Genomic DNA, 57,671 nt, shown 5'->3' with positions numbered 1-57,671 from the left:
AAAGGCCGCAGCCCAGCATTTACCCGGTACATTCACTGCTATAGGCATCACAGACTCGGCATCATTTCACGACCGTCCGCAACGCATCTTGCGCCCATCCAACAGCATTAGAGACAGTTTCGACATGCGCTCAGACGCGAATTCCGTAGTTTGAGGTACACTGGAGCATATTCGAACAAACGTTCGTATTTTCGGGAATTCTGGGGAATTCCCCACTATATACAGTGAGGAACCTCACGACACACCACTACCGGTAGTGTGTATGCTAGATAGTGGCTTGCGTAAGCGAGCATAATCGAAGAACGTGGCCGACACGGCTTTCACAAACGACGAAAGCCATTTGCATAGGGAGGAAATCGAATGACCGTGACCGTCTTCACCAATCCGAGCAACCCGCAATGCGAAGCCACCGAACAAGAGCTTGCAAAGCTGGGCGTGCGTTACGACACCGTCGACCTGACGAAGAACCCGTCCACCTTCGAACAGATCAAAAACGCTGGTTTCAAGCAGATTCCGGTCGTCATCTCACCGAACTCCTCATGGAGTGGGCATAGGCCGGATCTGATCCGCCAGCTCGCACAAAGCTTCGCCGCATAAACGCGTAGAAGTCGCAGCGCACCGAGTCCACAAAGACGGTGCGGGTCAGGTCGCGTGCAGCCGCGCACGGCGCAACCAACAGCAGGCGCCACCATACGCGTTCTGTCACACAGCTTCGCCGTCTAGTCCATAAAGCAGTCAACCATAAAGCAGTCAGCCACTACATGCGGCTGGCCGTGGACGGGTCGATCGTCATGGTCTGGAACCGATTGGCCATGAAGCCGTCGTCGAAATACGTGGCGAAGAATTGCGAAACAGGCGAATTCTGCGCAATACCCGCCATACGCGAATACCAGGAATCCAGAGCCATCAACGTCATCACGCCGTCAACGAAAATCAGCGCGAAACACACCGCCGTCAACGTATAGCGAATCTTCCATGGAATACGCTGAATCATCGCAAGCAAATGCGGCAGAATCAGCTTCACCCACACCAAGCCGAGTACTCCCCAGAAAAACATGTATTTGCCGGATGTGCGCCCATCAATTGACAGCCATTGACCCGTGTAATCCCACGCACGAATACCGAACGCAACCTCCATGAACCAGCTGGTGAAATATTCAAACGCGCCGCCAATCACCGCACTCGCGCAGAAAATCAGCATCCAATTCGACCGCCACAAGTGGTTGAGCAACACCGTCAGGATCACCGCGCCGAAACCGTAGATAGGTGAGAACGGCCCCCACAAAAAACCGGCGCGATCCTGCCATTCGCCGAACAGCACATAGTAGTACAGCGTCTCCAGTACCAGACCAAACACGCAACCGACCACAAACAGCCAGAACAAGTTGAAGAAATCCAACGAAATGTAGCCTTTGCCAGTCAGATCACGGCCGGCCATACCCTTCGAAACAGCCGTCTCATACTCGCTGCGCGCATCCAAACGACGAAGCGCGAACTGCAAACGACGCTCCTCGCGCAGCGACGGATCAGCCGTAATATGCAACGCAACCAATACAAGCAGCTGCACGACCGGACCGATCAGATTCACGCCCAAACCCTGCAACGCCAACGACAATAGGCCTTCCGCAAGCGTGAGCGGAATCATCAAATACGTCCATTGCGCGATATGCCGACGCTTATTGAGAATCAGCAGCACGCCGAAAACCGCAAGGCATGCGGTGGAGACCAGCAGCACCACAGCATGAATAACCGACAGAATAGTGGTAAGATTCAGCGCGCCAAACGCCAGTTTGCCGGAAAGCGCGGCTTGGACCGCATACAGGCAGGAAACCACGATGATCGGTAACGTCACCACGCCTTCGATCAACATGACGATGCCGTAAATGCGTGCAATCAGCGGGAGCCGGCGGTCAGCCGGATTGCCGTTATCTTCCGCCGATTTTGATTGCGCAATGATGCCGGCCTCTTCGATCGCTGCGATTTCGGTTTCGTCGGCGATGGCCGCGCTCACTTCTTCGGTTTTGCCCATACTATTCGTCCTTCCCTGCACAACGCTACCAAAACCCAATCGCAGTGCGCTACACGAGAGGATTGTTTGTGCGCAACCCGCACAACCTGCGATCTCTGTCTGCACAAGTCACATGTCATCTCGCAATCACAAGATGCGCAGACAGCAGACTCGACTTGCGCATGCACAGAATGCAAGTTGCGCGGTCGCCAACAGCAAGATTCACAGTCCTGTCGCGATTTGTCGTGTTTATTTCAGTCATGGGCGGAGCGTATTTACGCCTGTGCCCAAATTTGTCCGAGAGCGAGTATTACGATACGGGAGGCGTAGCGCTACGGATAACGTATCGCTACACGCAAACACGGTCGAACATCCATTGGGCTGGGGAGACAATGCGCAACGTACTGCAGATTCTACGTCGTGACCTCAAACGACTCATCACCGTACCTGCCGCCTGGGTCATCATGATCGGTATAACCATCATTCCGCCGCTGTACGCATGGTTCAACATCTACGGATTCTGGAATCCGTACGGCAACACCCAAGGCATCAAAGTTGCCGTGGCCAACGTCGACAAAGGCACCGACAACGCCCTGCTCGGCACAATGAACCTCGGCGACCAGATCGAAGACACGCTGGAAGACAACGACCAGCTTGGCTGGGAGTTCATGGGCAAGGCCGAAGCGATGGAAGCGGTACAGTCCGGCGACTGCTATGCGGCGATCATCATCCCCTCCAATTTCAGCGAGGATCTCGCCAACGTCGTGACCGGCAGCAAGAACCGGCCGACGCTGGAATACTATGTCAACGAAAAATCGAGCCCGATCTCCCCGAAAATCACCGATCAAGGCGCGACCACCGTTGACCGTACCGTCAACAACACCTTCGTCTCCACTGTCAGCGAAGTACTCACTAAAGCTGTGAACTCCGCTAATAGCACCATCAACGGCAAAACCAACTCCTTCGTCAACGAAACCACAGCAGAACTCGACAAAACCCAGAAGAACGTAAACCTCATCCGCTCCACCATCGAAGATCTTGACGCACAGCTCGCCAACGTGCCGCAACAAACGCAATCCGCACGTCAGGCAATGAACGACGTGCAACTGGCCGCAGCAAGCGCCGGCAAGGGCCTAGCGAACACCGCCACCGCTATCGGCACCGCACAAAACGGCCTCAATACCTTCACTTCCAATGCCAACACCGCTTTGGAGAACGGTTCCGGTCTGATTTCGCAGGCCGCTAGCGACACCACCACCAGCATCAACAAGGTGACCACGGCCGTCTCTTCCGCGAGCGGTGCCGCGCAGCAGGCCGTCAGCAACATGCAAAGCGTGACCGACAGCAACGCCCAGCTCATCGAGAAGCTCAAGAACGTCAGCGACAACACGCAGTACCAAGACATCATCAAGAAGCTTGAAGACACCAACAACACGGCCGCTGGCACGCTCAACGACCTTAAAACGTTGAGCGAGAACACGCAATCCACGTCCGACAGCGTGTCCAAACTCGCCACCGACTTCAACACCAGCACGCAAAATTCGCTGAAAAGCATGGGAGATGCCCGCAACACGTTGAATTCCGGCGCGCTCCCCCAGCTCAACTCAGGCCTGAGCTCGCTCGCCATGACCGCAGGAACGCTGTCTGGCACCGTGACCAGCCAAAGCACCATCGTCACCCAAACCTCCGCCGTGCTCGGCCAGCTCGACCAAGTAACAAACGACACACGCACCACCCTGCAGAACACCAACAAGCAGCTTGAACAGGTGGAGAACAAGCTCATCACCGTCAGCACCGACCTGAAGGCACTCGGCAGTGTCGACATGCTGAAAAACCTGACCGGCGGCAGCTCCCTCGACACAGAGAAAATCGCCTCGTTCATGCAGTCCCCCACCGTGATCGACACGAAGAACGTGTACCCGATAAACTCCTACGGTTCCGGCATGGCTCCGCTCATGACCAATCTGGCCCTGTGGGTGGGCGCGTTCGCCTTCGTGGTGATCTTCAAGGTGGAGGTCGACGACGAAGACCTCGAAGACCTCGACCTGACCGCTTCCGAAAAGTATTTCGCCCGCTACATGCTGCTCGGCATCATGGGCGCGGCCCAAGGCACGATCACCACCATCGGCGACCTGCTGCTTGGCGTGCAGACCGTGAACGCACCGCTGTTCGTACTTACCGGCGCCATCACATCGCTGGTGTATCTGAGCATCACATTCGCACTATCGACCACGTTCATGCATATCGGCAAGGGATTGTGCGTCGCGTTGATTATCGTGCAGATTCCGGGCGCTTCTGGCCTGTATCCGATTGAGATGATGCCGAAATTCTTCCGCATGGTCTACCCGTTCGTGCCATTCAGTTATTCGATTGACGCGTTCCGCGAGACGATTGCTGGCTTCTACGATGGGCATTGGCTCAAGTCGATTGGCACGCTGCTGCTGTTCGCCGTGGCCGCGTTCTTCATTGGACTTGCGATTCGCCCGCTGCTGGTCAATCTCAACCGCCTGTTCGCCCGTCAGATCAAGGAAAGCGACATGATCATCGGCGAGGAAGTGCAGCTTCCGGAACGCGGATACAACGTGTCCCAAGCCATTCAGGTGCTTGCCGACAAGGGCGGCTACCGTGAGGCGATCGAAGAACGCGCAAGCCGTTTCGCCGAACTGTATCCGAAGCTCAAGCGTGGCGCGCTCATCGCCGGTTTCATTGTGCCGGTGATTCTGGTGCTGATCTTCTCCTTCACCAACGGCGAGAAGAGCGTGGTGCTTGCCACGTGGATTATTTGGGTGCTGCTCATCATCGGATTCCTGATGGTCATCGAATACATGCGTTTCGGCCTGCAACGCCAGGTGGAACTCGGCAGCCTCAGCGACGAAGCGATTCGCGAACAGCTGGTGGAGCGCCAAGCTGCGAGGCTGCGCCGCAAGAAGCGCGCGCAACAAATCAGGCGAGACAAGCTGATGCGCAAGACACAACGAAGAAAACACGAAACCAAACAGGCGATCGCCAACGTCGCAAGCACCAGCCAAGCCGACGCCGACGGCATCGCAACACTGGTACAGGCCATGAACGTGGCCGGCAACACCGGCACAGCGAGCAACACCAATCCCAACGGTAACGGCGAAAGGAGCAACGCATGAAAAACATCTGGAAACTGTTCGTCGGCGACGTTCGACGCCTGACCAGCAACATCGTCTCCATCATCATCGTTACCGGACTGGTGGTGATTCCGGGTCTGTTCTCTTGGTTCAACATCAGCGCAAGCTGGGATCCGTTCGCCAATACCGGCAATCTGAAATTCGCCGTCGCCAACGACGATGAAGGCTACAAGTCCGGCCTCATTCCAGTAAAAATCAGCATTGGCGACCAAGTGGTCAACACCTTGCGCGCCAACGACCAGATGGACTGGACCTTCACCACCAAAAAAGAGGCCATCGACGGCACCAAATCCGGCAAATACTATGCGGCAGTGGTGATTCCGAAGGATTTCAGCACCCGCATGATGACGTTCTTCACCGCGGACGGCGACCATGCCACGCTCACCTACTACAACAACGAGAAGAAGAACGCACTCGCCCCGAAGATCACCGGCCAGGGAGCCGACACCGTGGCAGCACAGATCAACGAAATGTTCTCCAAAACGTTGACGAGCACCGCGCTCAACATCGCCTCGCAGCTGGCCGACGAGCTTGACAAACCGGAATCGCGGGCCACGCTCACCAACTTCAGCAACAACATGGGCAATTTCGCGAACACGCTCACCGACACGTCGTCCGCGTTGACCACGTTCAGCTCGCTGACATTGAGCGCGCAGAACCTACTCGACAGTTCCAACAACCTGCTTTCCAACGTGAGCGACAGCGCGAAGAACGCCGGCAACGAGCTCAAACAGTCGAAGAACAGCATCGACGATCTGACCGGAGCCGTCAAAACCAGCACGAACGCTCTCAGCACCGCGTTGAACAGCTCGGCGAACAGCTTCGGCGCGGTCTCCACCGATATTGACAGCGTATTCAACAATGCGGGCACCCAAGCCGGCAATACGGCCACCGCCCTGCGCAATCAGGCCGCGAACGTAACTAAGCAGGCGCAAAGCTACCAGAACATCTACGACGCCCTCGACGAGCTCAGCAACAACGATCTGGTGCCGGAAGTCGCGAAAATCGCCATCAATCATCTCAAAACCAACGTGGGCGCGACCATTACGCAACTCAACGATCTAGCGAACTCACTCAACACCAGCGCCGACAATATCGACGCGAAAGTGAGCGACACCACAGCCGACCGCGAGCGCGTGAGCCAGCTCGCCCAGCAGGCGAAGGCCTCCATCGACGGCATCAAAACCGATTTCGACAGCCAACTCAAGCCGCAGCTCAGCGATATTTCCGATTCGATCAGCAACACGGTCACCGCATTGAGCAGCACGGCCGCCGATCTGAAGGGCGCGTTGGGAGATCTCAACAGCACCACGAAGTCGGCAGACAAGCAGCTGACCAATATTCGCACGGTGCTTGATTCCACCGCCGAGAGCCTCACCAAGGCGGGCACCGCGCTGTCTTCGTTCAATGGCACGCTTTCCGACGCGCTGAACAGCGGCAATATGGGCACCGTCAAGGAAGTGCTCGGCAACAACACGGATTCGCTGGCGGCGGCTCTTGCGGCCCCCGTCCAGGTGAAGCGCACGGCTGTGTTCCCTGTTGAGAATTTCGGCTCGCAGTTGGCGCCGTTCTACACGATTCTTCCGCTGTTCGTAGGTTCGCTGCTTATGGCTGTAACGCTGAAACCCGGCGTTTCACGCAAGAACCGTGAGGGTCTTGACAATCCGAAGCCGCATCAGCTGTTCCTCGGCCATTATGGCGTGTTCGGTGTGATCGCGCTGCTGCAGAGCACGTTCTCGCTGGGCGGCAATCTCCTGTTTCTGCATGTGCAGGCGGTGCATCCATGGCTGTTCATGCTAGCTGGCTGGACAAGCTCCTTGGTGTTCTCGTTCTTCACGTACACGATGGTGGCGAGTTTCGGCAATGTAGGCAAGGCTATTGGCGTGCTGGTGCTGGTGGCGCAGATTTCCGGCTCGAATGGCGCGTATCCGCTGGCCGTGCTGCCGAAGATCATCAGCGATATCAGCCCGTTCCTGCCGGCCACGCATTCGATTGTGGCGTTGCGTGCGGCAATTGCCGGTATTTACAACAACGATTACTGGCATGCGCTCGGCTCGCTGCTGTTGTTCCTGATTCCGCTGCTGCTGATTGGCTTGCTGCTGCGTATTCCGCTGGTCAAGTTCAATAAGTGGTATGTGGCGAAGGTGGAAAGCACCAAGGTGATCTCATGATTACCGGAGTGCATGAGGCGGTTTCCGAAGCCGTTTCCGATGTGGTTTCCGACGCGGTCAGTGACGTGCATGAGGTGGTTCGCAAGGCGCATAGCCGCCGCGAGCAGCTTCGTGAGCAGACCGATCATAAGATTATGAAGGCCACGCTTGCGATTGTGATTTCCGATGGCGTCGGCGCGGTGACCATCGAAGAGGTCGCTCGTCGTTCCGGCGTTGCGAAAACCACGATTTATCGCCGCTATAAGAATGCGGATGATCTGTTGCGCCGCGTGCAGCTGGAAGTTGCGGGATTACCGGATTTCAGCGATGTCGAGTTGTCGAAAAACGGTTTGCTGACGATGTTGCAACGCATTCAAGGTTGTTTTTTCGACAGCGATTTTGGTTTGAAGGCCGTTGGTGTGGTGCTTTCGTCTGATAACACTTCGTTGAATGCGATTGCCAATCAAGTGCTTGTTCCTGCGGAAAAGCGTTTTTCTGAGTTTGTTGAACGCGGCATGAAGGCCGGAGTGTTCCGTAATGAATTGGATCCGCAATTCCTGTTCAGCACGATACTCGGCTCCATGCTCGCCTGCAAGGCGTTGCATGGGGACGCGAGTATTCCTTGGCCTGAGAACATGGTGGCCGTTCTGTGGCCCGTTATGGCCGCCTGAAAGGCACTGCAGAGCAGAGCTGAACAATAGTAATCTGAAATTTAGTGAGCGCCCCCGCTACGGCCTTTAGTCACTCTTGGGGTGAGGCTGTAGCCGAGGCGCTCATTGTACGTTTGCGGGCTTTTCGCCGCTACTGGCCCTACTGGATTGACGCTTCCTGACGGGCCACATCCAACGCCTTGTTGAACGCTTCCGACGTCCAGCTGGCACCGGCCACCTTGTCTACCTTGAGATCTTTGAGCGGCTTGCCGTCCACCACGCCGTTGATGGCTTCGGCGAACGCATTCTGGTGCTTTTTGGAGATGGACGTGAACGGATGCCCGATAACCTCCACATTGGTGACGGTCTGGTCTTTGACCGTCACATGCACGTCGATAGTGTCTTCGCCCACCGGCCCGTACTGGCCGTTGATCGAGTAGGTACCGTCGGCGTAGTTGCCGGTGTCTTGCTTGTCGGATGTAGTGCTGTTCGGATCGTCGGCATGGTTTTTGACGTCCGTATCCGCAGAATCGCCGGAGTCGGTGGCATTACCGCTGTTCTTTGAATTTTCTTCCTGCGATTGCACGCTTTCGCCGGAATTTCCGGCATATTCATCGTCCATTGGCGTCGCCGTGGGTTCGCCGCATGCCGACAGCAATGCAAGGCTTGCCGCAGACAGTGCGATTACTTTGATCGCATTCGATGATTCGTTGCTCATGTTCGCTCCGTACGATTCGTCAGTGCTATGGCTTGGATTATTCGGCTGATTTCAGCTTATTCCTCGCCACCGGTTTTCGCGGCTTTGGTCGGGTCGGCGAAGCTGATGGCCGTCTCGCCATTCTGTGCGCCTTCCGTAGTGGAACCGGTGTATGCCGGCTTGCCACCCGCCTGCTCATAGGCCTTCCGTGCGGCCTCATCATTCCACTTCTCGCCGACGAGCACGCCATGGTTGAGCATAATCTCGCGCTGGGCACAAGATGCGACGAGCGCATCATGGGTCACGACGATGATGGTAGTGCCCTGCTCGTGCAGCTGGCGGAACAGGTCAAGCACGATTTTCTCGTTCTTCTCATCCAAATTGCCGGTCGGTTCGTCCGCAAGAATCAGTTTCGGGCAGTTGATGAGCGCACGTGCGATGCACACGCGCTGCTGTTCGCCACCGGAAAGCTGGCCGGGCAGATGGTGGGCACGCTCCTTCAAACCGACGCGTTCCAACGCTTCCAACGCCTGCTGCTCGTTGACTACGGAATGGTAGTACTGTGCCACCATCACGTTTTCCACAGCCGTCAGATGTGGTACCAGATAGAACTTCTGGAACACCAATCCGATCATGTTCTTACGCACGTCGGCAAGCTGCTTGGCGTTCAAATCCTCCAACTTGCGGCCTTCCAGCATGACGGAACCCTTTGAAGGCGTGTCCATGCAGCCAATCATGTTCATCAGCGTGGTTTTGCCGGAACCCGATGAACCGACAATCGCAAGCCATTCACCTTGCGGAACGGTCAAAGTCAAATCGTCGACGGCACGCAAATCGCCGTAAATCTTGGAAATATGATCCAATTCAAGCAACATATTCAGCGTATTCTCGGAACTCATGATTATTCCTCCCTCAAAACGATGGCGGGGTCGATACGGGTTGCGCGGCGAACCGGCGGAATGGATGCGATGACGGCGATGAGCACGCTCAACAGCAGCGAGGCGACGCCCAACAGCCAGTTGAAGCCAATGGCACGCTCGAATACGGACACGCACAGCACGCGGGCCAGCAGGTAGCCGATGATAGTGCCGACCAGGCCGCCAATCAGTCCGTAGATGGCGGATTCCACATAGAATTCGATGCCGATGGCCTGCGACGATGCGCCCAACGCTTTGCGCAAGCCGATTTCGTTGCGTCGCTGAGACACGATGGAACTGATGGTGGTGCCCACGCCGACCAGCGTCAACACGAGCACGACCAGCGACACGATCCAGAACAGGGTTTGCAGCATGGCGATGATGCGGGTGTCGGATGAGGTGATTTTGGTGACGGTCTGCGCTTTCACGCCGGTTGACGGATTCGCATTGATTGATTTGATGACGTCGTTGAGTTCGCCACCTACCGCATTGACGGAATATTCGATCACGTCCGCACCGCGTTTGGAACCGGCCAGTTTGGCCACGTCAGCGTTGACCGCGTAGACGATTTCGTCTTCGCTGCCGCCCGTATCGACGATGCCTCCGACACGGAATTCGGTGCCGGTGTTCTCCATAATGTCGGACGAAACGCGGCCGTTTTCCGTGGCTTGCGCTTCGGTTTGACTAAGAGCGCCGGAATTCTGCGCATCGTCGGATGCGCGGTAGCCGATGGTCACGGTCGAACCGATGGAGACGCCGAGCGCGTCGGCCACGTCACGGCCGAGCATCACATTGCCTTCGCTGGGCCAATCGCCAGTCACATTCCAATGATGGTTGAGCGCTTTCACGTCTTTGGTCGTGATGCCGGCCAGCGTGTATGGCGCCGAGTTTATGCGCACGCTTTCATACCGGTAGGCGGCGGAACGGGCACTGTACGAGCCTTTCACCATCTGGTTCAATGCTTTGGCGGTATCGGTGTCGATGCCGTTGGACTTTTCGGTTGATTCGGATGGTGTGACGATAAGATTCGCGCCATACGCACGCATTTCCTCGTTCATCTGCTGTGGAACGGCAATACACGTTGCCGCAAGGCAGAACAGCGTGGCAGCGCCCACCATGGAGGCGATCACGGCCATGACGGCTCGCGAACGGCGGCGGAACACCGCGCCCCACAGCATGGTGAAGAACATCTTGCGATTAGTCATCTCATGCCCCTTACGGACTGTCTTGAACTCACCTGCCATGCAACACCTCCGCAGACGAACAGCACAGGGTGCCGTTCGTGACCGAGGCCGCAGCCGCGGCCGAGTTTACGGAACTCAAGTTGAAATCAGCGGCCATGCAACACCTCCGCAGGTTTGAGTCCCAGAATCGAACGGATCGACGAGAACGAGGCGATCAGCACGGTAAGCGTCAGCAGCACAAACACCATCACAAACACCATCGGACGCATCGTAATGCCGGAACCGAATACCACGTGTCCCACAATCTGTGCAACACAGGAACCCAACAGCGCACCAACAATCGCACCAACCAACGAAATCACAGCCGTCTCAGCGAGCATCAGGCGGGAAACCGCACCATCGGTGGCACCAATCGCCTTCAGCAAAGCCAATTCGGAACCGCGCTCACCAATCGAGGCGGCCATCAGATTCGCCACTGCAATAGCGGCCGCAACCAACGAAAGCACGGTCATCAGCACCATCACCGCCTGCGTTTTCTGCAGCACATCGCCCTGCAATGCGGCCACCTGACGCACCTGCTTGGCTACGGAACCGGGAATAACCTCTTCGATCTGGTAGGCGATGGACGAAGGGTATGCGGTGCAATACCACGTTTCCCACTCGTCTTGCGTGAGCGCGTTCGGATTCTTCGACGCCTTTCGCGCCAAATCATTGTCTGGCGTGGTCAGCGCTTTGACTTCGATCTTGTCAATGGAATCAGGCAGATTCGCAAGCACCTGCGCGGTGGATGACGGAATGTACATCGCGTTGTTGTCGCTATCGCCGGAATCGTAAATGCCGGTGATAGTGATCTGCTGCTTGTTGAGGCTACCGTCGGCGGTGGTTTTGTAGAGGGTTACGGTGTCTCCCGTGGCCACGCCGAGCTTGGATGCGAGCGTGGTGCCGATCAGACCTTGCGCGCTATCGTCTTTCGGCCAGGAGCCGTCAAGCTTCCACCACGAACGCATGCCGTTCATGCCCGCCACCGTGGATTCGCCGGAATCCATATGCAGGGTCTTCGCGAACCATGTGCCCACGATCGGCACTCCAGAAGCCTTGCAGGAGCTGGAATCCGCCGATGCCGCCGATTCGGACGCGCAGTTCACGTCAGCATGGATATTAAGTTCGGGGGCAAAATTCGTGATATTGAACGCCCAGAAGATGGTTTTGATCTTCGACACATCCGATTCCTTCAAAAATGTGGTCGGGTCGGATTCGGAAGTACCGGAAGCGCTGCTGTCAGCGTCACCACCCGTGTTGTACAGGTCGTTGACGACGGCATCAGCCTTGGGCTGCACGGTGATGTTGGAACCGTACGTCGACAGTTCGGCGTTCAGCTTGTCTCCAACGTCGAACACCACGCCCAACATAGCCACGCTGACCGTGGCCGACAAGCATACGGTGACCGCGATCAGCAGCCTGCGTTTGAACTGCCTGCTGAACGAGCGGAAAATCATTCGAAGAAAGAACATGACTACCTCTTTCCGCTCACTGGAAATGCGTCGACAATGCGTCGAGCGTTGAAGTTTGAATTACGATTTTGCCGGATTCAACCTGGTAATCGAACGGCACAGGATTGCAGCCGCCCTTGAACCCGATAGTGGCGAGGTTGATGGCGACATCGCACTTCTTGCAGATGATCTTGCCATCCTTCTCGTAATAGCCCGCGTCACCACAGTTATCACAAGCATCAAGACCGACACCGTACGCTCCACCATTCTTCTTGATGATGATGAAACGCATCATCGTGCCGTCTTTCGCCTTGTATTGGAAGCGATGCAGATGACCGTCGTTGATTTGGCTGAATTTGATGGTGGCCACGCCGTCGCTCAGCGAATAATCCTCGGGCGGAGACAGCGTAATAACCTTCTTCGTTTGCGCCACACCATACGTGAGTGCGAACGTGATGCCGATCATCGCAACAAGGCTCCATGCGCCGGCCGCCTTCGCACGACGACGGAACGCGATATGCGATCGCACAATGGCCTCATTGGCGCCTTCCGGCTTGATTTTGAAGCCCATCACAATGCTGGCGGCCACCGGAATAATGAACACCAACACCATGGCAATGACCATATGACGCTGATGATTAATGCACCACACCAACGCCAGGAACGCTTCCGTAGGGAAATGAACGATGCGCTTGGCCTGCAGAATCTGCGCAAGATCAGTGAAATGCGAAACAAACAGCAGCGCAATCAGCAGCAGCACGGCCGTAGTGAACGACCAACGAATCGCAGTGGAACGCATCGTACGGAAAATCAACGCCGCAACAATCGCAGTGGCCGCACCCAATGCGAAACCAAGCGCACGAAGCAGCATATCCGAAGTGAAGATCGGATCTCCCGGCTCCACGAAAATCGTCAAACGCAAAATAACATCAGGCAACGCACGGAAGGTGGTGGCGGCAATCGCAAGAGCGCCAATCGCATTCGCAATATCAAGCAACGCGCGATGATCATGCCAATTCGTAGTGATGCGACGCGCGAACAGCACAACAACGAACACTGCGACATCGAAAATCACACAACACCACAACGTGGGGTAATTGACGAACGTACGCTGATTGATCACCGCGGCCGCACGCAACGCAGCGAACACAATGGCACCCGCGAATCCGATAATGAAGCCCGCAAGACGCCAGTACGCGCTCAACGGCTTGTCACGCCCCTCACCGACCGTGAGCATCACGTTCAGCGTCATAATCAGCAAAGCCGGTGCCAGCGTTCCCTGCAACACCGTGACGTACTGCGTCAGCATCTCACACCTTTCGTCGTATATCCCTGTCAAAGCCTAGTGAATTCAGCGCGCAAAAGGAACCCCCTTACCAAGATTCCCAAAAAAGCGCGTTATCTCCCAAACGCGCATCCCCTAAAACGCAAGAGAGCGGTTGCTTGGATGGTTGTTCGCCCGTAGACTCGGCCAAACGGCCTTAAGTACGTCAAACGACTATCCAAGTAACCGCGAACGCCGTACCCATATTCGCGCTACTTGCATACGTTTCGCGATATGTGAACGGCGTTAATCACGAGTTGAATCCCAACATGAATTCAAGCTTATATCCAAACCGTTTCGCTTGGCATGTGCCGGAATTCACGTTCCAGATCACCACTCCTGCGGGGTGTAGTTCCACTCCGGGAAAGTGACCTCGAGCGGCTCGGTCCAGAAGCGGCCCTTAACGCCGGTCTCCGGATCAACGTGCAGCATCCAACCCTTCTTCTCCGGGGATTCGATCTTCAGCACGAGCTTGTAGGAACCCGCCTTGTCGAGCTTGACGTTGGCGCCGTAATGCGGGCCATCAGAGGCGTTCATCTGCATGAAGGTGCCGGAGCCTACGGACTCGTTGGACGTCTTGTCGATAATGTCGTAGTTCACGGTGAGGTCCGGCACGAAATCGCCCTTGCCGTAGCCGAGCTCAGTGCCCTTCTTGTTGGCGTGGATGTCGGCTTCGAGGTGGAAGCTCGCGTCGGCGGCCTTCAGGCCCATGCCGGACGGTTCCATGTCGATCGGCTGGAAGTACACGGCGTTGACGGTCAGCGGGCCGACTTCCTGGTCGGAATGGTTCTCATCGACCTGGATCTCCTCGAAGCCCGCGCCGGAATCGCTGGAGCTGGAGTCGTCGGCGCCCTTGGTCTCCGACGTGGAGGTGCTGGACTTGCCGCTGGATGCGGCATTGTCGGAATTGCCGCATGCGGACAGGGAGAAGGCCATGGAGCCTGCCAACAGGATGCCGAGCAGGGCGGCGATCTTCTTATTCTTCATTGTGTTCTCTTCCTTTTCTTTGGTTCCTTGAGGAACGTTGGAAACTTATGGAAATCTCTAAATCTTTACTTGTGATTATTGATTGGCGCTTACTTAGCCTGTTCCGCCTGCGCGGCCAACTTCATCCTGTGTTTCTTGATGAAACCGACCACGAACAGCACAATCACCGCGATCGCGGCAATCACCTGCGCCGTAATCGTTTCGACGTACGGATACAAGCCGATCCAATCGTTAGTTGGCACAGTGCTCAAGTAGGTGCCTTCAATAAGATCACCCTCGATGAGCGCGTGGATGCCGCCACCCGCGAAAATGACAACCAATGCGGCCATCAAAATCGAAGTTACGAGGAAGAACGGGCCGATCGGAATCTTCACCGAAGTAAATCGCAGAATCAGGAAGATGACGATCAGCACCGCAGCGGCGGTCAGACCGCCAACCCACATGCCGTGCGCATCCTGGCTCATGGAGTAGATGGACTCGTAGAAGATCACCGTTTCGGCACCCTCACGGAACACGGCGAGGAAGCTCAGCATGGCAAGCGAGGTGATCATGCCCAAGCCCAGGCTCTGACCGGATTCGACCTTGCTTTGCGCGCCGGCCACAGCCGTTTCGGTCTTATTCCTGATGTAGTTGTTCCACGCTTCCACGGAGCTCTTGTTGAGCATCCAGTTGCTGGTCCACAGCAGCATGAGGGTGGCGATAAGCGCGCACACGCCTTCGGAAATCTCCTGAATCGGGCCGGAACCGCCGAACAGGAACGTGAAGAGCACGGCAACCAGACCGGAGCCGGCCAGACCGGCGACCACACCAAGGTAGATCCACTTGGTGAAACGCTTATTGCCGGACTTCACCAGGTAGGCGATCACTGCGGCCACTACCAGCAGTGCTTCGAGGCCCTCACGGATCAGAATAAGGAACGCCTGTCCGGCGGAACTGGTGACGAGCTTGGTGAAGCCGTTGACATTGCCGGACGCACCACCGTCAAGGACGGCCGCGTCTTTCACGAGCCAGCTCTTCAAATCGTCGACGAGCTGCTTGATTTCCTTGTCGGAACCGCCGTCGCGCATGGTCTTACGAGTCATCTTGAACTGGTATTCGACCTGCGAAACACGGTCGCCGGAAATCGCGTTCATCACGTTCTTTTCGAAGCCGAGTTTCTCGTAGTACTGGTAGTAGGCATTGTTGACCAGCGTGGAGCCTTCGTCGCCCTTGCCGGCAGCGGCAGCCTCGTATGCCTGGTCGAGAATGACGGTCATTTCGTTGGCAACCTCACTCCACGTGCGGTCGCCTTTGCCTTTGGATGAATTCTTCTTGGCCGCGTCGAGCTTCTTGCGCTCTTCCGCGGTTTGCGTGGCACGCTGCTTCGCGTATTCCTTAGGATTGGCGAGGTCTGCGTTCGCATCGAGCGTTTGCGCGGTTGCGTTGATTTCGGCGGTCAGCGCGTCGATTTTGGTTGCGATGGCGTCACCTTGGTCCTGCTGGTAGGCAAGCCCTTCAAGATCGGTGAATTGCTGTAGCAGTTCCTTCTGCTTGTCGGCGCTGATGGTGTCGTTGACGACTTTCGAGAAGTTGGATGCGTCGTAACCGATCCAATGCGCGGTCTGAAAATCGGTGCCAGCCTGACCGTAATTGCCGTCATTATAGTCTTTTTCGGCGGTTGCAAGTTGGTCTTCGATATTCTTCGCAGCGGCAGTCCAGGAATCAAAATTCGTTTGACCGTCATCGGCGGCGATTGCCGACTGCGGAACCGCGGTAGTCGCGAAAAGCGTGGCGAGCGCAATCATCAGCGCGGCGACGAGCGTGACGAGACGGCCGGAAGCCGAGACTCGCGGATCGCACGGATCGTAGGAACCGGTTGCGTGGCGCTGCGCAACGCGAGATGACATGTTCCGAACCTTCCTTCTCAAAACTTCTCAGTGTGCGATGTGCGCACCGAAAGCTAAGATAAAACGAAAGTTTTTTAAAGAACAGTCTTGATTTTTAATTTGTTCTGATGTATTGAGTATGGAGAATTGGCGGAATTCCGCCATTCCTGTTTTTACCATCTTCGGCGTGTCATCTCACATAGTGGCACACTCGCAGCATGCTTGTTGAATCCGACGCGCCGGAATCCGCCACCTCCGGCAAAGCCTGTTGCATCCACCGCCATCTGTATGGGACCAGTAGAAACGGAGCGTCATACGATAATCGAGATACGCTATATGTGGCAGATTTCTGGTCTCACGAAAAACAATATGCGCTATATGTGGCACTTACCCTCACCCAACCATACCTAAGGGGGTGCAAATGACACCCTCCAAAACCGGTTGCCCAAGGAAATCTGCCACATATAGCGCAGATCACTTTTTCAAGACCGGAAAAACTGCCACATATAGCGCAAATCAAACAGGTCAACAGGCATCCCACCTCTACAAGGGGCCGCCACCCATAAGCGAGATACACGCGTCAGACGTTCCGCAGCCAAACACCAGCATCGACGAAACGGGCGCATCAGGCCTCACTCTCAACGAATGAACGCGCTAGCATCAGGATTATGGATGCTTCCGTTTCGCTTGTGCAGCGCATGCCCTACACCACCGCGTTCCCCAAGGCGCTCGGCACCGGTTTGCTGGTTTCGACCGCCCGCCCGGTTTCCACGGACCTGCGTGCCAAAATGGAACGACTCATCGACGGATACGAGCATGTGCTTTCGCGATTCCGCGCCGATTCGCTGGTTACGCGCATCGGAAACGCGGAACATGGCGGGCATTTCGATTTTCCCAATTGGGCCGGCCCACTGTTTGATTTGTACGACACACTATACGACGTCACACGCGGCGCGATCGACCCGTGCGTGGGTGAGGATCTGATTCGTCTCGGTTACGATCCCATGCTGAGCTTCACCGTCGCAACCGACGCCGTCGAGCGCTTGGGCGCTTTGCACGGACGCCCTGTATGGGGGCACGACGTAGTACGTTCAGACGATACGACGTTGGTCACGCATGGCCCGGTTCATTTGGATTTCGGCGCGTGCGGCAAAGGCTATCTGGTTGATTTGTTGGGGGGTTTGCTCGGCTCCTTCCCGGAATTTGTGATCGATGCCGGTGGCGACCTGCTGGCACACACGTCCAATCCGATTCGTGTGGCGCTTGAGGATCCGGACGATTCGTCCCGTGCGGTGGGTGTGGCAGAGATTCGTGATGGCGCGTTTTGCGCGAGCGCGCCCAGTCGCCGCCATTGGGAGGTGGCGGTTGGAGAACGGACACATCTGGCTATTCATCATCTGCTCAACGCCGTCGACGGGCTGCCCGCGCAGCAGACGGAAGCCACATGGACGGTTGTGCGCGTGGACCCGTCATCGTCGCGCCCACAACCGCAAGTTTCAGCCCAGACCGTCCAGCGCTCCAGTCTGGCGACCGGTACGGATTCCACAAACGTCGATTCTGGTTCCTCCGCCGCTTTCACTGATTTCTCTACCGCGTTGGCGGATGGCTTGGCTACCGCGTTGTTTGTTGCTGATCCGAACGGGCTAAGTCGCGTCTTCGCTTTCGATTGCGCCGTTTTGGACGCCGACCGTCACGCCACCATCAGCGCCGGCTTTCCCGGTCATTTCTTCTGACCACCGCGCAAACCACCGTCCGGCCAGCGATGCCTGTCTTCTGGTCGATTGCGCCCATCGCGCTGCCCATACGCATTCGCGCACTTTCACCGACACAATACCGTTCACCCAACACAAGCGCCAAACACGCGGATTACCCCCGGTAGAGTCCGGTTAGGTTCTGCGTGTCTGGCATAAGGATGGCTCCAAAGCCTTCACGGTTTTGGAGCCAAGACCCATTCAGTCAGCAGCTTCGTCTGCCCACGGAACGAGAACTCACGGAATGAGGTTTCCGGCGGCCACGTACAAGTCCCACCAGTCCTGCTTGTCGAGGTCGATGTCCGCGCCGTCGAGCATCTCGCCCAGACGGGTGGGGTTCATAGAACCGAGCACGATCTGGATCTTGGCCGGATGTCTGAGCACCCATGCGGTGGCGATGGCGTTGGCGCTCACGCCGTACTTGGCGGCCTTCTCATCCAGTGCCTTGTTGAGTTCCGGGAAGTGTTCGTTGCCCACAAACGGGCCGTATTCCGTGCCGGACTGGAACGGGCTCCACGCCTGAATGGTCATGTGGCGCAGTCGCGAATACGACAGCAGTCCGTCGGAATGGTTTTCCACAACCATGCCTTCGGCGCCGGAATTGGTCATCAGCTCGTCGCTGACCATCTGCGCGTGCATCAGACCGAACTGCAGCTGGTTGGCCTCAAGCCTCATGGCAGGGTCGCTGCCGAGCCAGGACTGCAGCAGCTCCGCCTGCCACGGGTTCACGTTGCTCACGCCGAAATGGCGCACTTTACCGGCTTCGTGCAGGGTGGTGAATGCTTCAACGATTTCCTCGGCCTCCATCAGCGTGTCCGGCCTGTGCAGCAACGCGAAGTCCACGTAGTCGGTGCCGAGCGCTTCCAGCTCTTCGTCCAGCCGCGTGATGAGGTGCTTCACGGAGAAGTCGTAACGGGTTGCGTGCACGTTGTTTGGATCATTGAAATCGATGTTGATGCCGAACTTCGTCTGCAGGAAGATGTCCTCTCGCTTAAGGCCTGCATCCTGCCATGCGCGGCCAAGCACACGCGAGCTGGCATGGTCGCGATTGACGTTGAACCCGTAGATGTCCGCAGTGTCGAAGAAGTTGACGCCGTGGTCGGCGGCCGTACGCACGACTTTTGCCGCCGCGTCCGGTTCCAGCGCGTCCATGCGCATTACGCCGAGCGCCACTTGCGATGCGGCTACCGCGGATTTGCCGATTTCGATTTCTTTCATGATTGCCCCATTTTCCTACGCGATTTTCCAGTGCGTCAAACGATTGACGTACGTATTACCAGAATACCTTTCGAAACGATTTGAACACGCATGGCCTCGCGCAGATGCACCGCAAAAACAAACACGCCAAACATGCGGATCGTCCCGTAAGATTCGGGCGGATGCCGCTTGTTTGTCGTGTTGGGTGAGATTTTCCGGCGATTGAGGGCGCATTCGGCAAATCAACGTCAGCCGATCAGTCCTCCGCTCAGTCGATCAGCGTGAACTGGCTGTTATAGATGTCGGCGTAGAAGCCGTTTCTAGCGAGCAGTTCCTCGTGGGTGCCGCGTTCCACAATGTCGCCGCCGTTCATCACCAAAATCATGTCGGCGTCGCGGATGGTGGACAGTCGGTGCGCGATCACGAAGCTCGTGCGTCCCACCGTCAGTGCGTCCATGGCCTTCTGAATCAACTCCTCGGTACGGGTATCCACGGAGGACGTGGCCTCGTCTAGAATCAGAATCGGCGCGTCCTCAACCATGGCGCGGGCGATTGTCAGCAGCTGCTTCTGACCTTGCGAAAGCGACGCCTTGTCGTCGAGCACAGTGTCGTAGCCATTCGGCAGAGACATGATGTAGCGGTGCAGACCGACGGCTTTGCAGGCGGCTACAATCTGCTCGCCAGTGACGCCCGGCTTCGAGTATGCGATGTTTTCACGTACCGTTCCACGGAACACCCACGTGTCCTGCAATACCATCGAAAACTGGTCGTGCACATTCCAGCGCGGAACCGACTTGGTGTCGACGCCGTCGATCGAAATCGTGCCGCCGGAAATCTCGTAGAACCGCATCAGCAGATTGACCATCGTGGTCTTGCCGGCACCGGTCGGGCCGACGATGGCCACCTTCTGGCCGGCCTTCACCGACGCGGAGAAGTCGTGGATGATCGTCTTGTCCGGGTCGTAGCCGAACCGCACGTGACTGAATTCCACATCGCCACGCACCGGCTGCGGCTTGCCATCCACACCGACACCCAGCAGTGCTTTCTTGCCGGATTCGTCGGCCAGCTCCGGCTCTTCCAGGAAACCGAAGACGCGTTCGGAGGCGGCAGCGCAGCGCTGCAGGTTCTGGAACGCCTGCGCGAACTGGGCAAGCGGTTGCGTGAACAGGCGAATGTACATCATGAACGCCACGATCACGCCGAATTCGATCTTGCCGTCCATGGCCAGCACCGCGCCGACCACGCACACGACCACGTAACCGAAGTTGCCGATGAAGTTCATGAGCGGCATCATCAGGCCGGAGAGGAACTGGCTCTTCCAGCCGGAGACGTACAGATCATCGTTGTACTTCTCGAACTGTTCGATGGAGTCCTCTTCGCCACAGTATGCCTTGACCACGGTGTGGCCGGTGTACATTTCCTCAACGTGCCCGTTCACATCTCCCAACGCGATCTGCTGTCGGGTGAAGTACTTCTGCGAGGCGACCATGATCACTCCCATGACCACCAGGCCAAGCAACGCGGAACCGATGGCGCACAGCGTCATGATCACGTTGTTGTAGAACATCATGATGAGCGCGCCGACGAACAGCGTGATTGAAGTGATCAGCGAGCCGACCGACTGGCCGAGCGTCTGGCCGATCGCGTCCACATCGTTGGTGATGCGGCTGAGCACATCGCCGTAGCTGACCTTGTCGAAATATTTGAGCGGCAGGCGATTAATCTTCTTGCTGATCGCCTCACGCAGCTCCTGCGCGGTGCGCTGCGTAACGTTGGCCATCAACCAGCTCTGCAGGTAGCTCAGCAGCGCGTACCCAACATACAGCGCGACAAGCAGCCATGCGATGCGCGAGACAGCATCCATATCGATCGAATTCATGACCGGCCTGCCATGCACCATGGCCGGCAGCCCCTTCGTGATCTCGTTGGTCATGTCTTTGAGCTTGTCCGGTCCGACAATCTGGCAGATCGTGCCGGCTGCACCCAGAATCAGGGCGAAAATCATCACAGGAATGTAGTGACGGCAGAATTTCGCCAGTTTGCTCATCACACCGCCGAAATCCTTCGGCTTTTCCACGGGTCCGCGAGAGCGTCCCATCGGTCCTCTTGCCATGTTGGTCCTCCCCTTCAGCGATTCAACTCGTCTTCGCTCAACTGCGATTCGGCGATCTGCCGGTATACTTCGCAGTTGTCGAGCAGTTCGTGGTGCGTGCCTTGACCAACGACTTTGCCGTCGTCGAGCACGATGATGCGGTCGGCGTTCATAATGGTGCCGATGCGCTGCGCGACGATGAGTTTCGTGGAATCCTTCGCTTCCCGTTCGAGCGCGTCGCGTACGGCGCGATCGGTCTTGAAATCAAGCGCGGAGAAGGAGTCGTCGAAAATCAGGATTTCCGGATGGCGGTAGACGGCGCGTGCGATCGACAGGCGCTGTTTCTGCCCGCCCGACACGTTGGAGCCGCCCTGCGAAATGCTGGAATCGTATTTCTTGTCCTTCTTGTCGATGAATTCCGTGGCCTGCGCGACTTCGCATGCCGTCTTCACGTCGGCATCGTTGCGTTCCGTATCTCCGTAGGCGACGTTGCTGGCGATCGTGCCCTTGAACAGGAACGACTGCTGCGGCACATAGCCGATCTTGTCACGCAACGCCTTGAGCGTGTAGTCGCGCACGTTGACGCCGTCGACGAGCACCTCGCCTTGCGTCGCGTCATAGAAGCGCGGCACGAGGTTGATGAGAGACGATTTTCCGGAGCCGGTCGAGCCGATGAACGCGACCGTTTCGCCCTTCTTGGCTGTGAAATTGACGCCTTCCAACATAGCTTGACGCGAATCGGGGTAGGCGAAGCTCACGTTGCGGAATTCGATTTCGCCTTCCACGCCAGGCTTGCCGGCGGTCTTCGCACCGTCGGCGACCATCGGATCGGTGTCGATGACTTCGAGCACGCGCTGCGCGGACACGTCGGCGCGCGGCCAGAGCACGAACACCATGCTCAGCAGCAGGAAGCTCATGATCACCTGGATGGAGTAGCTGGAGAACACCACCATGTTGGAGAAGGTGGTGAGCTTGTCGAGCGCTTCGGCGGCGTCGATGAGGTAGGCGCCGATCCAGTAGACGGCCAGCATCAGACCGTTCATGACGGTGTTCATCAACGGCATCATGATGGCCATGGAGCGGTTGGCGAACAGCTGGGTCTCGGTAAGTTCCTTGTTGGCCTCGGTGAACTTGTCTTCCTGGTACTCCTCGGAGTTGTATGCGCGCACCACGCGCAGGCCGGTGAGGTTCTCGCGCGCCACGAGGTTGATATTGTCGGTCAGGCGCTGCATGGCCTTGAACTTCGGCATGACAAAGCTCATGATCACGCTGATCACCGCCAGCAGCACGGCTACTGCGACGCCAGTGGCGAACGTCCATTCAAGGCCTTTGTTCGCGATTTTGCACACGGCCCACACGGCCATGATCGGCGCTTTGATCAGCATCATCAGCCCCATGGTCACGAACATCTGGATCTGCGTGATGTCGTTCGTGGAGCGGGTGATGAGCGATGCGGTGGAGAAACGGTTCATTTCCGCCGGTCCGAAGCTTTCCACCTTCTTGAATTCGAGCGAGCGCAGACGTTGGCTGAACGACGCGCCGACGCGCGCGGCGATGAAGCCGGTGACGACCGCGCACGCCACCGATCCGAGCGAGACGAGCAGCATTTTGCCGCCCGCTATCCAGATATCACTCATTTCACTGCCCGGCGTTTCCACGAGCTGCGTGATGTCGGCCATGTAATCCGGTAGCGTCAGATCGAACCAGATCTGACCGACGATGCTGACCAGTGCAATGAGCATCTGGACTATCTCCGCTTTGGAGAGGTATCGCACAATGCGAAGCATGCTTGGTTCCTTCTTTTACGTTTTGTTGGCTTGGTTAATTCGGTTAGCTGATTTGCGATTATCAAATCCAATTGTTTACACTGTAAATTTCTTGCAGCGTGAAGTATTATGCAACTTCCTGTGTGTTTTCTGAGAATGCCTTGGCGACCTCTTCTGGGGTCGGACGCGGCTTGCCGGGCATGCACAAGGTCATGTACGTGGTGAACTCCTTGCTGAGTTCCACGAATTCGCGCGCGCGTCGCTCCCCCATTTGCGAGAAGATCCAGCAGACCGCATCACGCATGTCATCACGCTGCTTTTCGGCGCGCTCCTTACCCGTTTGGGTAAGACTCACATGCACGATTCGACGATCATCAGGATCGGGCTCACGTGCTATCTGGCCTTTTTTCTCCAGTCCGGCCAGCAACGTGGACACGCGACCAGCCGTGGCTTTCATAGCGGATGCGAGCTGGGAGGGCGTGAGCGGTCCTTTTCGGTATAGTTCCTGAACCGCGAACGACTCGCCTCTCGCGCCTTTGACCATTTCCTGCTGCATGAGGGATTTTTTGTTCCAGATATTGCCCATCAAATCACGGAACAGTTCCTGCTCGAATCCCAATGCACACCTCCTTACGTTGCAATCGTCATCATAATATTTTACAGTGTAAACAATTTATATCGTGCGTTATTTTCGGACGATCTGCGGTGCGCAGAAGACTGAGATGGTACGAAAGCCGCGGAAATTACGAAAGAGACGAAAATGGCCGCGGCCCGAATCGCAATTATTGTGCGGAATCGGGCGCGGCCAACCGTACGGACTGCTTGAAACTCAGCCGCGACGGGCGTCGACTGACGCGTTCAGCATCGCCAGTTCGTCCGGTGTAAGCGTCAATTCGGTGGCGGCGAAGGAATCGTTGATCTCCTGAGGATTGCGGGCGCTAGGAATGGTGAACAGACGTTCGTAACGAGTCAATTCCCATGCCAGCACCACGCGCTGGTAGGAGCAGCCATGATTGCCTGCGACTTCACGGAACGGGTCGTACGCGCGCTGGTCGAACGCGTCAAGAAAGCCGCCGAGCGGACTCCAACAAACGAATGCAAGCCCCAACTCCTTGCAGTGCTCCATCGTACGCTCAGGATCAGGGTGCGATGGCGAGAACTGGTTCTGCACGGCGATCAATCCGTTGCCGATAATGCTGCGCGCAAGATCGATCTGCTCGTTATTCACACGGGAGATGCCCGCATATTTGATCACGCCTTCGTCGAGCAGCTGTTTCAACGCGCCGCATTGGTCTTCGTAAGGAACCGCGGGATCGGGACCGTGCGAATACAACAGGTCGAGCGTATCGACGCCCAAGTGCAGCGCGGATTCCTTGGCGTCACGAATCATGGTTTCGGGGCGCGAATCCGCCATCCACCCGTATTGGCTGCCCGCCGCCTGCAAATGCTGGCGTTCCTCGCCAGGCCGACGGCTGTATCCCTTAGAATCCCGCCCCTGAGTGTCCGATTCTGGTGAATCGGACATCTGTACCCCAAATCCGGCACTCTGTTTGTCCGATTCTCCAGAATCGGACACAGGAACAACAAAAGCGGGAACCTCCATGGTGCGTCGATAGCCAGTTTTCGTGGCGACCAGCACTTCATCTCGGGGGCCATTCCACGAAGCGAGCGCATCACGCACCAGCTTTTCGCCGTAGCCAAGGTCTTCCGCAGTGCCGGTGCCGGGCTCGCTCGGCAGATAATACGACCAAGCCGTATCCAAATAGCGAACACCCGCGTCCAAACCGGCATGAATCGCACGAATCGCAGTATCGCGATCCGGACGCCCCTCAATCGCCAAAGCCATCGTTCCCATGCCGAGCCGAGGAATCGTAAATCCTGCCAACTCACCGTTCATCATCATCTTCCCCTTCCTTGCAAGCACGCAGCCGATTCGCACATGTTCACATCAAGACTAACCCAACGTGAACCGGCGCAAGCTTGTCGGGCGCGTGCGCGAAGATGAAGGCACAACCGAACGGGAGCCGGCGCAAGCTTGTCGGGCGCGTGCGCGAAGATGAAGGCACAACCGAACGGGAGCCGGAAGGCTGAGAGGGAGCTCATAAAGCTTCGACCGAGGACTTGATGCGGGTAATGCCGCCGTAAGGAGACGGGTTGTTCGCGCCGCCAGGCGTATCTCATCTTCCGTTCGCGATAACCGAATATCGCGTGATTAGGGTCACGGAGGGGCGCACCACCTCATAGGGTACGGTTCCTTCGGCGACCCTTTTTTCGTACCAGCATTGAGTGTCCGATTCTGCAGAAACGGACATTTGGAGACCAAAAATGAACCTCCGGATGTCCGATTCACCAGAAACGGACATTTGGAGCGCAGGAAGCATGTGTCACGACAGACACAGAAGGGAACCGCAATGATCATCAACGGTAAGGAAGAGAACATCGCCACGCCAATCACCGTGGCCGAACTCATCGAAAGCAAGGGATTGCGCGCCGACCGCGTGGCTGTCGAGCTCAACGGCGAAATCGTGCCTCGCACCCAGCGTGCGCAGACGCAGCTCAAGGGCACCGATACGTTGGAAATCGTCACGTTCGTGCAGGGCGGCTGAACCACTTTCAAAATTTCTTGCGATTACAACCGGCGCAATATACGCGTAACAATCGCAAGAACATACAAAACACAACCAACCCGGCAAAAACAACACACGAACGGAAAACGAGAATACGAGAACAACCATGACTTTTGAACCATCCGCATCGCAGGCGCAGATCGACGCCCGCCAGCACGCTTTCGACAACCAGCCCGACCCGACCACGCTCGTCAGCCGCGAAGAAATCCGTGCGGCCCTACTCGACCGCCATACCGCAGCCACGCAAGACAAGCTCGACGCGGCGCACGTGGCCATCTGCGGCTGCGGCGGCCTCGGATCGACGATTGCAGTGGCGTTGACCCGCATTGGCGTCGGTCACCTGCATTTGATTGATTTTGATCGCGTGGATATGACGAATCTGAATCGTCAGCAGTATTTTTTGAAGGATCTTGGGCAGTACAAGACGGAAGCATTGCGCAGTAACTTGCGTCAGATCAATCCTTTTATCGATATCACCATTGATACCGTGAAAGTGACTGACGAGAACGTGCCGATGCTGTTCGACAATGAAGATATTATTTGCGAAGCGTTCGACGTGCCGGAAAACAAGACGATGCTGGTGAATGCCGTACTTGAGAATCTGCCGAACAAGAAGCTGGTGAGTGCTTCCGGAATGGCGGGATTCCGCAGTTCCAATTTGGTGAATACTCGTCGCGTTTCGAAAAATTTCTACTTCTGCGGCGACGGCGAAACCGCTCCGGTGCCGGGCGCTGGTCTGATGGCACCGCGCGTGGGTGTGGTCGCCTGCCACGAAGCCAATATGATCACTCGCTTGATTCTCGGCGAAGAAGACGCCTGACAGCGAAACGCAACCACAAACGCAAGTTGCAATCGCAAATCGTAACGAATGACACGACACTAATCGCATAGTAAGGATTAACCATGAGCACCGAAAACACGATCACCACCGCGGAAAAAGACTTCGCAGCGGCACCGAATGCCACGCTCGACGAGCTGGTCGGCACCACCACGAACACCGCACTGCTGCCGAAACCGGATGCGCACGCGTATGACGAAATCGCCACCGGTGACGCCGATCCGTTGATCCTCGGCGGACACAAGTTCACGAGCCGTTTCATTCTCGGTTCCGGCCGCTACGATCTGAACCTCATCAAGGCGACCATTGAGAACGCGGGTACGCAAATCGTCACCATGGCGTTGCGCCGCTGCCGTACCACCGAAAACAATCTGCTCGACTACATTCCGAAGGGCATCACCATGCTGCCGAACACGTCCGGCGCACGCAATGCCGAGGAAGCGGTGCGCATTGCACGTCTCGCCCGCGAAGTGTGCCAGACGGACTTCGTGAAGGTGGAAATCGAACATGAGGCCAAGTATCTGCTGCCCGACAATGAGGAAACCATCAAAGCCACGAAACAGCTGGCAAAAGAAGGCTTCGTGGTCATGCCGTACATGTTCCCCGATCCGATTGCGGCGAAGCGTCTTGAAGACGCTGGTGCGGCTTGCGTGATGCCGCTTGGCGCGATGATCGGCTCGAATAAGGGTCTGCGTGCACGCGATTTCATTGAAGTGATTATTAAGAATTCCAATGTTCCGGTGATTATCGACGCTGGTATTGGCCGTCCGAGCCAGGCTGCGGAAGCCATGGAAATGGGCGCGGACGCGGTGATGGCATATACCGCCATCGCTTCCGCCGGCAATATTCCGCTGATGGCACGCGCTTTCAAGAAGGCGATCGAAGCTGGTCGCGAAGCGTATTTGTCTGGCTTGGGCAAAGTTACGGAAGATCATGCCGTGCCGTCCAGCCCAACGAACGAGGCCGACTACATCGGCTAAAGTGCGCTGAATCCCATAATGGGGATTCGCGCAAAGACCATACTGAAAAGGGGCGTTTGCCGAACGTACGTGATGCACTCACGTTCGGCAAACGCCCCTTACTTGTAGCCTGCGTTACCCGCAAACGCTACTGCTGCAAAGCTTCCTTAAGATCGCGATTCTGGAATCGTTCGTGCAGCAGGCAATATCCGCCGAACGCAACCAGCCAAATCAGACCGGCAATCGCAGAACCAATCGTGTCCGTCGACAGGAACAATGTGACATACACGAGCACAAAGAACACGATCGCAATCCAATCAAACACCTGCCAAGCAGGCATGACGAAACCGTCTGGCAGAAAATCGCTGCTCTGACGATACCTGTGATGGGCGAGCATCGTCAGCACGTAAATGAAAATCACCACAGCGCTGGCGGCCGAAGCGAACAGCACGAACGCGCCGGAAATGCCTGGAATCGCGTTGATGATCGGGGAGAACAGAATCATGCAACCCGAAGCGACAATCGCCTTCGCAGGCACCTTGTGTTCGGAAACTTCAGCCAAACGAGCCATCGCAGGCGACTCAGAATCCGAAGCGAGCTGATACAAGTGGCGACCGGCCGAATAAATCAGCGAATTCAACGCCGACGCAGCAGCCGTAATCACCACGAAGAACACCAGCGCGGCAGCCCAATCAAGACCCGCATATTTGAATACCATGATGAACGGCGAACCGAACGAGCCGTCGGAATTCTCGTGGAAATTACGCCACGGCACAATAGCCATGATCGCGATCAGCGCGCCCACGTAGAAGATCAGAATACGCATAATCAGCTCGTTCACGGCCTTCGGCAACACCTCGCGCGGATTCTGCGTTTCCGACACCGTGACACCCACGAATTCAATGAGCTGGTAGGCGAAAAACACCATTTGGAAGCTCATGAAGAAGTTCATCCAGCCGTTCGGCGCGAGCTGGAAGCCGTCGGTGATGTTCGTGAGGCTCACGGTAGCGCCCGACACCGTGCCGTCCACGCCCTCGATATGCGTGGCAGGGTAGCTGAAGCCGATGATTAGCATCACGATGGCGGTGACAATTAGGCCGACGATCAGCGTGATCTTGATCATGGAGAACCAGAATTCCGCCTCGCCGAACACTTTCACCGCAATCAGATTGATGCCAGTGAGCGCCACGAGGAAGCACAGTTCGATCAGCCACTTCCACGAGTTCAGGTCTATGCCGAATGTGCCGAAAAACGTTACGAAATACGTGCTTACGGCAGTGATTTCGGTCATGCCGGTCAGAATGAGCACGATCCAATACGTCCAGCCGGCGAACTTGCCCCACCCGCGGCCGAGATAGCGCGTGATGAAATTGATGAACGTGTGCTGGCTGGGGTCGCTGTACATCATTTCGCCGATGGCACGCATCAGCAGGAACATGATCAGGCCGACGCCGATGTACACGAAAATGATGCTCGGGCCGGTCAGCGCAATCGACTTGCCGGAGCCTAGGAACAGGCCGGTGCCGATGGTGCCGCCGATGGCGATGAACTGGACATGGCGGTTTTTCAGGCCTCGCTCCATTTCATTGCTTTGGTCGAGGCTTTCGACGGATTTGATGTGCGCGGTTTCCGTCGCGTCGGACGTGCTTGTACCGGTTTTTTCGGTTTTCGTATTCCCAAAAGTCATAATGTTCACACCCTACCGCGGGAGCCGCACAATCTCCGCCATTGTTCGCACCGCGAAACACACCCATATGCCTTATATGTGGCAGATTCGCATCTTTTCCAAAACTGATTTTCACTATATGTGGCAGACCATCCTGAATGCAAGGTAGTTAGAGGGGATAAATCATACCCTCTAACCTCTTTTTTCCGCGGGACTCTGCCACATATAGCGCAAATCACATTTGCCGCATGCCAGATGGGGGCATTCTATGCAAATCGCGGGGTGGTCTGCCCGAAAAACCCACATGTCAATCAAGCAGACAAATGGTTTTAGTTGTCAACAGTCGAGGACGGGATCGCCTTATCGAGCTTGTCGAGCAAGGAAGCGTTGGCGCGTTCCAGCTCGTCGATACGCCTGGCCTGCTGCTTGATGATGATGCCAGCGGTATCACCGTCGAGCACGCCAATCGAAACATACGCGCCGACAGCGCCTTCGGACATAACGGGAACGCTCGAATCCGGAACATCGGACGCTATATTGTCAAGATTCCGCCTCGTCACCAAAGTACGCTTGTACCGTTCAACGAGCTGCGCAATGATCTCGCTGTCATCCAGGTGATCGTTGCCGCTCACTGATTTGATGGCGTCGGCCTTCCAACGAGCCACGCTGCGTTCGATGCGCTTGTACCCGACCAGATCCGGTGGCAATCCCGCCTCACGGAAGATTTTGGTCGGAGATTCCCCCGCAAGATATCGGATGGTGCACACCTGCTTGAAAGCGTCGGAATAGGTGATACGATTACGCGTCACATTCGCCACCGCCGGTAATCCCCGCAACAACTGAATCTCCTCGTCGCTGAATGCTCCGCCGCCACGCACGGCAATACCTCCCGTCCCGTGCCTCCATTGCCCACTTCTCGTGGATATGCTTTGTGATTCTATGGCCCGCTTGCCGTACGATGCCCTCGTTTTACCCCTCTCTCTGCGGAGACCGACTGCGGCCGCCCTGCACCCACGGTTCAGCTTGTTGCAACACGTCGAACCGACCCGCACTATCCCCTCGAAAAACATCTTCATCTGATGCGGATGACGTCCCACAGACATTCCCGCGGGGCCGGGTCGGACCGTAGGACAGTCGGGTCGCGGGCGTACGCAAAAGGGCCAACCCGGTTGGATTGGCCCCTGCATGATTTTTGGCGTTACCGCCTTATGTGTTTAGTGCGTGCGCTGACGGCTCTTAACCGCAACGGTCACGCCGGCACCTGCCACGAGCAGAGCCACGACGGTGAAGAGGGTCGTGCCCGCAGCACCGGTAAGCGGCAGCTGGGTGACGTTCTTCACGTTCTTCACGGTGGCGGTGGCCTCCGCCGTGTCGTTCTTCGACGGGGTGACCTGCTTGAGGGCATCCGGGCTGAAGGTGACCTTGCCGTCATTCTTGATGGTCACGTCGAAGGTGACCTTGAAGTTCTGGGCGTAGCTGTTCGGCGCTACGGTTTCTTCAACCGTGTAGGTTCCGGCTGCGAGGCCCTTGAGCTGCACCAGACCATCAGTGCCGGAGGTGAACGTCGTGGCGTCATTCTGGGTTTCAACGAGCGACCATGCGCCGTTCTCGGCCTGCTTGAGGTACTTGCCGTCCTTCTTGACGACGAACTTCGCGCCGGCCAGAGCGTTGGCGTCCTTGTCGACGCCAATCTTCGTGAACTGGAAGCCGTAGGTATTGGATTTGGTCTCGCCTGCCTCGCTAGTACCGCCCTTGGTGGTGACCGTGGCCTTGTTGTTCACGCTGCCGCCCAGGCCGTTCAGCGCATCCTTGGTTACGACGCCGGTGTACGACACGACGATGGTCTTGCCGGCCAGGGAATTCGCGTTGGCGAACTTGATGGTCGTGGTGGTGCCGGTCTCCTCAGTAGCAGTACCAGTCTGTGTCACCGTGTACAGGGTGCTGTCCACAGCCTCGAGCGCATCATTCTGGCCGGCCTTCTTCTGAACCGTGAAAGCGGTCGGCTGGGCAACCTGCAGGCCCTTGGACGCGGTATCGGTGATGGTGAAGGGGTAGGAGTCGTAGTTGGCTGCGGAAGTAGGAACGGTTGCGGACACGGTGAAGTTCACGGTGTCGCCGACGTTCACGGTCTTGCCGTTCACATCCACTGTGCCGACCTTGGCGGTCTTCTTCGGCGGGGTGAGCGGGTTCTCGTTCTTCGCGTTGAACTGGCCCACGGAAGTGATGTTGCCCTGGCCGGTCGTCGTGTCGGCAACAATCTTCAGATTGGTCAGTCCGCTGACGGTGGTGGCCACAACGGCCGGAGTGCCGATCACGCCGTTATAAGTGTCGGTCACCAGGTACCAGCCCTCTTCCTTCACACCGGAGAACGAGAGGCTCTTACCATCCTGGCCAGAAGTCACGGTCAGAGCACCATTCGCAACAGCAGCCGGCAGCGAGTTGGTCTTGGCCAGTTCCGTGGCGAACTTGCGGATCTGCTCCGCAGTGAACGTCGCCACGTATGCGGCCGGATTGTTGGCATATTCCGCCGGAATGCTGTTCTTAGTATCGTTGTCGGCGGCGTCAGCAGCCGTGGTCACGGCGGTCTTCCACGCATCGACCGTGTTCACCTCAACAGTACCGTTGCCGGCGTTCGCGAACGTGGCGAACTTGTACGGCGTGTACGTGTGGCCAGCCTGCGCGTTGTTGACCTGCAGCAACGGCGTGGTCATCTGCGGTCCATCAGCCTGTGCGCTGGCTGCGCCCAGGGCCATGCCGCCCAGCAGCGTCACAGCGGCGGCGATACCGGCGAAAAGTTTCCTCATCTTCATGAGAATCCTCTCTTCCTTATTGTTTGATTACTTGTTTCTGCAATCGCGGGAGGCGGGAACCCAACTTGCTCCCGCGATCCGCAAATCTTGAATTACCGGCCGGAACGCCCTCGAGTTGGCAGACGTTCCGACCATGCACAGCGATTCAGACGAGTCGCTTCTTGCCGTTCCACACACCGGCCGCGCCGATGAGCAGCACCGCAAGCCCGCCGACCGCACCGCCGACGAACAGCCACTGACGATCCGTCGTTCCGCCCGTCAACGGCAACGCCGACACCGCCACATATGTATTGGTGAATTTGGCGACATTCGCAGACTGATTATCAACAGTCGTGCCGTTGTCGTCCTTGACTTGCTTGATGCTCACTGTTGGCGTGCCCATATCGGCAGGAACCTTCACGGTTACCGTGTATTCCGCCTGGGAATAGTGCAGGCCGACAATGGCGTTGGTGGGCTTGGTTTCCTTCACCGTGTAGGTGTAGGTGCCATCGGTCTTGTATACGATCTTGCCGAAGCTCGCCTCGTGATTTGCGGTATTCGTGCCGATCGCGACGGAAGCTGGATCAGGCAATGGAGCGTTCGGAGTTGAATCCGTGCCGGCAATGGTGAAGTTGAAGGAGTCACCATTCTTCCATTCACGACCGCTGATGCTCTTGGACACCTTGATCGAACCCTCAGCCAGAGTCGACTTCTTGTGAGTGTTGGTGACAGTGACCGTCCACTTCTTCACATTGTCAGCCGTATTCGCGTCGGGATTGGCTTTCCATAGCTCGTCGGCAGTGATTGCCACGTCTTGGCTCTCGTAAAAAGTTTCGTAGCCTTCAACAGCCTTTTCAATCACCTTATAAGTGTGACCGGGAGCTAGGTTTTCGAAGGATGCCTTCCACTCCGTATCAGCCGTTGCCGTAGCTTCGCGTCCCGAATCTTTTTCGTCGATCTGCAGTGTAAACGTCACCGATTCAGGATTGCCTTCTGCGATTTCCTTGCCATCGGCGCCGTACCACTTCTTCTGCACTGTGATAGCACCGGTCTTGACTTGATCGACAGGCTGTTCCGCATAAAGCGTATCACTGCAGTCGTGCGTTTTGCCGTCACCCGAGTAGGCCAAGCATGCGCTGTCGTTGGTGTAGAAACCAGGCTTACCTGCAGACGTGGCATTACCGGCAGCGTCGGAATCTGCACTACCAATCACGTTGTTATAGCCATCCTGATTGGTGTTCTTGTTCGCCGCATAATCGTCATACGCCTTCTGCGTAGGCTGAATGTCGAACTGCAGCGTGTAGGTCACGCCATCAGGAAGCGGATCCGTGCTCTTCTGCGATGCGGTAATCGTCTTACCATTCACCTGGATATTCCATTGCGCAGTTACGTCAGTGCCATAATTGGTAACCACTTTTGCGGTTTCTGCAGGATAGGCATCAGCAAATTCAGCATATTCCGACAGCGTATCCTGAATGGTCACGCCGGTATATCCGTTGGTGCTCGTAATGGTTTGCTGAATATTGTCAAAAACCTTCGACAGTCCTTCTGAGTCCGACGCAATCATGTAGTAGTTGCCACCGTCAACCCTTGTGCCAAGGTTCTTGTACGTCGTGGCATTCGGATAGTTGCTGGAAACAGCGTTCATATACGCATTGAATTTTTCAGAAGTATCCGAAGGATTAGCTTTTGAGAATACGCCGACGCTGTAGATGGTAGTTCCCGAATCCTTCAGCGTTTTCGCATTCGCCACTGCCGCATCAGCGACCTTATCGTCAAATCCATTGGAAGAGTTCGGTTCTCCATCGGTGAAGAACACCACTACTTTTTTAGCATTTGCACGAGCACTAGCCAGCACAGCACTAGCCTTTTCCAAACCGTAATTGGCCTGCGTAGCACCGCCTGCCTGTAACTTATCAACACTTGCACTCAGCGCGTTCATATCGTCAGTTAAATTATTGACAATCTGCGTATAGTTGTGCGTATACGTCCCGTGCCAAGTATGCTCTTGGTACGTATTGTTACCGACACTATCGCTCTTATTCGAAGCAAACTTAACCAGCGAGACTCTAATCTTGTTGCCATTATCGGCAATAGCTGCGTTCTTATTAGCGGTATTCGTCAAGAATTCCTTCGCAGCCTTCTTCAATGCAGCAAGTTTTGTTGTCTCGCCCATTGCGTCACTCATCGAACCAGACACGTCGAGCACTAGTGCAATGTCGACTGGCTGGGAGACGGTTTGCGAAGTGCCGGATCGCTTGCCCGTCACGTTGAGGTTCAACGTGTACGTATCGTTGGCACCATTCTTCTTGGCGATGGTCTTATGATGTTCCGGAGTTCGCAAAGGATCCGGATGGGCAGTCACCGTGAAGTGGCCCTGCACCGTATGATCAGCCGCAACAGTCATGTCAACGTAACGACGTTTATTTTCATCTGTCTGAATCGCAGAGCTGGGAACAACCTTGCCATTGTCAGTGCCTTCAAATGTCACGTCATACTTAGACCAGTCATCTGGATTACCTTCCAAGTAGAAGCGAACCGTCTTCTCTTCGCCTGCGCTAGCGAGAATCGGCAAAGTAGCGCTCTCTGCTGTATTCGACGAAATCGAAACCGATTCAAGACTTCCGGCCTCATCATTCGAAACACCAGCCTTAAACGTTGTGTCCGCATCGTCACTTGCCAAACCATTGACGGTGATCTTCGCAACAGCCTGCGAGAAAATAACGCCGAACGCTGCGCCCTGCCTAGAGACATAATTACTGTTCTTCATCTCAATAGAAACCTGAGTTGGAGTGGACGTTGTATACAGACGAATGCCTTGAGGCACGCCGTCCCCATCCTCACCCGTGCAAGTTATGGTTTTATTGTCATTCGAAGGTTGCGGATCACAGAAATGGTAATTGCTATCGCTTGTTGGATAAGATCCCAGTTGCGTAATCGTGGAACTGGAGGTGTACACCATTTGCTCTTTGTAATTAGTGCTTTCCGCATCCGCCATAACGAACGAATACTGCAGATTATCTACGTTCTGACCGTTTTTAGTAATGGTGATATCTGAAAGCCGTATCGTCGAATCGTTCTGACGTCCTTTTCCTTTCCCTTGATACAGCGCGGGCTTGCTTCCGATTGGGAAATCAGAATATCCCTCAACACCGAAGATTGCGTGATGTCCAGCTTCACCTGGGTATGTACGATTATCCCACGTTGGCACTCCACTGGCGACGACCGTACGTTTGCCGGAATAATGCGCGATAAATGACATGGTCAGGCCGCCGCCGAGATTCACGGTCATTTTTTGACCGGCGCTTGTTTTGGCGGTCGTTGAGTTGAACTCGGACATATCAAGCCAGCACACGCGCTGCAAAGCATTCGTTCCAGCGTAAATACAGTTGGAATCAGTAGCATCCGCCACTACGGAAGGGTTATTTTGCTCGGCGTTGACAGTTTGCGGATTGGACTGTGCGGTGGTATCAGTCTGCGAGTTCGCATCCGAAGATGCAGCATCTCCGACATTTGCCGCATTCGCCGTGTTCACGTCGGCATCCGCACCAGTGTTGGTATCGGATTCAGTGTCTGCGGTACCGGTGGCAGCATCGCCCGCATTATCTGCATCCGTACCGTCCGCAGCATTCTTGCCATCAGTCGACTCGTTAGCAGTAGTCGCGCTTTGATCCGTGGTGTTTTCCACAGTGGCCGGCATATCTTCCGCAAGAGCGGCGGAGGTGGTGGCGTAGCCCATGCCGCCGAGCATGGCGATCGTAACGATGACAGCCACGATTCGTTCGACAAAACTCCTCTCAGGCTTCGCCTGCCGTATTCGCGCATGTCCCATCCGCTATTCCCCCTTACGCACCGTGCGCATGTGCACGATTCACATCTTCATCACCGGTCACGCATCCAGCCGACGCGGATACACTTCCGGCGCTCCAATTTTGAACAGTAAAAGAAAAGGGGAATGGATACATACACCCTAAGCGCGGGAGATTCGGGGTATGAAATAGCCTCGAAACCAAGTGATAGCAACGTTTCCAGCTATCTGCGCCACCCGAAATTCATATAAGTCCGACGTCCGACGGGGCAACATTATTCACATGTCCGCAACCGTACGGATGTCGCCGCAGAATGCCACCGCAACGACTAGCCACGTTTCGGCCACCACGCCACATGTCTGCGAATATGCCACGGCCGTCTGCACAGCCAGGCAAGCAGCATCCCCGACACGAGCACGCTAGCCGACACCGCAATCGCAATCGTTCGCGCGTCCTTCGCCGCATTCCGCTCATCGGGAACCACTCCAGGAATCGGCGCACGCACCGCCGAAACCAGTAATCGGTGAGTATTCACACCATACGGCGTGCAGGTCATCAACGTCACCCGGTCCTCATCGGGCACGATCTTCAACTTCGAAGTGTCATTCGGTTCGATCACCGAAATGCGATCCACCTTATAACCGAGCGTACGCCCCATCACTTCGATGTAGAAATAGTCTCCGACACGCATCTCGTCCAAGCGCGTGAACATCATCGCCTCAACCAGCCCACGGTGGCCGGTGATCACCGCATGCGTGCTCCGCCCGCCTACTGGCAGGCTGCTCCCATACAGATGTCCGGATCCGGATGCGAGCGCCGACTGCGACGTGCCATGGTAGATCGGCAGACGTACGGAAATCTTCGGAATGCGGATGGTGCCCATCACGCCACTGTCCGAATCGAGCAGACTTTGATATTCCTTATCTTTGGCGCTGGCGCTATTTGATTCTGCGGCACCGGATTCACTGGACTGCGAGCCGCCCTGCACTTGGGAGAACGGGTCTTGAGCCTCGCCAAGAATCGGCTGCCCCGAAGCCGCAAGCCGCCTGTTATATGCTTTGGCCGCGGCAAACGCCTCATCGGCCTGGGGGTAAGGCCAGCCGGCAACCGCCTGCGCGGACCGGTCCGACGTATTCTGCAGCTCCTGCGCCGACTGATACTGCAGAAATGTAGGGAACCCGCCGATGCCTATCGCAAGAATGATCAGCAGCACCGCAACCACCCGCATGGCAATGACTTTCCTAAGATCCCTGCGCCACTGCCGCACCTCATCGGCAATGTCGACCGCTTCTTCGAAAGATGGCTTCCGGCCGCGCTCCTGCTGCTGCCGCATGTCCATCACTGGATGAACTTCCGCAGCACGCGTTCAAGCTCGTCGATGCGCAACGCCTGCTTGGCGATGAGCATGTCGCATTTGTTGATGGTCAGTTGCGCCTGAGCAAGCTTCGCCACCATATTCTGCGATTCGCCGGCTTCAGTTGGGTCATTCGTCTCCTCTTCGCGCGTGGCCCCTTGCAGTTCAGCGATCAATAAATCGTCTTCAACATCCTGCAGATAATGATTCATGGCCCCTTTCCCCTTTCGACGCTCATCACGTTCCTGCTGCTTCCAGCGCGCGATGCACCGCTCCACACGCTTGTAACCGATCAGTTTCGGATCAAGCCCCGCTTCACGGAAAATGGCTGACGGTGATTCGCCGGCGTTATAACGGCACATCACTTCCACCCGGAAACGGTCTGAATAGCGGATGTGCGACGCACTCACGCTTTTGACCGCCGACAGGCTGGACAGATACGCACGCTCCTTTGCGGTAAATTTGCCATCAATCATTTTTTCTGCCCCTTATACTGCTACTGCCTGAACAGCTTGGTTCAGAATCATATCGGAGCTTTCCCCATTGGTACCCTCGTTAAAACCCTCGAATAAAAAGGCCTATTCCCTCCAATAAAAAGGAGTTCCATCTTAAAAACAAAACAGTTCCGCCATTTTGCGCAGATAGAAAGGCCCATAGCCCCCCCCCCCATAAAATTTAAACAATCTTAACCTCACCCCCAGCACACCCTTTAGCACATCATGGGACTGCTACGCCTCTACACACCGTCACGCAGACTCACTAGGCTGGAAACATGACGCAAGAGCTTGTTTCATTGACTATCATCATGGCAGTGGCGGCCGTCAGCCCGATTGTGGCGCAGCTGATTCCGGGAAGGTTCATTCCACAAACCGTGCTGCTGCTCGTCGCCGGAGCCGCACTCGGCCCGTACGGACTGGGCATAATCGAAGTGAACGACGCCGTGAAACTCTTGAGCGAGCTCGGCATGGCGTTCCTATTCCTGCTCGCCGGCTATGAAATCGATCCGAAACGACTCGCCGGGCATCAAGGCAAAGTCGGCCTTGTCACATGGATCATCACCTTGGGGCTCGCCGGACTTGTCGTGACCCTTCTTCCATTCTTCGCAAAGCAGGGCATCGACGGCATCGCCACGGTAATCGCACTTACCACCACCGCTCTCGGCACGCTCATGCCGATTCTCAAGGAACGCAACCTCGAAGGCACCCCCATCGGCGACGCCATCATCTCATACGGAACGTGGGGCGAACTCGGCCCAATCCTTGCCATGGCTATCCTGCTATCCACCCGAACCGGCTGGCAGACCATGCTCGTGCTCGGAGCGTTCCTTACCATCTGCCTACTGTGCGCAATGCTACCCACGAAAGCACTGAAAACCGGCCATCGCCTGTACCATTTCCTTACGGAAAATGCGAACACGTCATCGCAAACGCTCATGCGACTGACCACATTCCTGCTTATCTTCCTTGTCACTATTTCTGCACTGTTCGAACTTGACGCGGTGCTCGGCGCGTTCGCCGCAGGCTTCATCCTGCGCTACATCATCCCCGACGGCAGCAAGTCGCTGGAAATGAAACTGGAAGGCGTCGGCTATGGATTCCTTATTCCTGTGTTTTTCGTGGTGTCAGGCGCCGCGATCAACGTGCGCGCCGTGGCAGGCCGGCCCGCGCTGCTCGTCGCGTTCATCGTAATGCTCATGCTGATTCGCGCGGTGCCCGTATATGTTGCGCTATCGCTCGACAAACGCGAGAATCCGTTGTCATCGCATCATCGCGTCACCGTAGCGCTGTATTGCACGACCGCGCTGCCGATCATCGTCGCCGTCACGTCACTGGCGGTGAAGGTCGGCACCATGCAAAGCGATACCGCGTCAACACTAGTCGCAGCCGGCGCGATTACAGTGTTCCTGATGCCGCTGCTTGGCTCGATCACATATCAGGTGGCCGACGTACATCCGGTCACCGCGGTTCGGGAGATTGCGCACACGCCATCCGATTGGCGGACGATCGTACGCGAACATGCGCAGGTGCGTGCGCTGCTGCACCATCAGGACCGGCTCAAGCGTTTGTCGGAAACGTTGGACGCACTGGAAGCGCATGGGCACGGCGACGAGCATCGGGCCGAACTTGTGGAACGCGCGCGACGTGAGATCGACCGGCAGTTGAAGGAACTCGGCCTCGACCCGCAGCTCACCACGCAACTGCCACACAACTACCGCTATCCGAAGAACTGAGACGCGAGCGAGCCTTTCCGGTACTCTGAGTGTCCGATTCTGGTGAATCGGACACTCGTCATTCCACGGACTTGAGCGAGCTGATGGGGTCGATGCGGTCGAGGACGGGGTTGACAAACAGTTGCACAAGCAGCGCGAACATCATGGTCACCACGACTGCGATCACGTAGCTCAGCGGCTTGACCTCCACCTCGAAATAGAGCGACGGCATGTTGAGCGCCATGGTCAGCAGCCCGCCAACGAACCGGCCGAGCGGCAATCCCAGCACCACGCCCATGACGGTGAGGATCATCATCTCGCGATTCACGTAATGGTGCACTTCACGGTCGAAAAAGCCGAGCACCTTGAGTGTAGCCATCTCGCGCACGCGTTCCGACACATTCGTATTGGCGAGAGTGAACAGCACCACAAGCGCCAAACCTCCGGCGAGCGCCACAATCAGCGCCACGACCGCGCCCATAAGATCGAACTTGAAACTGTCGGCCATGTGCGCGCTGCTTACGGCTTTCACCACCGAGCTGTCCTTTTCGAGCGATTGAGCATAGTCGGTTTGCGATTGGTCAGAGCCGGAAAGTTTGGCATACATGGCATTCCAGGTCAGCGATTTCGTACTTTGCACGTCCGATTCTGCAGAAACGGGCACGTTGGATACGAAGGATTTGCCGAACAGCTTGGCATAGTAGGTTTCGCTGATGTACACGTCCGATCCGATAAGATTGCGATTCACCGCGCTCACTTTCGCAGTGACCTGCACGCCGTCGCCGTTGGTCAATCGCACTTTGCTTCCGGTGGCGATGCCAAGCGAGCTTGCCGCCGACTGCGCCACTATCACGCCATCGTCGTCCAGCTTCAGCGAGCCTTTCCCGCCGATACTGGACGTGCCCAATATTCCGGAATGCACCGGCTGCAACGTGACCATTTCGCCCAGGTCGGACAATCGCTTTTCCGGCACTGCAACCAGCTGAATACTTTCACTGCCGACACTGCCACTGCTGTCGCCGCTGCCAGAATCGCTCTTCCCAACAGCCATATCACCCGATTCGATACGCACGTTCATCGTGGACGTGGTACGACCGTCCGACGCGACTTTGGCGCGCATTTCGTCCGCGTCCGAATCGCCAGAAACCACCATAAGATCGTATTGGTAAACGTCACGATATTGCTTGATACCAAGGTCGGCCACGGTGTCATTGATGGCTAGGCCGCAGACGATGAGCGCAGTGCAGCCGGCCACCCCGCCGACCGTCATGATAAGGCGCGACTTGAAGCGGAAAATGTTGCGCGCGGTCACTTTGCTGAGGAACCCCATACGATTCCAGACCGGCTTGATTCGTTCCAGCAGAATGCGTGAGCCGGCACGCGGCGCTTTCGGCCGCATCAGCGCGGCGGGCGTCATGCGCATCTCCTGCACGCACGCGTAAATGGTGGCGGCGAGCACACCGACCACGAACAGTGCGATGCCCAGCGAACCGTACAGCCAGTCGTATTCCAGTCGCACGCCAGGCATCACATACATGCCCTCCAAAACAACCAGAAGGAACGCCGGAATTCCAAGGAATCCGACAAGTAGGCCAAGCCCCCCGCCGATGAGACACGCCAGCAGCGCGAACAGCAGATAGCGCGACGCCACCGCAAGACGCCCATAGCCAAGCCCCACGTAAGTGCCGATGAGCGAGCGGTCCTCTTCGACCATGCGCGCCATGGAAGTCAGGCTCATCATCACAGCGACCACCAGAAACACGATCGGGAACGCGTTGCCGAGCGATTGGATGGAATCAAGGTCGGATTTGAGCGCGCTGAATCCACCGAGCGACTGCCGATCCTGCACATACCAGCGCACTTGCGGAATACTGGTTTTAAGCTCGTTTTCTTTGGTTTTCAGCGTTTGTTCGGTTTGCGCTTTCTGCTCGTCCAATTGCGATTGCGCCTGGTCGAGCCGCTGCTTGGCATGCGCAAGTTCGGGGGTTGCGGCGATGATGGTTTCACGCATTGTTTCACGCGTGGTTTCGTTGAGCTGGGTGGGATCCATTGCGCCGGTTGCACCGGCTTGCATACTCATGATTTGGTCGACCTGCTGGTCGAATTGCCGACGATTCTCGTCGATTTGCGATTGCGCTTCCGCGAACTTCTTGTCGGCTTCCGCACACGTGTCGGCGATCTGCCTGTTGCCCGCGTCGAGCAGTTCTTGCCAGCGGACCTTCTGCCGGTCGGTTTTCACGGCGTCGTCGATGCGGTCGGTCACCTGTTTGACGGTGTTTTCATACGATTCGTCGAACGTGTTTTCATTGGCCGAACCTTTGACGAGCAGCGTGGCGGACGTGTAGAGGGTACCGGTCACGCCGTCGGACGGAGCGAAGAACGTGTAGTCGGTGGCAGCGGTGGAACGAAACGAGGTCATGGCGGAATATCCGTCCGGATTGCTTAGATTCTGCGGATCGAGCACCACGCCCACGATGGTGAGCTTGGTCGGGAAGCTTGGTGCCTTATCTTCAGCACCCTGAGTGTCCGATTCTGATGAATCAGACACTGAAGTAGCGGAAGAAGAGGATTCGGGGGCTACGGTGAGGTGGCTGCCAATCTTTTTGCCGGAATCGCGGATAAATTTACGGGTTACTGCGATTTCGCCGGCTTTCTTCGGCAATCGCCCTTCCTGCACGTACGGCCGGTCAATACCGTTCGCACCGATTTCCTGCATGGTCGCCGATTTGCGGCCGCCCAAATCGAACGTCACTTCCTGTGACCGCTCTGCCTGCACCTTCGCTACACCGCGCACCTTGCGTAACGCGGCAATATCGCCATCCGTCAATCCTGCGGTGGACAGCACCTGGATGTCGTGCAGACCTTGCGCGTCGAAAAAGCGGTCGGTGCCGCGGAACGCGTCGCGGCAGCCTGCGTAAATGCCGGTAAGCACAGCCACGCCAAGCAATGTAATCATGGCGATTGAGATGAACCGTTTCCACGAATGCGCCCACATCCGCAGCATGTCCTTGACGAACGCCATTTCGGCCTCCATATTCAACCCACGTACGATTTGCGCGCAACCGGCCCCATAGTCGGCTCACGCAGTCCCGTTTCCATTGAACACCATAAAACTGAGGATATGAGGTACTTGCGATTCCAAATCGCCAGAAAATACAATCGAGGCCCCTAAACCCATCCTAAGCGTCCGATTCGGCAGAAACGGACACTCGGGAGGTGGGTTTTCGTGGAGCGCTGGGAACGGTCACAACACCTGCCTCCACCGAAAATAGACAACCTAGAGCGAACATTCCAGAGCCTTGCCCACCGCATCCCGCTACAATCGAGAACGTTCCCTCACAAAGGGCGAAACGCAAGCAATCGCAAACGAAACACAAATCGTGAGCGTGAGGCGAACATGCGACAGCGCAACGCGCGTAAAGCAAGCATGCAAGTACAGCAGGGGCATCGCAATCGCAGGCTCGAGCAAACGCACGCAAGCTCAAACAACGCGAACAACGCTAGACGCACAGCACACAAGAGAAGAGGAAGCATTCATGAGCGACGCAACCGTTGCAAAGAAACCGCGCGAAACCGACGATGTGCCGGTTCCGCCGACGCTGCGCAAGTCTTTGAAGAATCGTCATATTCAATTGATCGCGTTGGGCGGCGCGATCGGCACCGGCCTGTTCTATGGTTCCAGCGAGTCGATTCAGCTGGCGGGCCCGGCCATTCTGCTCGCCTATCTGATCGGCGGTCTGGCGATTTTCCTGATTGTGCGCGCACTGTCCGAAATGGCGGTCGAGGATCCGAAGGCGGGCGCGTTCAGCTATTACGCCACGCAGTACTGGTCGAAGCGCGCCGGCTTTATTTCCGGCTGGAATTACTGGTTCAACTACGTGCTCGTGGCCATGGTGGAGTTGGCCGTGGTTGGCTCGTTCGTGAATTACTGGTTCCCGAACATTCCGAAGTGGGTGTCGGCAGCGGTGTTCCTCGTGGCGATCGCGGCGCTGAATCTTATGGGCGTGAACAAGTTCGGCGAATTTGAATTCTGGTTCGCCATCATCAAGATCGTGGCCGTGCTTGCCATGATTTTCGGCGGTTTGTATGTGATCATCGCGAATGTGCCGACTGCTTCGGGCATTCGCGCGTCGTTCGCCAACTGGTTCACCGTTGACGGCGGATTCCTGCCGCATGGCCTGATGTCTCGCAATGCGGACGGCACGTGGACCGGCCTGCTGATGGCGCTGGTCGTGGTGATGTTCAGCTTCGGCGGCACCGAGCTCATCGGCATCACTGCGGGCGAGACCGAAAATCCGCGCACCACCATTCCGAAGGCCACGAACGGCATTATCTGGCGTATTCTCGTGTTCTACATCTGCGCGCTCGGCGTGATCATGGCCGTGGTCCCGTGGAGCACGATCGACGGCAATTCCAGCCCGTTCGTGCAGATTTTCGATTCGGTGGGCGTGCATGCGGCCGCCGGCATTCTGAATTTCGTGTGCTTGACCGCCGTAATGAGCGTGTACAACTCCGGCCTGTACGCGAACTCGCGCATGCTGTATTCGTTGGCGAAGCAAGGCAATGCTCCCGCGTATCTGGGCCGCCTGAACAAGCGCGGCGTTCCGGTCGGGGGCGTGATCACGTCGGCCATCATTATTGCGATCGCCGTGGTTGTGGTGTTCGTGTGGCCTGATTTCGCGTTCAATTATTTGATGTCGATCGCCACGATTGCCGCTGCGATTAATTGGATCATGATTATGATTACGGAAATTAAGTTCCGTCGTGTTGTCGCCGCCGGCGATGGTCCGAACGATTTGAAGGGATTGAAGGGCCAGGAAGCGCTTGACAAGCTCGCTTTCAAGCTGCCGTTCGCCAAGGTGACGCCGTATGTGGTGATTGCGTTCATGCTGCTGGTCGTGGTGCTGATGTGCTTCTCCGCAAGCTATCGCATCGCAGTGGTCGCCGGTGTGATTTGGCTGGTCGTGCTGTTCGCTGCCTATCAGATCACACAGAAGCGCGCCTGAAGTCGTAAGGCAACAATGCGCCCGTGCCTCAAGTGAGGGGTACGGGCGCTTTTTGTTTCAGATTTCAGATTTTGATTTCCAATCCGTAATTCCCACTTTTTCGTTGCGTATTCCACGATCCCCACGTTTCAAATTCCAAATTTCGCTCCCCTATCGCAGTTGACTCGCCAAACTTAATCGCTTAAGCTTTTCTTAAGCTTAACGCTATACGATGTTGGGCGGGTAACGGCAAGCGGGATTACTGCAGCAAGGAGGCGGCAATGAGCGTGGAATCATGCAAGGGCGGCGAAATCAACAGCCAGCAGGCCGAAGCCATCACCACGATCGCCGCAACCAACGAATACAAAGGCAAATCGCGCATCACCACACTGCTCGAACTGCCGTGGGGCCGCAAGTGGAATTATTTCCGCGACCAGCTGCTCGCACGCACCGCAACCACCGTCGTCATCGTGTGCGTCGTCATCTACATCGCGATACAGGTCCTCACGCCGGCAGCAACGCCGAAACTGTATGCGGCGGTATTCGACGACGCCGTCAGCCAGCAGGAGGCCGCAACCCTGCAATCGCAGGTCGCCAGCAAACTCGGCCTTCCGGAGGGGCGCAAGGGCGGCGCGCTCATCGACACCTACTTTTCCAGCGACGAAAACGGCATCAGCAAGCTGCAAACCATGATCGCCAACCATGAAATCGACGTAATCGTAGCCACCCCGAAAACCTACAAGGAACTGTCCGGATACGGCTACTTGACGAACCTCAATTCGTCGCTGACCGAATCGCAGCGCATGACGCTTTCCAGCGATTTCGTAACATTTAAGGGATTCAAAGATTCCGACGATCCCGATTACAATGGTAGCGGCAAAGGCAAGACGGAACCGTTCGGTGTTTCCATGACGAATTTCAAACGCTGGAGCACGCTGAAATCCGCAAAATCCGATGCGATCATCGGCATTGTGCAGGAATCGCAGAATCGCGGTATCGCACAGCAGTTCATTGACTATCTGAACGAATGATCATAAGGAATCGCCGAATTTATTTTGGCGATTTTCAGCAGTTATTTCATTAGCCCATTTCGGCGGATCATCTACGTGAATCGCAACAACGCACCACCAATTGAAAACGGTACCGTTTTCGGTTCTGGCGGGGAGCACTCGCCCCACTCCTCAAGCTTTTGACTTTTAACTGAATTCAGTATATATTAAGCGCTTAAGTATTGCACAACGGCGTGACGTCAACGCAGTCGCTCCGCCGAACTACGAACATGCGTTAAAGTGAGGAACCATGGCGAACATCTTCAGTCAAGACAATCCCTTCAACGATCTGATGAGCACCATCGGCGACATGGCCATGATCAGCGTCGCCTGGACAGTCTTCTCCATCCCCGTCGTAACGATTGGCGCGTCCACATCCGCCGCCTGCGAAATCGCACGCGAACTGCAGGAAGGCTCATCCAAGGGCATTTTCCGCAGTTTCTGGACCGCGTTCAAGCGCCGCTTCCCCGCTAATCTCGCCCTGACCGCCATTCTTGCGCTGTTCTGGGGACTCGCGCTGTTCGACTTGTGGTACCTGTCAAAGCAGTCCGGCAACACCGTCGCAATCCTGTATGGCGTAACCCTTGCGATAATCGCCGTGATCGGCTCGCTGTTCGCCTTCATCCTGCCCTTGTCGGGGCGCAGCAAACTCAGTGTGGGCGAGCAAATCAAGCAATCCATCAAGCTCGCGTTGATGCGTCCGCATATCGCATTTGCCGTGCTTTTGTTGAATATCTGGCCTATTATCGTGGTATCGATCGCACCGCAGCAAACGTTGATGCTCATCCCCCTATTATGGATTCTCGTCGCGGCCGGAGCGAGCTTCTATCTGCAAATGATGCTCGTACGCAAAACGTTCGCCCTCGAATAAAAATTGCGATTGCCGTAGCAAATGCGCAATCGCAATTTTTAACTCATCATCGCATCTTATTCCCCTGCCGGAGCAGGACCGGTCGAAGTGCGGGCACGCAATTCGTACGGCTCTTCCATCAGATGCCCCACACGCTCGCCGCCGATCAGCTTGAGCAGCAATTCGGCGGCCTGCTTACCGGTATCGACCACATCACGGCCCATGGCGGTCAGATTCGGATAGGCCGCGGTGCACATGAAGGAATCATCCCACGACATGATGGAGATTTCCTCCGGCACTTTGATGCCCTGCGAAGCGGCCACACCAAGGCCGGCCAACGCCATCACATCATTGTCGTAGATAATCGCCGTCGGGTGCTCGGAGAACGCCAGCAGACGTTTCGTGGCCTCGCTACCGGTTTCCGGCGTGTAGTCGGTGTGCAGACAGCGGTAACGCATGCCCAGCTCGGAAGCGACGTCCGCAAAGGCGGAATCACGAATATACGAGTGAGCAAGCGATTCGGGACCGCCGACGCGGGCGATCTGACGATGCCCGAGATCATACAAGTATTGCACCGCCTGGCGCACGGCATCGGCGTCAGCGCTTGACAGACTCGGCAGATTGCCGGCCACGGAGGCGTCGGCAATAGCAAGTACCGGCATCTCCTCATGCTCCTCAAGCAAGGCAACGCAAGGGTCTCCAAGCTCGACATTGACGAGCAGCATGGCGTCGACGTTGCCGGTGGCGATCCAATCATCGATGATCGAAAGCTTCGCGTCCTCACCCACGGCCATGCGTATCAGCAAGGAATAATCGTATTTTTCCAGCTCGGCACCGAGACCGGAAATAAGTTCCATCATGTAGGATTCGACGGAAAGCAGCTTCGGGTCGTAGCTCAACACCAGGCCCACGCGCTGCGTCTTCGCCTTGGCCAGCGCCTGTGCCGCGCCATTCGGTTTCCATCCCAGTTCGCGTGCGACCTTCAACACCTTGTCTCGGGTCACATCGGAAACACCAGACTTGCCGTTGAGCGCATACGAAACGGCGCTGCTGGAGACTCCCGAAGCCTTGGCAACGTCAAAAATCGTCACCTTGCTTTTTTGAATAGGCATGTCCGCGTCCTTCTTCTTAACTTAAATCGTAACTTAAACGGTTCATCTACATCATACAGTAAAAGCGCCGACCAACCTCTTGGAAAGTCAGTGTTCACAACACTTTCCTCTCCTAAGGTTGGCGGCGCTTCAACTTATGTTTTTACTCAACCGAACACGTCAACTGAAATTTCAGTAGTCCTCTCCCTCTACTCTTCTACCGCTCCAGTAGACGGCGTATTCGCGGAATCTCACCATTCCCGCTTCAGATCGTTGGCGGAACGCAGCACGTTGGAGGCTGCGAACGCACCTGGATCGGCAAGCGCTGCGGCATCGGCGGTGGCGATGTGCAGCACGACGCCCTCGCCCGGAAGCAGCGATACCATGCCCTCGGCCACCGAAGCCTTCGCGTCGACCTTGTCTGCCATGCAGAACAGGTCACGCACGTAACTCTTGGCTGTGACGGTAAGTTCCACGCCATCTTCCACGGCAACGGCCGCGGTGCTGAACGCTTCGGTCGGCGCTGCGAGCTTCTGGTCGATGATTTCGGCCGGGTTGAAGATCACGCGGGCGAAGGCGTTGTCGGACGGGGTCGCTACGACCAGCTCGTTGCCGGCATCCCCGTAGGAGACGATTTCTTCGGCGAGCGGCAGGCCAACGTGGGAGACTGCATCGAGCTCAACGTCAAAGCTTTGGGCGGCGAGCACTTCGCCGTTCAGAGTCACGCGCTCGACCTTCCACGAGCCCTTCCACGCCTCACGGGTATCGTTGAGCACGATGAGTTCGAAGTGGTCGTTTGCGGTCTTCACGCCTTCCCAGCTGTGGGTTTCGCGATATTCGTCGGACACGCGCGGCTGGATGGTGGCCAGGCGCGGCGCGAAGAAGTCGCGGGAGGCGTACCACACCGGCTTGCGGTGGCCATCGAAGTCGACGGCCGCCCAAGAAACGACCGGCCAATCGTCGTTGAGCTGCCAGATCAGTGCACCCGCGTTGACCGGCTCAAGGGAGCGCATATGCTCCACGCCGAAGCGCATGGCTTGCGCCTGCTGCAGCTGGCATGCCCAATGCCAATCCTCGATATCGGCCCAATTGTCGGTCGGAATCAGCCAGCTGTGCTCACCGTTTGACGGCTTGCCATTGACCACGCCGCCGAAGCTCACGTCGTCAAGATGGCCGGGGGTAATATGCGAGCGCATGCCACGAGCCAGTTTATAGTTGCCGCCCATGGCCTTCTGGTGCACCAGCATCTGCTTGCCGAACGGTTCGAGGACTTCGTCATGCACTGCGTTGGTGAGGGTGCTCCATGCCGGCGGCGCCTGGTAGCCGAATTCGTCGGCGAAGCGCGGGATGTACTGCGCGTACACGGTGTAGTCCGCACGGTTCCAAGCATCCCAGATGTGCATGGTGCCGTCGGTGTCGAGGTTGGCGCCTGTGAATTTGGTGAAGCTCATCGGAGAGCTTGGCAGATAGACGGAACGTGTCGGATCGAGCTCGGCGAGCAGAGCCGGGAACAGTTCGGAATAGTAGTAGTCGCCCCACGGCTTCTCTCCGTAGCCGAACTCATTGGCCTTGCGGTCGTCATCACGCAGGGCCTGCTTGTAGCCGCCCCATTCCGCATAGGCCACATAGTTTTCGTTGGAACCGTTCCACACGATCAGGCTGGCATGCTCAGAAAGGCGGGTGATGTGCTCGCGGGCTTCGGCTTCGACTTCGGCCTTGGTTTCGGCGTCTTCCGGGTAGGCCGCGCAGGCCAGCATGAAGTCCTGCCACACCATGATGCCGTATTTATCGCACAAATCGTAGAATTCGTCGGCTTCGTAGATGCCGCCGCCCCATGCACGCACCATGTTGGAGTTGGATTCCACCAGGTCGCGGATGCCGCGCTCGTAATCGCGGTTGGAAACGCGTGAGATGAACGCATCATCCGGAATCCAGTTATAGCCGTGCGCATGAACAGGCACATTGTTGACGTAAATCTGGAATGGACGGCCGATTTCATCGGCGCGGGTGTCGATATGCACGGTACGGAAACCGACATGGCCATTCCAGGCGGCGGCTTCCGCGGTAGCGGCCTCACCTGCGGTGACGGCAACGTCGTATAGCGGCTGATCGCCGTAGCCAACCGGCCACCACAACTTCGCTTCCGGCATTGCGATCGTAATCACCGCGATATCGCGGCCTTCCCCAACAATGCCGTCGGCGGCCAAAGTAGTGCCGAAACCGGAAATCTCCGCATGCACCGGTACCGCCTGACGCGCAGGACGGGAATCATATGGGGACATGATGCGGCCCTTGCCGGCACGTTCGATCTCGACATGCACGTTCAACAGACCGGTACCGTCAGCAGCGACGTCCACAAGCGGACGCACGGAAACCAAACGCACGTCGGACCAGGAATCGATACCGATCTCACGCCAGATGCCGGCGTTTGCCACATCGATGCCCCAATCCCAGCCGAAGGAGTAGCTCGGCTTGCGGATCTGGTTGAACGCGTGATGTTCAGTATGCGGGTAGTAGCCGCGGGCCTGCTCCATGCGGTCGGATTCACGCACCGGAGAGGTGAAGGTGACGGTCAGTTCGTTGGTGCCCTCGTGCAGAAGTTCGCGCACGTCCCAACGGTAGGAGCGGTGGAAGTTCTTGGTGGAGGCCACCGGGCGCCCATTCAGCACAATGTCGGCGATGGTATCGAGGCCATAGGCCACCAGATCATGACGGTCGGCACCGTTGTCGTGCCAATCGAAACGGCAGGTGAAACGCCAGTCGACGTCTCCGATCCACTGCTGTTCATTCTCGTTGTCGCCGTCAAACGGATCGGCGATCAGTCCTGCGTTCAGCAGGTCCAGGGTCGCCTCTCCCGGCACGGTTGCCGGAATGCCGGCGGTAAGCGTTTCACGTAGAGATTCTGGAGCGGCTTGCGGATTAACGGCCGTCAGCGTCCAGCCTTCGCTCAGCGAAGTGAATGTGCTGGGAATGTGAGACATGGGAAGTTCCTTTGTACGAAGGAGAAGGGTCGCGCCGCGATAGCTGTCTCGACGCGGTCCTTGATTATGGAAAGGGTTCAGTTCTTTCGGGTTTATTCTTTGACGGAGCCGGCTGCGATACCGCTGTAGATCTGCTTCTGGAAGATCAGGAACAGGATCAGCATCGGCAACAGCGTGATGATCACGCCCGCGCAGATCAGGTTATACTTGCTGCCCATTGGACCGGTGAAGGAGTACAGCGCGATGGCGATGGTCTTCAGATTCGCGTCCTGCAGGTACAGGTTGGCGGCATAGTACTCGTTGTACACGCCGACGCCTTTCAGGATGGCGCAGGTCACGATGGCGGGCTTCAGCAGCGGCAGCAGGATCTTGTAGTAGATGGTGAAGTAGGAGGCGCCGTCCATGATCGCGGCTTCGTCCAAGGAAATCGAGATGTTCTCGAAGAACTGGATGAACACGTAGATGGAGATGACATCGGTACCGCACATCATCAGGATGTAGCCCCACATGGTGTTGACGGCATGGAAGTTGACCATCATCTTGTACAGTGCGACCTGCATGGCGATGCCTGGGAGCAAAGCCGCAAGAGTGAACATGCCTCGGATGAAGCCGTTGCCGGGGAAGCGGAAACGGCTCAGTACGTAGGCAAGCATGGTGCCGATGATCGTGGTGACAAACAGGACAACAACAACCACGATGATGGAGTTGCGGAATGCGACCGCCATATTCGATGTGACGAAGGCCTGCACGTAGTTGTCGAAGTTGAACCAGTTCTTCGGCATGTCCATGACGGACGTGCCGTGGTATTCCTTGTCTGTCTTGGCTGCGGTCACGAAGCAGCTGACCAACGGCAGCAGCATCATGAACGCCACGAATATCAGCGAAAAATACTTGAGAAATACGGCCAGTCCGATTTTGAACTTGTACCAGAAACCCGCGGTCTTGGCTGCGGAACGTTCCTTCGCGAGCGCAACTGCATCAGTCATCATGCCACCGCCTTTTCTTTGTTGCTCGGCCCGTTTTTGAAGACCGAAGCGTTCTTTTTGGCTATGCGGGCGCGCTGGCGCTCGATCTTCGCGGCCTTCTTCCGGGCCTTTTCCACGCCGTCATCGGCATCCCTGAACACGTACTTGAAGAACAACTGCTGCAGCAGCGCGCAAATCAGGATGATGATCAGCAGAACGATCGCCATGGCGGACGCCAAGCCGACCTTTTGGCTGGTGTGGGCGAGACGGTCCATACGCACGAAGTAGGTGGCGGTACCGTTTGCGCCGGAGGTGATGACGTACGGGCCTTCGAAGGCGGACAGCGAACCGGTGATGGACAGGATGACGTTCAGCACCAGGATGGTCTTGATGCCTGGCAGAATGATGTGTTTGAATTGCTGCCATCTATTCGCGCCGTCGATTTCGGCCGCCTCGTACAGCGTCGAATCGATCGACATCATGGCGCCGATGAACAGAATCACGTTCTGACCAAGGTACCGCCAGACAGAGGCACCCACCAAGGACCAGTTGTTTACGCTTTGATCCTTCAACCAGTAAGGCAGGTTGTCGAGTTGGAAGCCACACCATTGAAGCACGGTATCGAATACGTAACCGCGAGTGTAGAAGAACTTGAAGATGAAACCAACCGCGATGCCGTTGATCAGATACGGAAAGAAGTAGATGGCCTTGAATGCGCTGCTGCCACGGACCTTGAACGCCAGCATGCTGGACAGGTACAGTGCCAGTGCCACCTGGAGCAGCGCGCCGACCATGTAGTAAAGGCTCAGCTTCAGGGAAGAAAGTGTATCAGGACGAGTGAAGACGTCGATGTAGTTCTTGAGGCCGACGAACTCGCGCGGGCCGATGTACTTCATCTTGTAGAACGAGTAGCCGATCATGGATCCGAACGGCCAGTAGGTGAAGATTACGAGTAATGCGACCGGGATTGCGGAAAAGGCGACGATAACGCCCATCTTGCGCCAATCTCGGGGCGACTTGTTGAATGGAACTTCAACCTTCTCGGTCGGCTCCACTGCTGTTGCAGTCATGATATCCCCCTCTTTGGGTGGCTTCTCTGCCTTGTGATGTTGTGAGTTACTGAAAAAGTTGTTGAAAGACGGGGACTTCGGCCTGATTATGCCGAGAGCAGGCCGAAGTCCTCAGTGTTAGATACCGGGAACCGTCACGCTTTCACGCTTGATCACGTTTAGCGGACGATCGGTTCACTTAATATCGACGCCTTCGGAATCAAGGGCGTCGTTCCACTTCTGGTTCCATTCCTGAACGAGATCGTCGTAGGACTGGTCCTTGTTGGCAGCGTGCTCGACGATGCCCTGGACGCGGGCGTCGCCGCCGCTGTTGATGTTGAGTTCGGAATCAGAGTTGAGGTCGTTGAACAGATCCTCCTCGCCGTCAGGCGCTGGATTGTCTGGGATGAGCTTGACGTTCTTGAAGTCGCTGTAGAGGTCGGGGAGCCTGTCGTCGTCGGCCACAATCGAGATGCCGCCCTCGTTGTATGCGAAATTGGACTTCTCGGTCATCCACTTGACGAAGATCATAGCCGCTTCCTGATCGGTAGTGGAAGAGTTCTTGTTGATGCCGTAAGCATAGTCCGGAGCGGAAGTGGCATACTGCTTGCCCTTGACGGAAATCGGGAACGGCATGTAGCCGACGTCCTCGCCGTTGTCGCCAGCGGCCTGGATCTGGGAGACGGCCCAGGAGCCGAGCACCATGGTGGCGATTTCTCCGGCGTTCAGCTTGTTCTTGGAGGATTCCCAATCAGTGGTGGAGTAATCATCCTCGGTCAGGCCATCAGCCACGGCGTCATACAGAATCTTGTAGACGTTGTACGAATGGGTGCCATCGCCCGGATCCTTGAACGGATTCTTGGAATGGGTGAAGACGTTGTTCATGTAATCGGGATCACCGGTCGCAGTGCCGCCAATATAGGCGTCCCAAGCCCCCATGGTCCAACCGGCCGCGTAGTTGGTGTATAACGGGATGGCCTGAGTCTTGTTCTTGACTGCTTTCAGGTCGGATATGAACTCGTCCGGAGTGGTCGGCAGGCTGTCGATGCCAGCATCCTTGAAGACCTTCTTGTTGTAGACGATGCCGGAGGCGTTGCCCACCGAAGCCACACCATAGACCTTTTTCTGGTAGGACTGATTGACGGCGTACTTGACTTCCTTGTCCATGTCCCCCAAGGAACCGTAGGAGATGAAGTAGTTCTGCAGTTCGGCTCTGTCGACCGCCGGAATCATCATGATGTCGCCCCAGTCGCCACCCTGCAGGCGGGTCATCGCGCTGTTGGCGTAATCGCTGTTGGCCTCGACGGTGACCTTGATGTTCGGATACATCTTGTTGAATTCGGCAATGTACTGATCCCAAGTGGTTCCCGGATAGTCTTTCTTGAGCATATCGGTACGATGGCTGAACAGCTTCAGATTGGCCTTGATGTCCTTGCCGGTCTCGCCAAGCTTGATGTCCTTGTACTGCATATCGGTGACCTTGGAGGAGTCGCCGCTGCCACCGCAAGCCGCCATGCTCACCGCGCAAACGGCTGCGATGCCGGCCGCGACGATTTTCTTGAGATTCATCTTCTGATCCTTCCTTATGAATCACTGTTCATCACTTTGGGAGATTCGGCACCGATTCTCCGTTGGTGATGCCTTTCACCTCAGGCCTCTCTGCCTGCCCTTGATGAGTTAGTGATTATTACTATAACTGAACCCCTTAAGCTTGTCAAGCGCTTAAGTACTGTTTCAATGCCCCTCCCAACCGCCCCGTCTGATGCTTTCATAGGTTTTCGGCCTTTTCTCAAGATTAGAAAACCGCTGAAAAATAAGGGATTATCGGACTCGTTTCGTAATCTAACAAGTATTCAGTAAGTTAACGTTAAGAGAGTTAACGTAAATTTCTTTACCAGAGTGTCGTTAAGCGCTTAAGTTCTGTCGAGAAGTCCACAGAACTGTTGAAATACCAACAAAAAACGGCATGTCACGCCACCGAAGGGCGCGCGACATGCCGATGAAATTTCAGTTTGATTTCAGGAACGCGAGGCGATGAAATCGCGATACCACAGGAAGCTATCCTTCGGGATGCGTTCCTGCGTGGCGTAATCGACGTACGTGATGCCGAATCGCTTGGCATAGCCGAAATACCATTCGAAATTGTCAAGCAACGACCACACGAAATAGCCGGTCAGCGGCACGCCCTCGCTCATCGCGCGACGCGCCGCGGCAAGATGACGCTGCAAGTAGTCGATGCGGTCAGCGTCATGCACCGCCTTGTCGCCATCGTTGTTAACCACCAACTGATCCTTGCAAGCCATGCCGTTTTCCGTGACCATCAGCGGCACTTCAGGGTAATTGTCATGTACACGCACCAGCAGATCGTGCAAGCCGTCAGGATCGATATTCCAACCCATATCGGTATGCGGACCCTCCGTCGGCAACCAGTCGACGTCGGACGCGCCAGGAGCCGTGGAAGCCTCCGTGGACTGTGGGAACTGCGGGCGGTCGCCCATGGCCAGCAGATTCGTAGAGTAATAGTTGATGCCGAGCACGTCGATCGACTGATGAATCTGCTCAAGATCGCCCGGCTGCACGAAACTCCAATCGCAGATGCCCTTGGTGATGGCGAACAGTTCGTCGGGGTAACGGCCGCGCAGCATCGGGTCGAGGAACGCACGGTTAGAGATCAGATCGAGACGGTGGCAGGCGTCGGCATCGCCGCGGTTCAACGCAAGATTCAGTGTGACCGAACACTTGGCACTCTCCCCCAGCTCGGCGCGCACGGCCTGAATCATCAAACCATGTGCGAGGTTCAAGTGATGCACCGCAGGAAATGCACCCGGGCCGAGACCCAAGCCCGGCGCATGCTCCTTTGCACCATAGCTCAAATACGAGGAGCACCACGGTTCGTTCAACGTGGTCCACGTGTCGACACGGTCGCCGAAGCGCTTGGCTACCACAGAAGTGTAGTCGGCCAGCGCGTATGCGGTTTTGCGATTCAGCCAACCGCCTTCATCGCCCAAATACTGCGGCAAATCCCAATGGTAGAGCGTTACGACCGGCTTGATGCCGCTCTCCAACAATGCGTCGACGATGCGCTCGTAGAAGTCAAGGCCCCTGTCGTTGACGACACCGTTGGGCGTTGGCATGATGCGCGGCATGGCGATCGAAAAACGGTAGGCGTCAACGCCGAGATCCTTGAGCAACGCCAGATCCTCGCGCCAACGGTGATACGAGTCCGTTGCCACATCACCGGTATCGCCAGCCAGTGTGGCGCCCGGGGTATGGCTGAACGTGTCCCAAATCGAAGGGCAGCGACCATCCTCGTTCGCCGCACCCTCAATCTGGTACGACGCCGTAGCCGTACCAAATACAAAATCCTGAGGAAAAGTGTTCTCCATTGCACATCCTTCCCATGAAGCGGTTAAGATACTGTGTTTCATATAATAAGCCCGCACTCCGGACACAGCACGTACCCCTGCACCCGTCATGAAGCAACTGACTGCGTGTCTTTTCGTAAAGTCGGTTAAGATATTGCACGTAGGCAATCGTGTCGTTCATATCAGCCAAGGCGACGGCCGCCAGCTGGAACGATATCAAGGACTGACCGAAATCTCTGCCATTCAGCCAGTCCTCCATGTATTGCGACAACGGGCACTGCCGCAATCAGCATTGAAGCAACAGGGGAACTCTCATATGAAGCACATTTCTTTCAACAATCCGAATCTTCGCCATATGGGACGCGTCAGCGATGCCGTGGACCCAGCCACGCACGCGCCATTCCAAACATGGGCATTTCCATACACGCAAGTATCATTCCGTTGCACTGGAACATCCATCGGCGTACACCTCGTCAACCATTGGGGATATGGGCGAGCCACTCTGGGAGCCGTCGTCGACGGTATACAACTGCGCATTCCCGTCCCCATCGACACCGGACATGACGCTGTCACGCTGGAAAACGGCTATCCCAGCCGCGTGGAACCAACGGAACCTGCGGAACCAACAGACGTGCAGCACAGTCAATCCGACATTCGCAAACCCGTATACGTCACCATTGCCGAACAATTGCCGAACATCATGCATGAAGTTACAATTTTCAAACGTCAGGATGAAGGTAACAATCGCTACGACATGATCAGTATCGAGCTTGACGACGATGCGCAGATACTGCCACCCAGCTCCCCTAAACCAAGCCGACGCATGGAGTTCTACGGCGATTCCGTAACCTGCGGTGAACGCTGTGAGGCACTGTGCTACGAGGGGCAGGCAGATCCCGACGAGGATTTGAGCGGTTACAGCAACTCTTGGTATTCGTACGCCTCAATCACCGCACGCAACCTCAACGCTCAAGCTCATCTGGTAGCGCAGGGAGGAGCCAGCCTCATCGACGGTATTGGCTGGTTTCACGCACCGCACTATCTCGGCATGGAAAGCATTTGGGACCGCAGCACCTACAATCCGGAATTCGGCGAGCCACAGCCGTGGGATTTCACGCAATACACGCCACATGTGGTGGTGGTCGCTTTGGGGCAAAACGATGCGCATCCTTACGATTTTATGGCATCGGATTACAACGGCGACGAAGCACGGCATTGGCGCACCCGCTACATCGATTTCGTGCATGCGTTACGCGAGAAGTACCCGAAAGCGCTGATCGTGCTTACTACAACGATTGTGCGGCACGACGCCGCTTGGGACCGCGCGATCGGCGAAGCCTGCGATACGCTTCGTGCTAAAGGCGAGTTTCACGTGAAACATTTCTTGTATTCACGTAACGGTTGCGGCACGGATGGCCATCCACGCATTCCGGAAGACGAGCAGATGGCCGCCGAACTAACCGCATACCTGGCTTCATTCGGCCCCGACCTCTGGCAGTAGCTTATGCGCTCGCAACGCAACGCATTTTTTATTTGATTCGTTTCTGCGATTTTGGTGGCACAAATCGCAGAAACGTTGATTTTCCAACGATTTTTTATTTGACTGGTATTTGATTCGTATTTGACTCGCATATGACTGAAACGATATGCTGTTGCCATCAGTGGTGCACATCGCGCTATCAAGGAGTCTCATGCCGGAAGATCTCATTCAGCTTATTGACCAGCTCATCGCACGTTCCACGGAATCACAGACCGTTGAATTCAAAGCGTCAAATGATGACGCTTTCATGATCGGCAAAGACATTTCCGCACTCTCCAATGCGGCAGCCATCGAAGGGCAGGATTACGC

At 56.4% G+C, this 57,671-nt stretch carries 40 protein-coding genes (1 of these 40 cut by a window edge); 14 read left to right on the top strand and 26 right to left on the bottom strand.

Annotated features, from left to right (window positions below; all coding sequences use genetic code 11):
• The first annotated feature begins 360 nt into the window (after positions 1–360).
• Positions 361–597 carry a glutaredoxin family protein gene (locus tag BBKW_RS00630; protein ID WP_003833732.1) on the top strand — a complete coding sequence of 79 codons (237 nt, stop codon included), beginning with the start codon at positions 361–363 and terminating at the stop codon, positions 595–597.
• A gap of 160 nt (positions 598–757) precedes the next feature.
• Here the strand turns inward: BBKW_RS00630 and BBKW_RS00625 are convergent, their stop codons facing one another.
• Positions 758–2,029: a putative ABC transporter permease gene (locus BBKW_RS00625; protein WP_033500653.1), complete on the bottom strand. Its 1,272-nt coding sequence runs from the start codon at positions 2,027–2,029 to the stop codon at positions 758–760.
• Positions 2,030–2,400: 371 nt separating this feature from the next.
• Between BBKW_RS00625 and BBKW_RS00620 the strand changes: the two genes are divergently transcribed.
• The 3 genes from BBKW_RS00620 to BBKW_RS00610 are packed head-to-tail and all read left to right on the top strand — an operon-like array spanning position 2,401 to position 7,987.
• Entirely contained in the window at positions 2,401–5,148 is a 2,748-nt protein-coding gene (locus BBKW_RS00620; protein WP_033500652.1) for a YhgE/Pip domain-containing protein, read from the top strand.
• Complete coding sequence (locus BBKW_RS00615) at positions 5,145–7,337, top strand: YhgE/Pip domain-containing protein (protein ID WP_033500651.1); 2,193 nt, start codon at positions 5,145–5,147, stop codon at positions 7,335–7,337. The genes BBKW_RS00620 and BBKW_RS00615 overlap by 4 nt, the downstream gene beginning before the upstream one ends.
• Positions 7,334–7,987, top strand: a complete 654-nt coding sequence (locus tag BBKW_RS00610) for a TetR/AcrR family transcriptional regulator (protein WP_033500650.1) — start codon at positions 7,334–7,336, stop codon at positions 7,985–7,987. The genes BBKW_RS00615 and BBKW_RS00610 overlap by 4 nt, the downstream gene beginning before the upstream one ends.
• A gap of 139 nt (positions 7,988–8,126) precedes the next feature.
• Here BBKW_RS00610 and BBKW_RS00605 read toward each other — a convergent pair whose 3' ends face one another.
• The 7 genes from BBKW_RS00605 to BBKW_RS00575 form a co-directional block, all read right to left on the bottom strand.
• A complete protein-coding gene (locus BBKW_RS00605; protein WP_033500649.1) occupies positions 8,127–8,684 on the bottom strand; it encodes an FMN-binding protein in 558 nt (185 codons plus the stop codon).
• A 56-nt stretch (positions 8,685–8,740) separates the two neighbouring features.
• The gene (locus BBKW_RS00600; protein ID WP_128832449.1) at positions 8,741–9,538 is read right to left on the bottom strand and encodes an ABC transporter ATP-binding protein; all 798 of its coding nucleotides are present in this window, start codon (positions 9,536–9,538) and stop codon (positions 8,741–8,743) included.
• A 26-nt stretch (positions 9,539–9,564) separates the two neighbouring features.
• Positions 9,565–10,785: an ABC transporter permease gene (locus BBKW_RS00595; RefSeq protein ID WP_033500647.1), complete on the bottom strand. Its 1,221-nt coding sequence runs from the start codon at positions 10,783–10,785 to the stop codon at positions 9,565–9,567.
• 125 nt (positions 10,786–10,910) lie between these two features.
• Complete coding sequence (locus BBKW_RS00590) at positions 10,911–12,275, bottom strand: ABC transporter permease (RefSeq protein WP_033500646.1); 1,365 nt, start codon at positions 12,273–12,275, stop codon at positions 10,911–10,913.
• 16 nt (positions 12,276–12,291) lie between these two features.
• Positions 12,292–13,563, bottom strand: coding sequence for a DUF2318 domain-containing protein (locus BBKW_RS00585; RefSeq protein WP_033500645.1), 1,272 nt, complete (start codon positions 13,561–13,563; stop codon positions 12,292–12,294).
• A 345-nt stretch (positions 13,564–13,908) separates the two neighbouring features.
• Positions 13,909–14,565, bottom strand: a complete 657-nt coding sequence (locus BBKW_RS00580; RefSeq protein WP_033500644.1) for an iron transporter — start codon at positions 14,563–14,565, stop codon at positions 13,909–13,911.
• Positions 14,566–14,654: 89 nt separating this feature from the next.
• On the bottom strand, positions 14,655–16,349 hold the full coding sequence (locus tag BBKW_RS00575; RefSeq protein WP_033500794.1) for an FTR1 family iron permease: 1,695 nt from the start codon (positions 16,347–16,349) through the stop codon (positions 14,655–14,657).
• A gap of 749 nt (positions 16,350–17,098) precedes the next feature.
• On the opposite strand from BBKW_RS00575, the gene BBKW_RS00570 reads away from it, so the two are divergent.
• Positions 17,099–18,163, top strand: coding sequence for an FAD:protein FMN transferase (locus BBKW_RS00570; protein WP_033500643.1), 1,065 nt, complete (start codon positions 17,099–17,101; stop codon positions 18,161–18,163).
• A 255-nt stretch (positions 18,164–18,418) separates the two neighbouring features.
• On the opposite strand, the gene BBKW_RS00565 is transcribed toward BBKW_RS00570, so the two are convergent.
• The 5 genes from BBKW_RS00565 to BBKW_RS00545 form a co-directional block, all read right to left on the bottom strand.
• Positions 18,419–19,399, bottom strand: coding sequence for an aldo/keto reductase (locus tag BBKW_RS00565; protein ID WP_033500642.1), 981 nt, complete (start codon positions 19,397–19,399; stop codon positions 18,419–18,421).
• A gap of 247 nt (positions 19,400–19,646) precedes the next feature.
• A complete protein-coding gene (locus BBKW_RS00560) occupies positions 19,647–21,491 on the bottom strand; it encodes an ABC transporter ATP-binding protein (protein ID WP_033500641.1) in 1,845 nt (614 codons plus the stop codon).
• Between the two features lie 14 nt (positions 21,492–21,505).
• Positions 21,506–23,257, bottom strand: a complete 1,752-nt coding sequence (locus BBKW_RS00555) for an ABC transporter ATP-binding protein (RefSeq protein ID WP_033500640.1) — start codon at positions 23,255–23,257, stop codon at positions 21,506–21,508.
• A 106-nt stretch (positions 23,258–23,363) separates the two neighbouring features.
• Positions 23,364–23,855, bottom strand: coding sequence for a MarR family winged helix-turn-helix transcriptional regulator (locus BBKW_RS00550; protein ID WP_033500639.1), 492 nt, complete (start codon positions 23,853–23,855; stop codon positions 23,364–23,366).
• A gap of 210 nt (positions 23,856–24,065) precedes the next feature.
• Positions 24,066–25,139, bottom strand: a complete 1,074-nt coding sequence (locus BBKW_RS00545; protein ID WP_193786576.1) for an aldo/keto reductase — start codon at positions 25,137–25,139, stop codon at positions 24,066–24,068.
• Positions 25,140–25,647: 508 nt separating this feature from the next.
• On the opposite strand from BBKW_RS00545, the gene thiS reads away from it, so the two are divergent.
• The 3 genes from thiS (at position 25,648) to BBKW_RS00530 (ending at position 27,681) form a co-directional block, all read left to right on the top strand.
• On the top strand, positions 25,648–25,842 hold the full coding sequence (gene thiS, locus BBKW_RS00540) for a sulfur carrier protein ThiS (protein ID WP_003833700.1): 195 nt from the start codon (positions 25,648–25,650) through the stop codon (positions 25,840–25,842).
• A gap of 127 nt (positions 25,843–25,969) precedes the next feature.
• Complete coding sequence (gene thiF, locus BBKW_RS00535; RefSeq protein ID WP_033500638.1) at positions 25,970–26,683, top strand: sulfur carrier protein ThiS adenylyltransferase ThiF; 714 nt, start codon at positions 25,970–25,972, stop codon at positions 26,681–26,683.
• Positions 26,684–26,766: 83 nt separating this feature from the next.
• The gene (locus BBKW_RS00530; RefSeq protein ID WP_081962245.1) at positions 26,767–27,681 is read left to right on the top strand and encodes a thiazole synthase; all 915 of its coding nucleotides are present in this window, start codon (positions 26,767–26,769) and stop codon (positions 27,679–27,681) included.
• 127 nt (positions 27,682–27,808) lie between these two features.
• Here BBKW_RS00530 and BBKW_RS00525 read toward each other — a convergent pair whose 3' ends face one another.
• The 6 genes from BBKW_RS00525 to BBKW_RS00500 form a co-directional block, all read right to left on the bottom strand.
• Entirely contained in the window at positions 27,809–29,347 is a 1,539-nt protein-coding gene (locus BBKW_RS00525; RefSeq protein ID WP_033500637.1) for an amino acid permease, read from the bottom strand.
• 308 nt (positions 29,348–29,655) lie between these two features.
• A complete protein-coding gene (locus tag BBKW_RS00520) occupies positions 29,656–30,204 on the bottom strand; it encodes a hypothetical protein (protein ID WP_033500636.1) in 549 nt (182 codons plus the stop codon).
• Between the two features lie 336 nt (positions 30,205–30,540).
• Positions 30,541–32,136, bottom strand: a complete 1,596-nt coding sequence (locus BBKW_RS00515) for an isopeptide-forming domain-containing fimbrial protein (protein WP_033500635.1) — start codon at positions 32,134–32,136, stop codon at positions 30,541–30,543.
• 145 nt (positions 32,137–32,281) lie between these two features.
• The gene (locus tag BBKW_RS00510) at positions 32,282–35,890 is read right to left on the bottom strand and encodes a DUF7604 domain-containing protein (protein WP_033500633.1); all 3,609 of its coding nucleotides are present in this window, start codon (positions 35,888–35,890) and stop codon (positions 32,282–32,284) included.
• A 362-nt stretch (positions 35,891–36,252) separates the two neighbouring features.
• The gene (locus BBKW_RS00505) at positions 36,253–37,263 is read right to left on the bottom strand and encodes a class C sortase (protein ID WP_231858541.1); all 1,011 of its coding nucleotides are present in this window, start codon (positions 37,261–37,263) and stop codon (positions 36,253–36,255) included.
• Positions 37,263–37,754 carry an HTH domain-containing protein gene (locus tag BBKW_RS00500; protein WP_033500631.1) on the bottom strand — a complete coding sequence of 164 codons (492 nt, stop codon included), beginning with the start codon at positions 37,752–37,754 and terminating at the stop codon, positions 37,263–37,265. Before BBKW_RS00500 ends, BBKW_RS00505 begins: the two co-directional genes overlap by 1 nt.
• Before the next feature lie 296 nt (positions 37,755–38,050).
• Between BBKW_RS00500 and BBKW_RS00495 the strand changes: the two genes are divergently transcribed.
• On the top strand, positions 38,051–39,508 hold the full coding sequence (locus BBKW_RS00495; RefSeq protein WP_033500630.1) for a cation:proton antiporter: 1,458 nt from the start codon (positions 38,051–38,053) through the stop codon (positions 39,506–39,508).
• 58 nt (positions 39,509–39,566) lie between these two features.
• Here BBKW_RS00495 and BBKW_RS00490 read toward each other — a convergent pair whose 3' ends face one another.
• Positions 39,567–42,509 (bottom strand): FtsX-like permease family protein, encoded by a 2,943-nt coding sequence (locus tag BBKW_RS00490; protein ID WP_033500629.1) that lies wholly within the window; start codon positions 42,507–42,509, stop codon positions 39,567–39,569.
• Between the two features lie 514 nt (positions 42,510–43,023).
• Here BBKW_RS00490 and BBKW_RS00485 point away from each other — a divergent pair.
• The 3 genes from BBKW_RS00485 (at position 43,024) to BBKW_RS00475 (ending at position 46,392) form a co-directional block, all read left to right on the top strand.
• Positions 43,024–44,493, top strand: a complete 1,470-nt coding sequence (locus tag BBKW_RS00485) for an amino acid permease (protein ID WP_004222996.1) — start codon at positions 43,024–43,026, stop codon at positions 44,491–44,493.
• A gap of 260 nt (positions 44,494–44,753) precedes the next feature.
• Positions 44,754–45,503 (top strand): hypothetical protein, encoded by a 750-nt coding sequence (locus BBKW_RS00480; protein ID WP_033500628.1) that lies wholly within the window; start codon positions 44,754–44,756, stop codon positions 45,501–45,503.
• 268 nt (positions 45,504–45,771) lie between these two features.
• Positions 45,772–46,392, top strand: a complete 621-nt coding sequence (locus BBKW_RS00475; RefSeq protein ID WP_033500627.1) for a YesL family protein — start codon at positions 45,772–45,774, stop codon at positions 46,390–46,392.
• Between the two features lie 56 nt (positions 46,393–46,448).
• Here the strand turns inward: BBKW_RS00475 and BBKW_RS00470 are convergent, their stop codons facing one another.
• From BBKW_RS00470 to BBKW_RS00445, 6 genes are all read right to left on the bottom strand, one after another.
• The gene (locus BBKW_RS00470) at positions 46,449–47,483 is read right to left on the bottom strand and encodes a LacI family DNA-binding transcriptional regulator (protein ID WP_033500626.1); all 1,035 of its coding nucleotides are present in this window, start codon (positions 47,481–47,483) and stop codon (positions 46,449–46,451) included.
• 230 nt (positions 47,484–47,713) lie between these two features.
• Positions 47,714–50,443, bottom strand: coding sequence for a glycoside hydrolase family 2 protein (locus BBKW_RS00465; protein WP_033500625.1), 2,730 nt, complete (start codon positions 50,441–50,443; stop codon positions 47,714–47,716).
• Between the two features lie 92 nt (positions 50,444–50,535).
• A complete protein-coding gene (locus BBKW_RS00460) occupies positions 50,536–51,432 on the bottom strand; it encodes a carbohydrate ABC transporter permease (protein ID WP_081962243.1) in 897 nt (298 codons plus the stop codon).
• Positions 51,429–52,478: a carbohydrate ABC transporter permease gene (locus BBKW_RS00455; RefSeq protein ID WP_048349483.1), complete on the bottom strand. Its 1,050-nt coding sequence runs from the start codon at positions 52,476–52,478 to the stop codon at positions 51,429–51,431. Before BBKW_RS00455 ends, BBKW_RS00460 begins: the two co-directional genes overlap by 4 nt.
• Before the next feature lie 174 nt (positions 52,479–52,652).
• Positions 52,653–54,026, bottom strand: coding sequence for an ABC transporter substrate-binding protein (locus tag BBKW_RS00450; protein ID WP_033500624.1), 1,374 nt, complete (start codon positions 54,024–54,026; stop codon positions 52,653–52,655).
• A 449-nt stretch (positions 54,027–54,475) separates the two neighbouring features.
• The gene (locus tag BBKW_RS00445) at positions 54,476–55,843 is read right to left on the bottom strand and encodes a GH1 family beta-glucosidase (RefSeq protein WP_033500623.1); all 1,368 of its coding nucleotides are present in this window, start codon (positions 55,841–55,843) and stop codon (positions 54,476–54,478) included.
• Between the two features lie 295 nt (positions 55,844–56,138).
• On the opposite strand from BBKW_RS00445, the gene BBKW_RS00440 reads away from it, so the two are divergent.
• Both BBKW_RS00440 and BBKW_RS00435 read left to right on the top strand, forming a co-directional pair.
• Positions 56,139–57,323 (top strand): GDSL-type esterase/lipase family protein, encoded by a 1,185-nt coding sequence (locus BBKW_RS00440; protein WP_033500622.1) that lies wholly within the window; start codon positions 56,139–56,141, stop codon positions 57,321–57,323.
• A 190-nt stretch (positions 57,324–57,513) separates the two neighbouring features.
• Positions 57,514–57,671, top strand: the 5' end (the start) of a protein-coding gene (locus tag BBKW_RS00435) for an ATP-binding protein (RefSeq protein ID WP_033500621.1). 1,306 nt of this gene lie beyond the right edge of the window; only the first 158 of its 1,464 coding nucleotides appear in the window; the start codon lies at positions 57,514–57,516; the stop codon falls past the right edge of the window.

The organism is Bifidobacterium catenulatum subsp. kashiwanohense JCM 15439 = DSM 21854 (genome assembly GCF_001042615.1).
GTDB classification, from domain to species: domain Bacteria; phylum Actinomycetota; class Actinomycetes; order Actinomycetales; family Bifidobacteriaceae; genus Bifidobacterium; species Bifidobacterium catenulatum.
The sequence above is the reverse complement of the archived record's forward strand: the minus strand, read 5'-3'. Positions and strand labels throughout refer to the sequence as shown.

What these genes read in the sequence shown, in the direction of transcription:
- BBKW_RS00630 (WP_003833732.1), top strand. Translation starts at nt 361, where the DNA reads ATGACCGTGACCGTCTTCACCAATCCGAGCAACCCGCAATGCGAAGCC.
- BBKW_RS00625 (WP_033500653.1), bottom strand. Translation starts at nt 2,029, where the DNA reads ATGGGCAAAACCGAAGAAGTGAGCGCGGCCATCGCCGACGAAACCGAA.
- BBKW_RS00620 (WP_033500652.1), top strand. Translation starts at nt 2,401, where the DNA reads ATGCGCAACGTACTGCAGATTCTACGTCGTGACCTCAAACGACTCATC.
- BBKW_RS00615 (WP_033500651.1), top strand. Translation starts at nt 5,145, where the DNA reads ATGAAAAACATCTGGAAACTGTTCGTCGGCGACGTTCGACGCCTGACC.
- BBKW_RS00610 (WP_033500650.1), top strand. Translation starts at nt 7,334, where the DNA reads ATGATTACCGGAGTGCATGAGGCGGTTTCCGAAGCCGTTTCCGATGTG.
- BBKW_RS00605 (WP_033500649.1), bottom strand. Translation starts at nt 8,684, where the DNA reads ATGAGCAACGAATCATCGAATGCGATCAAAGTAATCGCACTGTCTGCG.
- BBKW_RS00600 (WP_128832449.1), bottom strand. Translation starts at nt 9,538, where the DNA reads ATGTTGCTTGAATTGGATCATATTTCCAAGATTTACGGCGATTTGCGT.
- BBKW_RS00595 (WP_033500647.1), bottom strand. Translation starts at nt 10,785, where the DNA reads ATGACTAATCGCAAGATGTTCTTCACCATGCTGTGGGGCGCGGTGTTC.
- BBKW_RS00590 (WP_033500646.1), bottom strand. Translation starts at nt 12,275, where the DNA reads ATGTTCTTTCTTCGAATGATTTTCCGCTCGTTCAGCAGGCAGTTCAAA.
- BBKW_RS00585 (WP_033500645.1), bottom strand. Translation starts at nt 13,563, where the DNA reads ATGCTGACGCAGTACGTCACGGTGTTGCAGGGAACGCTGGCACCGGCT.
- BBKW_RS00580 (WP_033500644.1), bottom strand. Translation starts at nt 14,565, where the DNA reads ATGAAGAATAAGAAGATCGCCGCCCTGCTCGGCATCCTGTTGGCAGGC.
- BBKW_RS00575 (WP_033500794.1), bottom strand. Translation starts at nt 16,349, where the DNA reads ATGATTGCGCTCGCCACGCTTTTCGCGACTACCGCGGTTCCGCAGTCG.
- BBKW_RS00570 (WP_033500643.1), top strand. Translation starts at nt 17,099, where the DNA reads ATGGATGCTTCCGTTTCGCTTGTGCAGCGCATGCCCTACACCACCGCG.
- BBKW_RS00565 (WP_033500642.1), bottom strand. Translation starts at nt 19,399, where the DNA reads ATGAAAGAAATCGAAATCGGCAAATCCGCGGTAGCCGCATCGCAAGTG.
- BBKW_RS00560 (WP_033500641.1), bottom strand. Translation starts at nt 21,491, where the DNA reads ATGGCAAGAGGACCGATGGGACGCTCTCGCGGACCCGTGGAAAAGCCG.
- BBKW_RS00555 (WP_033500640.1), bottom strand. Translation starts at nt 23,257, where the DNA reads ATGCTTCGCATTGTGCGATACCTCTCCAAAGCGGAGATAGTCCAGATG.
- BBKW_RS00545 (WP_193786576.1), bottom strand. Translation starts at nt 25,139, where the DNA reads ATGATGATGAACGGTGAGTTGGCAGGATTTACGATTCCTCGGCTCGGC.
- thiS (WP_003833700.1), top strand. Translation starts at nt 25,648, where the DNA reads ATGATCATCAACGGTAAGGAAGAGAACATCGCCACGCCAATCACCGTG.
- thiF (WP_033500638.1), top strand. Translation starts at nt 25,970, where the DNA reads ATGACTTTTGAACCATCCGCATCGCAGGCGCAGATCGACGCCCGCCAG.
- BBKW_RS00530 (WP_081962245.1), top strand. Translation starts at nt 26,767, where the DNA reads ATGAGCACCGAAAACACGATCACCACCGCGGAAAAAGACTTCGCAGCG.
- BBKW_RS00525 (WP_033500637.1), bottom strand. Translation starts at nt 29,347, where the DNA reads ATGACTTTTGGGAATACGAAAACCGAAAAAACCGGTACAAGCACGTCC.
- BBKW_RS00515 (WP_033500635.1), bottom strand. Translation starts at nt 32,136, where the DNA reads ATGAAGATGAGGAAACTTTTCGCCGGTATCGCCGCCGCTGTGACGCTG.
- BBKW_RS00505 (WP_231858541.1), bottom strand. Translation starts at nt 37,263, where the DNA reads ATGGACATGCGGCAGCAGCAGGAGCGCGGCCGGAAGCCATCTTTCGAA.
- BBKW_RS00500 (WP_033500631.1), bottom strand. Translation starts at nt 37,754, where the DNA reads ATGATTGATGGCAAATTTACCGCAAAGGAGCGTGCGTATCTGTCCAGC.
- BBKW_RS00495 (WP_033500630.1), top strand. Translation starts at nt 38,051, where the DNA reads ATGACGCAAGAGCTTGTTTCATTGACTATCATCATGGCAGTGGCGGCC.
- BBKW_RS00490 (WP_033500629.1), bottom strand. Translation starts at nt 42,509, where the DNA reads ATGGCGTTCGTCAAGGACATGCTGCGGATGTGGGCGCATTCGTGGAAA.
- BBKW_RS00485 (WP_004222996.1), top strand. Translation starts at nt 43,024, where the DNA reads ATGAGCGACGCAACCGTTGCAAAGAAACCGCGCGAAACCGACGATGTG.
- BBKW_RS00480 (WP_033500628.1), top strand. Translation starts at nt 44,754, where the DNA reads ATGAGCGTGGAATCATGCAAGGGCGGCGAAATCAACAGCCAGCAGGCC.
- BBKW_RS00475 (WP_033500627.1), top strand. Translation starts at nt 45,772, where the DNA reads ATGGCGAACATCTTCAGTCAAGACAATCCCTTCAACGATCTGATGAGC.
- BBKW_RS00470 (WP_033500626.1), bottom strand. Translation starts at nt 47,483, where the DNA reads ATGCCTATTCAAAAAAGCAAGGTGACGATTTTTGACGTTGCCAAGGCT.
- BBKW_RS00465 (WP_033500625.1), bottom strand. Translation starts at nt 50,443, where the DNA reads ATGTCTCACATTCCCAGCACATTCACTTCGCTGAGCGAAGGCTGGACG.
- BBKW_RS00460 (WP_081962243.1), bottom strand. Translation starts at nt 51,432, where the DNA reads ATGATGACTGATGCAGTTGCGCTCGCGAAGGAACGTTCCGCAGCCAAG.
- BBKW_RS00455 (WP_048349483.1), bottom strand. Translation starts at nt 52,478, where the DNA reads ATGACTGCAACAGCAGTGGAGCCGACCGAGAAGGTTGAAGTTCCATTC.
- BBKW_RS00450 (WP_033500624.1), bottom strand. Translation starts at nt 54,026, where the DNA reads ATGAATCTCAAGAAAATCGTCGCGGCCGGCATCGCAGCCGTTTGCGCG.
- BBKW_RS00445 (WP_033500623.1), bottom strand. Translation starts at nt 55,843, where the DNA reads ATGGAGAACACTTTTCCTCAGGATTTTGTATTTGGTACGGCTACGGCG.
- BBKW_RS00440 (WP_033500622.1), top strand. Translation starts at nt 56,139, where the DNA reads ATGAAGCACATTTCTTTCAACAATCCGAATCTTCGCCATATGGGACGC.